Origin of the sequence: Saccharopolyspora soli (genome assembly GCF_022678645.1) — a bacterium.
Taxonomy (GTDB): domain Bacteria; phylum Actinomycetota; class Actinomycetes; order Mycobacteriales; family Pseudonocardiaceae; genus Saccharopolyspora; species Saccharopolyspora soli.
The window spans coordinates 1-57671 of the sequence record NZ_JALBWV010000005.1 but is presented as its reverse complement, the minus strand read 5'-3'; the positions used below and the strand labels follow the sequence as shown (position 1 = coordinate 57671).

48 protein-coding genes (1 of these 48 running past the window's edge) are annotated in these 57671 nt (G+C 68.2%); 20 read left to right on the top strand and 28 right to left on the bottom strand.

The genetic code is table 11. From position 1 onward, the window contains the following. The 3 genes in view from MOQ72_RS05275 to MOQ72_RS05265 are tightly spaced (at most 7 nt apart) and all read right to left on the bottom strand, a layout consistent with a single transcriptional unit that may run on beyond the window. Positions 1-1662, bottom strand: the 5' portion of a protein-coding gene (locus tag MOQ72_RS05275) for a xanthine dehydrogenase family protein molybdopterin-binding subunit (protein ID WP_242180930.1). Its footprint begins 489 nt before the window's first position; the window shows 1662 of its 2151 coding nt (coding positions 1-1662); the start codon lies at positions 1660-1662; the stop codon falls past the left edge of the window. Further along, the gene (locus MOQ72_RS05270; protein ID WP_242180929.1) at positions 1662-2636 is read right to left on the bottom strand and encodes an FAD binding domain-containing protein; all 975 of its coding nucleotides are present in this window, start codon (positions 2634-2636) and stop codon (positions 1662-1664) included. The genes MOQ72_RS05275 and MOQ72_RS05270 overlap by 1 nt, the downstream gene beginning before the upstream one ends. A 7-nt stretch (positions 2637-2643) precedes the next feature. Further along, a complete protein-coding gene (locus MOQ72_RS05265; protein ID WP_308197849.1) occupies positions 2644-3249 on the bottom strand; it encodes a (2Fe-2S)-binding protein in 606 nt (201 codons plus the stop codon). A gap of 398 nt (positions 3250-3647) precedes the next feature. On the opposite strand from MOQ72_RS05265, the gene MOQ72_RS05260 reads away from it, so the two are divergent. Continuing rightward, entirely contained in the window at positions 3648-4436 is a 789-nt protein-coding gene (locus MOQ72_RS05260; RefSeq protein WP_242180928.1) for a class I SAM-dependent methyltransferase, read from the top strand. Between the two features lie 56 nt (positions 4437-4492). Here the strand turns inward: MOQ72_RS05260 and MOQ72_RS05255 are convergent, their stop codons facing one another. Further along, complete coding sequence (locus MOQ72_RS05255; protein WP_242180927.1) at positions 4493-4834, bottom strand: hypothetical protein; 342 nt, start codon at positions 4832-4834, stop codon at positions 4493-4495. A gap of 402 nt (positions 4835-5236) precedes the next feature. Between MOQ72_RS05255 and MOQ72_RS05250 the strand changes: the two genes are divergently transcribed. Both MOQ72_RS05250 and MOQ72_RS05245 read left to right on the top strand, forming a co-directional pair. Further along, entirely contained in the window at positions 5237-5692 is a 456-nt protein-coding gene (locus tag MOQ72_RS05250; protein WP_242180926.1) for a MarR family winged helix-turn-helix transcriptional regulator, read from the top strand. Between the two features lie 95 nt (positions 5693-5787). Next, complete coding sequence (locus MOQ72_RS05245) at positions 5788-6555, top strand: SDR family NAD(P)-dependent oxidoreductase (RefSeq protein ID WP_242180925.1); 768 nt, start codon at positions 5788-5790, stop codon at positions 6553-6555. A 269-nt stretch (positions 6556-6824) separates the two neighbouring features. Here the strand turns inward: MOQ72_RS05245 and lexA are convergent, their stop codons facing one another. From lexA to MOQ72_RS05210, 7 genes are all read right to left on the bottom strand, one after another. Further along, on the bottom strand, positions 6825-7487 hold the full coding sequence (gene lexA / locus MOQ72_RS05240; protein WP_242180924.1) for a transcriptional repressor LexA: 663 nt from the start codon (positions 7485-7487) through the stop codon (positions 6825-6827). A 52-nt stretch (positions 7488-7539) separates the two neighbouring features. Then, on the bottom strand, positions 7540-8463 hold the full coding sequence (locus MOQ72_RS05235) for an SAM-dependent methyltransferase (protein ID WP_242180923.1): 924 nt from the start codon (positions 8461-8463) through the stop codon (positions 7540-7542). Positions 8464-8790: 327 nt separating this feature from the next. Then, positions 8791-10371, bottom strand: a complete 1581-nt coding sequence (locus MOQ72_RS05230; protein WP_242180922.1) for an MFS transporter — start codon at positions 10369-10371, stop codon at positions 8791-8793. Positions 10372-10435: 64 nt separating this feature from the next. After that, complete coding sequence (locus tag MOQ72_RS05225) at positions 10436-11569, bottom strand: 2Fe-2S iron-sulfur cluster-binding protein (protein ID WP_242180921.1); 1134 nt, start codon at positions 11567-11569, stop codon at positions 10436-10438. After that, positions 11566-12537 carry a PdxA family dehydrogenase gene (locus MOQ72_RS05220; protein ID WP_242180920.1) on the bottom strand — a complete coding sequence of 324 codons (972 nt, stop codon included), beginning with the start codon at positions 12535-12537 and terminating at the stop codon, positions 11566-11568. Before MOQ72_RS05220 ends, MOQ72_RS05225 begins: the two co-directional genes overlap by 4 nt. Further along, positions 12534-12998 (bottom strand): aromatic-ring-hydroxylating dioxygenase subunit beta, encoded by a 465-nt coding sequence (locus tag MOQ72_RS05215; RefSeq protein WP_242180919.1) that lies wholly within the window; start codon positions 12996-12998, stop codon positions 12534-12536. Before MOQ72_RS05215 ends, MOQ72_RS05220 begins: the two co-directional genes overlap by 4 nt. Then, entirely contained in the window at positions 12998-14344 is a 1347-nt protein-coding gene (locus MOQ72_RS05210) for an aromatic ring-hydroxylating dioxygenase subunit alpha (RefSeq protein ID WP_242180918.1), read from the bottom strand. The genes MOQ72_RS05215 and MOQ72_RS05210 overlap by 1 nt, the downstream gene beginning before the upstream one ends. A gap of 125 nt (positions 14345-14469) precedes the next feature. On the opposite strand from MOQ72_RS05210, the gene MOQ72_RS05205 reads away from it, so the two are divergent. After that, a complete protein-coding gene (locus tag MOQ72_RS05205; protein WP_242180917.1) occupies positions 14470-15222 on the top strand; it encodes an IclR family transcriptional regulator domain-containing protein in 753 nt (250 codons plus the stop codon). Positions 15223-15280: 58 nt separating this feature from the next. Here MOQ72_RS05205 and MOQ72_RS05200 read toward each other — a convergent pair whose 3' ends face one another. The 3 genes from MOQ72_RS05200 to MOQ72_RS05190 form a co-directional block, all read right to left on the bottom strand. Next, positions 15281-16507: a macrolide family glycosyltransferase gene (locus MOQ72_RS05200; protein WP_242180916.1), complete on the bottom strand. Its 1227-nt coding sequence runs from the start codon at positions 16505-16507 to the stop codon at positions 15281-15283. A gap of 163 nt (positions 16508-16670) precedes the next feature. Beyond that, positions 16671-17246, bottom strand: a complete 576-nt coding sequence (locus MOQ72_RS05195) for a GbsR/MarR family transcriptional regulator (RefSeq protein WP_242180915.1) — start codon at positions 17244-17246, stop codon at positions 16671-16673. Positions 17247-17362: 116 nt separating this feature from the next. Next, positions 17363-18283, bottom strand: a complete 921-nt coding sequence (locus tag MOQ72_RS05190) for an NADP-dependent oxidoreductase (RefSeq protein WP_242180914.1) — start codon at positions 18281-18283, stop codon at positions 17363-17365. Between the two features lie 319 nt (positions 18284-18602). Here MOQ72_RS05190 and MOQ72_RS05185 point away from each other — a divergent pair, with 319 nt between their 5' ends. Next, the gene (locus MOQ72_RS05185; protein ID WP_242180913.1) at positions 18603-19640 is read left to right on the top strand and encodes a hypothetical protein; all 1038 of its coding nucleotides are present in this window, start codon (positions 18603-18605) and stop codon (positions 19638-19640) included. 70 nt (positions 19641-19710) lie between these two features. Here the strand turns inward: MOQ72_RS05185 and MOQ72_RS05180 are convergent, their stop codons facing one another. Beyond that, complete coding sequence (locus MOQ72_RS05180; RefSeq protein ID WP_242180912.1) at positions 19711-21774, bottom strand: M28 family peptidase; 2064 nt, start codon at positions 21772-21774, stop codon at positions 19711-19713. 306 nt (positions 21775-22080) lie between these two features. Between MOQ72_RS05180 and MOQ72_RS05175 the strand changes: the two genes are divergently transcribed. Then, a complete protein-coding gene (locus MOQ72_RS05175; protein ID WP_242180911.1) occupies positions 22081-22404 on the top strand; it encodes a hypothetical protein in 324 nt (107 codons plus the stop codon). Positions 22405-22517: 113 nt separating this feature from the next. Here MOQ72_RS05175 and MOQ72_RS05170 read toward each other — a convergent pair whose 3' ends face one another. Together MOQ72_RS05170 and MOQ72_RS05165 are read right to left on the bottom strand one after the other, a co-directional pair. Next, on the bottom strand, positions 22518-23750 hold the full coding sequence (locus MOQ72_RS05170) for a hypothetical protein (protein ID WP_242180910.1): 1233 nt from the start codon (positions 23748-23750) through the stop codon (positions 22518-22520). A 391-nt stretch (positions 23751-24141) separates the two neighbouring features. Then, positions 24142-25167, bottom strand: a complete 1026-nt coding sequence (locus tag MOQ72_RS05165; RefSeq protein ID WP_242180909.1) for an AI-2E family transporter — start codon at positions 25165-25167, stop codon at positions 24142-24144. A 381-nt stretch (positions 25168-25548) separates the two neighbouring features. On the opposite strand from MOQ72_RS05165, the gene MOQ72_RS05160 reads away from it, so the two are divergent. From MOQ72_RS05160 to MOQ72_RS05150, 3 genes are all read left to right on the top strand, one after another. Next, positions 25549-25965, top strand: a complete 417-nt coding sequence (locus MOQ72_RS05160; protein ID WP_242181067.1) for a Fur family transcriptional regulator — start codon at positions 25549-25551, stop codon at positions 25963-25965. A gap of 16 nt (positions 25966-25981) precedes the next feature. Continuing rightward, a complete protein-coding gene (gene katG, locus MOQ72_RS05155) occupies positions 25982-28210 on the top strand; it encodes a catalase/peroxidase HPI (RefSeq protein WP_242180908.1) in 2229 nt (742 codons plus the stop codon). Between the two features lie 448 nt (positions 28211-28658). Beyond that, the gene (locus MOQ72_RS05150) at positions 28659-29444 is read left to right on the top strand and encodes an SDR family NAD(P)-dependent oxidoreductase (RefSeq protein ID WP_242180907.1); all 786 of its coding nucleotides are present in this window, start codon (positions 28659-28661) and stop codon (positions 29442-29444) included. Positions 29445-29497: 53 nt separating this feature from the next. Here MOQ72_RS05150 and MOQ72_RS05145 read toward each other — a convergent pair whose 3' ends face one another. The 7 genes from MOQ72_RS05145 to MOQ72_RS05115 form a co-directional block, all read right to left on the bottom strand. Further along, entirely contained in the window at positions 29498-30082 is a 585-nt protein-coding gene (locus MOQ72_RS05145) for a methylated-DNA--[protein]-cysteine S-methyltransferase (protein ID WP_242180906.1), read from the bottom strand. Next, positions 30079-31551 carry a DNA-3-methyladenine glycosylase 2 family protein gene (locus MOQ72_RS05140; protein ID WP_242181066.1) on the bottom strand — a complete coding sequence of 491 codons (1473 nt, stop codon included), beginning with the start codon at positions 31549-31551 and terminating at the stop codon, positions 30079-30081. The genes MOQ72_RS05145 and MOQ72_RS05140 overlap by 4 nt, the downstream gene beginning before the upstream one ends. A gap of 98 nt (positions 31552-31649) precedes the next feature. Beyond that, entirely contained in the window at positions 31650-32168 is a 519-nt protein-coding gene (locus MOQ72_RS05135; protein WP_242180905.1) for a hypothetical protein, read from the bottom strand. Beyond that, the gene (locus MOQ72_RS05130; RefSeq protein WP_242181065.1) at positions 32161-33348 is read right to left on the bottom strand and encodes a molybdopterin-dependent oxidoreductase; all 1188 of its coding nucleotides are present in this window, start codon (positions 33346-33348) and stop codon (positions 32161-32163) included. Before MOQ72_RS05130 ends, MOQ72_RS05135 begins: the two co-directional genes overlap by 8 nt. 592 nt (positions 33349-33940) lie before the next feature. Continuing rightward, positions 33941-34702 carry an SDR family oxidoreductase gene (locus tag MOQ72_RS05125; RefSeq protein ID WP_242180904.1) on the bottom strand — a complete coding sequence of 254 codons (762 nt, stop codon included), beginning with the start codon at positions 34700-34702 and terminating at the stop codon, positions 33941-33943. A gap of 58 nt (positions 34703-34760) precedes the next feature. Continuing rightward, positions 34761-36116, bottom strand: coding sequence for an acetamidase/formamidase family protein (locus tag MOQ72_RS05120; RefSeq protein ID WP_242180903.1), 1356 nt, complete (start codon positions 36114-36116; stop codon positions 34761-34763). 410 nt (positions 36117-36526) lie between these two features. Further along, positions 36527-37288, bottom strand: coding sequence for an IclR family transcriptional regulator (locus tag MOQ72_RS05115; RefSeq protein WP_242180902.1), 762 nt, complete (start codon positions 37286-37288; stop codon positions 36527-36529). Positions 37289-37379: 91 nt separating this feature from the next. Between MOQ72_RS05115 and MOQ72_RS05110 the strand changes: the two genes are divergently transcribed. The 3 genes from MOQ72_RS05110 (at position 37380) to MOQ72_RS05100 (ending at position 43052) form a co-directional block, all read left to right on the top strand. Next, positions 37380-38543, top strand: a complete 1164-nt coding sequence (locus MOQ72_RS05110) for a pyridoxal-phosphate-dependent aminotransferase family protein (RefSeq protein WP_242180901.1) — start codon at positions 37380-37382, stop codon at positions 38541-38543. Positions 38544-38602: 59 nt separating this feature from the next. After that, a complete protein-coding gene (locus MOQ72_RS05105; protein ID WP_242180900.1) occupies positions 38603-41596 on the top strand; it encodes an FAD-binding and (Fe-S)-binding domain-containing protein in 2994 nt (997 codons plus the stop codon). A 139-nt stretch (positions 41597-41735) separates the two neighbouring features. Further along, positions 41736-43052 carry an SLC13 family permease gene (locus tag MOQ72_RS05100; protein ID WP_242180899.1) on the top strand — a complete coding sequence of 439 codons (1317 nt, stop codon included), beginning with the start codon at positions 41736-41738 and terminating at the stop codon, positions 43050-43052. A 148-nt stretch (positions 43053-43200) separates the two neighbouring features. Here MOQ72_RS05100 and MOQ72_RS05095 read toward each other — a convergent pair whose 3' ends face one another. Next, positions 43201-44028 carry a PhzF family phenazine biosynthesis protein gene (locus tag MOQ72_RS05095; RefSeq protein ID WP_242180898.1) on the bottom strand — a complete coding sequence of 276 codons (828 nt, stop codon included), beginning with the start codon at positions 44026-44028 and terminating at the stop codon, positions 43201-43203. A gap of 75 nt (positions 44029-44103) precedes the next feature. Next, entirely contained in the window at positions 44104-45132 is a 1029-nt protein-coding gene (locus MOQ72_RS05090) for a LacI family DNA-binding transcriptional regulator (protein WP_242180897.1), read from the bottom strand. Positions 45133-45413: 281 nt separating this feature from the next. On the opposite strand from MOQ72_RS05090, the gene MOQ72_RS05085 reads away from it, so the two are divergent. From MOQ72_RS05085 to MOQ72_RS05060, 6 genes are all read left to right on the top strand, one after another. After that, entirely contained in the window at positions 45414-46541 is a 1128-nt protein-coding gene (locus MOQ72_RS05085; RefSeq protein WP_242180896.1) for a mandelate racemase/muconate lactonizing enzyme family protein, read from the top strand. Between the two features lie 118 nt (positions 46542-46659). Then, positions 46660-47937 (top strand): ABC transporter substrate-binding protein, encoded by a 1278-nt coding sequence (locus tag MOQ72_RS05080; protein ID WP_242180895.1) that lies wholly within the window; start codon positions 46660-46662, stop codon positions 47935-47937. 212 nt (positions 47938-48149) lie between these two features. Then, entirely contained in the window at positions 48150-49082 is a 933-nt protein-coding gene (locus MOQ72_RS05075) for a carbohydrate ABC transporter permease (RefSeq protein ID WP_242180894.1), read from the top strand. Beyond that, entirely contained in the window at positions 49079-49945 is an 867-nt protein-coding gene (locus MOQ72_RS05070) for a carbohydrate ABC transporter permease (RefSeq protein ID WP_242180893.1), read from the top strand. Before MOQ72_RS05075 ends, MOQ72_RS05070 begins: the two co-directional genes overlap by 4 nt. Positions 49946-49951: 6 nt before the next feature. After that, complete coding sequence (locus MOQ72_RS05065) at positions 49952-51316, top strand: class II fumarate hydratase (protein WP_242180892.1); 1365 nt, start codon at positions 49952-49954, stop codon at positions 51314-51316. Positions 51317-51438: 122 nt separating this feature from the next. After that, positions 51439-52272: an SAM-dependent methyltransferase gene (locus MOQ72_RS05060; RefSeq protein ID WP_242180891.1), complete on the top strand. Its 834-nt coding sequence runs from the start codon at positions 51439-51441 to the stop codon at positions 52270-52272. Between the two features lie 34 nt (positions 52273-52306). Here the strand turns inward: MOQ72_RS05060 and kynU are convergent, their stop codons facing one another. Together kynU and MOQ72_RS05050 are read right to left on the bottom strand one after the other, a co-directional pair. After that, the gene (gene kynU, locus MOQ72_RS05055) at positions 52307-53533 is read right to left on the bottom strand and encodes a kynureninase (RefSeq protein WP_242180890.1); all 1227 of its coding nucleotides are present in this window, start codon (positions 53531-53533) and stop codon (positions 52307-52309) included. A gap of 131 nt (positions 53534-53664) precedes the next feature. Next, positions 53665-54339: a type 1 periplasmic-binding domain-containing protein gene (locus MOQ72_RS05050; protein ID WP_242180889.1), complete on the bottom strand. Its 675-nt coding sequence runs from the start codon at positions 54337-54339 to the stop codon at positions 53665-53667. Positions 54340-54515: 176 nt separating this feature from the next. Between MOQ72_RS05050 and MOQ72_RS05045 the strand changes: the two genes are divergently transcribed. Next, a complete protein-coding gene (locus MOQ72_RS05045) occupies positions 54516-55727 on the top strand; it encodes a HupE/UreJ family protein (protein WP_242180888.1) in 1212 nt (403 codons plus the stop codon). A 207-nt stretch (positions 55728-55934) separates the two neighbouring features. Further along, entirely contained in the window at positions 55935-57527 is a 1593-nt protein-coding gene (locus MOQ72_RS05040) for a purple acid phosphatase family protein (protein ID WP_242180887.1), read from the top strand. The last annotated feature ends 144 nt before the right edge of the window (positions 57528-57671 follow it).

Here is a 57671-nt window from a genome sequence, read left to right as displayed (position 1 = left end):
CCAGCCGCGCCGCCCGAGGATCTGCTGGTACGTCTCACCACGTCCGGGGTCCGCCGTCACGTACAGCCGACCGTTGTCCACCGACACGTCATCGGGTTTGACCCCGTGCAGCGGTGAGGCCGGATCGACCACTGCCATGCGCACGATGCTGTCCCGCAGCGCATTGCACGCGGTGAACACGGCCGACCCCACGCTGACCATGGTCTGGGAACCGGCGTGCACGGGTGCCCTCGGCAGCGACGAGTCGCCGAGCGTGAACCGCACCCTGCTCGTCGGCAGCCCGAGCGCGTCGGCCGCCACCTGGGTCGCCGACGTGTACGTGCCCGGCCCGGAGTCGCTGGTCGCGGTGAACACCTCAGCGGTGCCGTCCGCGTGGATCCGCGCCAGCACGTCGGTGGCCGAGCCGAAGGCGTGGTACGCGCCAACGGCCATGCCCATGCCGATCAGCAGGTTGCCCTCCTTGCGGGCGCGGGGCACCGGACTGCGCTGCTGCCACCCGAAGTGCTGCGCTCCGGTCCGGTAGCAGTCGGCCAGTCGGCGGGAGGAGAACGGCAGGTCGTTCGACTCGTCGACGGTTGGCTCGTTGCGCAGCCGCAGTTCGATCGGGTCGATGCCCAGTTCGTGCGCGAGTTGGTCCACGCTGGACTCCAGGGCGAACGCCCCGGTGCTCAATCCGGGGCCGCGCATGAAGGTCGGCAGGTTCACGTCCAGCGGCACCAACCGGTACTGGGTGCGCGCGTTCGGCCCGCCGTACATGAACCCGGACAGCTCGGTGAGCCGCTCCGCGTACGGGGCGTACCGGGCGGTCTCGGTGCGCGCCTCGTGCACGATCGCGCTGATCCGACCGTCGGCATCCGCCCCGATCGCCACCCGCTGCCTGCTGGTCGGGCGATAGCCGGTGCCGGTGTACATCTGCTTGCGGGTGAGCACGATCTTCACCGGCCGCCCCACCTCACGGGCAGCGAAGGCGGCCAGGAGTTGGTGCTCCCAGGTCCGTCCCTGGCTGCCGAACGCACCCCCGACGAACGGCGAGATGATCCGCACGTCCTCGACGGCGACGCGCAGGGCGGCGGCCACTTCGCGCTGGGTGCCCTGCACCCATTGCGTCTTGTCCCACAGGGTGAGTTTGCCGCCATCCCACTGGGCGATGGTCGAGCCCAGCTCCATCGGGTTGTGGTTCTCCCGCAGGATCGTGAAGTTGTTGTCCACCACGGTGTGCGCCGAGTGCAGTGCCGCGTCCGCGTCGCCGCGGCTGTAGTCCGGATTTCCCGGTGCGGGCTGCGGCACGGCAGCGGGGGCGTCGATGTCGGTCAGCCCCGGCTGTGTCGCGTAGCTCATCTGCACCAGCGACGCGCCGTGCTCGGCCTGCTCCAGGCTGGTGGCCACGACGATCGCCACCGGCTGGCCGAAGAAATTCACCTGCCGCGAGTCGAAGGCCAGCCGGACGCCGGTGAAGTCGGTCAGCACCCGCAGCACACCGGGGGACGCCATCGCCTTGCTCGTGTCGATGCCGGTGATGGTGCCCCGGCTGACCGTGCTGCTCACGATCACCCCGTACACCAGACCTGGGATGACGTGCTCGGCGGCGTAGGTGGCGCCGCCGGTGACCTTCAACCGCCCCTCCACCCGGGACATCGGGGTGCCCACGGCCTTGCCGGTCATCACAGGGCTCCAATCGTGGCGAGCTGGCGAGCTACCGTTCGCTTGATCAGTTCCACCTTGAACCCGTTGCCGGACAACGGTTTCGCGCCATCGGCGGCCCGCGCCGCGGCGTCGTTCCACAACTGCTCGCCCGCTCGTTTCCCGACGAGCATCCGTTCCACCTCCGGCAGCCGCCACGGCACGGTGGCCACGCCGCCGACCGCCACCCTGGCCGCGTTGACCACGCCACCCCTGATGTCCAGGGCCACCGCCGCCGAGGACAACGCGAACTCGTAGGACTGCCGGTCGCGCACCTTCAGGTACCCCGACGTGCGCGTGTGCGGCGCTGCGGGCACCTCCACCGACACGATCAGCTCGCCGGGACGCAGATCGTGCTCCTGGTCGGGGGTTTGTCCCGGCTGGCGGAAGAACTGGGCGATCGGCACCACCCGATCCCCCTGCTCCGAGCGCAGCAGCACGGTGGCGTCCAAGGCCACCAGGGCGACCGCCAGGTCCGAGGGATGCGTGGCCACGCAGCTGTCGCTGGTACCCAGGATCGCCAGGGTCCGGTTCTCGCCGCCGATCGCCGCGCAGCCCGAACCGGGCTGCCGCCGGTTGCACGCCGCTGACACGTCCCGGAAGTACGGGCAGCGCGGTCGCTGCATGATGTTTCCGCCGATGGAGGCCATGTTGCGCAGCTGCGCCGACGCGCTGAGCTCCAGCGCCTGCGAGATGACCGGGTACTGCGCGACGACCTGCGGGTGGGCGGCCAGATCGCTCATGCGCACCAGCGCACCGACGCGCAATCCCGACGGGCCGACCTGGATGTCCCGGTAGGGCAGGGTGTTGATGTCGACCACTGTGCCGGGACGCTCGACGGTTTCCCGCATCAGGTCGACCAGCGTGGTGCCGCCCGCGATGTAGCGCCCGCCACCCGCGCCGGCCGTCAACGCCTCGCGCTCCGAACCCGCCTTGATGAAAGCGAAGGGGAACATGCGCCGCTCACCTTCCCCTTGCGGTCTGCTCGATGGCGGTGACGATGTTCGGATAGGCGCCGCACCGGCAGATGTTGCCGCTCATCCACTCCCGGATCTCCGCGCGCGAACCGGTGTGCCCCTCCTCGATGCACGCCACCCCGGACAGGATCTGCCCGGACGTGCAGTACCCGCACTGGAAACCGTCGTGGTCGAGGAACGCCTGCTGCAACGGGTGCAGGCGATCGCCGTCGGCGAGACCTTCGATGGTCGTGATCTCGGCACCGTCGTGCATCACGGCCAGCGTCAGGCAGGAGTTCACCCGGCGGCCGTCGAGCAGGATCGTGCACGCACCGCAGGCACCCTGGTTGCAGCCCTTCTTGGCGCCGGTGAGGTGGATTCGTTCCCGGAGCATGTCCAGCAGCGAGGTGCGGTTGTCGACCGGCACGGTCTGCCGCCGACCATTGACCGTCACCGTGACTTCGACCTGGTCGGTTCCCTGTTCGCGATCGGTTTCGGCCTCGGCTTGCTCGGCGAGCAGCGGCACGGCAGCCGCGATGCCGCCGAGCGCGGCGGAGGACCCGACGAACCGCCGCCGGGTCAGTTTCGCCGACCCGTCGGTGCTGTCGTCCATTGTGGAATCCTTTCTGCGTCGAATCACACGACGTGCGGGCTTCCGGCCGACCGGCGTGCGTGCGCCGACGGCGGGAACTAGAAGGTAAACCTCCTCTTGGCTCGAAATCGTTGCGACAGGCGCCTGCGGACCGGGTTCCGCCTACGACCACCAGGCTAGGGCCGTTGACCCCGCGTTGGGGGTGCTGCCGTCAGCTGGCACGACAGGTCCTCCTACCTTGGCGCGATCCCCGGTCCCGTGGCAATTGCCAGGACTCGGACGGAGCAGGTGGCAATTTCGCGAGAAATCGCCACCCGCTCCCCACGGGAGGTGACGATTTCGCGAGAAATTGGCGCATGCCGCTATCGTGCTCGCGGACGCAACCCGCCTCGCCACTTCGACACCGAATGCCTGGACGCATGCCAGAGGACCCGAGCAACGCACTCGCCGCGCATTACGCGCAGGACGCCGAGACCTACCGGAGGCTGTGGGCGCCGCGACTGCGCCGAGCCGCCTCCCACCTGCTGGCAGAGCTCCCGTGCAGCGACGCGCATCGCGTGCTGGACATCGGCGCGGGGGTGGGAACCCTGCTCGCGGACATCGCCGCTGCCGCGCCGAACGCGAGCGTCGTTGGTGTGGACCTCTCGGAGGGAATGCTTCGCCTCGCCGATCCGCGCTTCGGCCGAGCGATCATGGACGCAACGCGGCTCGGCCTGGCTTCGGCGGGCTTCGACGTCGCGACCATGTGCTTCATGCTCTTCCACGTGCCCGAACCCGGCCTCGCACTGCGCGAGGCCCACCGGGTGCTGCGCAAGGACGGGTCCATCGGGGTGATCACCTGGGGTGACGAACCCGGTTGCCCGGCCTTGGAGGTGTGGACCGAGGAGCTCGATCGCCACGGTGCCCCGCCGGACCCGCTGCCCCCTCGGCACGACCTCGTCGACACTCCCGCGAAGGTCGAAGCTCTCCTGCACGCCGCGGGTTTCGAGCACACCCGATCCTGGACCCAGGAACTGCGGGAGACCCCGAACGTCGAGCAGTTCCTCGAAATCCGCACCCGGCTAGGCCGCTCCAGAAGGCGCTTGGAATCGCTCGACGCCGCGACGCGGTCATCGTGTCTGCGCAGCGCACGACGCCGACTGCACCAGATGGCTCCGCAGGACTTCATCGAAAGGCCGACAGCCATCTTCGCAACAGGCCGCCGGTAGTCCGAATTTTTCGCCAAGTCCGGTTGTTCCGTGGCCGTTGGCGGCGAGTAGCCGGGTCAATTGACGATGACGTCTGCCATGTCGGTTTCCGCGCGCCACTTCCTGAGCAGTTCGTAGAACTCGATCGGCCCGCCGCCGTAGGATTCGCTGCGCTCGTTCGGCTTGCCTTCGTTGCTGTAGTAGCTCGGGGTGCACTCGCCGAGGAACCTCTTGTTGTACCGCTCTTTCGCGCGAATGGTGGCGATCCAGTCGGCCTCGGCTTCGGCGGTCGGCTCGATGTAGCGGGCCTGGCGTTCGCGTGCCGCGGCGACGACTTCGGCCGCTGGGGATGAGCTCGCGGAGCAGACGGGCGCTGTCGGTCCAACGGTCAGCGACCAAGTCCTGATCCGCGTGGCCACCGGTGACGAGCGCGAGGAAGTTGTCCCGGCGGCGACTTTGCCAGCCCGGCGCCCGCGTCTCGGCCCACTCCGAGTCCGTTGGGCGGTTGCCGCGCACGTCCACTGAGGACGGTGTTGGTGACCTGGTACTGCTTGTTGCCGTCCGGCCGGATCCGTCGGTCGCGCTCTGCCCGGTACCGCGCCCGCAGGGCATCCGGGTCGAATCCGAGCGCGGCCGGGTTGAAGTCCGCGGCGGAATCGCCATCCGTGGTGGACGTTCTCTATCCTCTCCGTCGTCCTCTGCCCGGTGAGTTCGTATGCGTCATACACATTGAATGTACTATGCATATGGAGTGCATGATGCACATGCGGGTGGTATACAGGTCGCCGCGCATCCAGGTGGGAGCCGGGAGGTGAGCGGGCATGGACAAGCCCACGCACTTGATCGAGTACGAGAACATGGTGTTGGGACGGCACCGCCACATGGCCGCGCCCCGCGACAGGCGTGACGGCGGCCAACTGGATCGCAGCGCCTACATCCTGCTCAGCCGCATCCGCATCGAGGGACCGATGTCCATCGGGCAGCTCAGCGACGCATTCGGCTTGGACGCCTCAACGCTCAACCGGCAGACTTCCGCCGTGCTGCGTGCCGGACTGGTCGAACGCGTCCCCGACCCGGACGGAGGCATCGCCCGGAAGTTCCGCCTCACCGAGAAGGGCGAGCGCTGTCTCGAAGAGGCGCGGCAGGAGAGCATCCGCGGCCTGGAGAAGGTGTTGGCGGACTGGACGGCCGAGGAGGTCGCCACCTTCGCCGCCTACCTCAAACGCTTCAACACCGACATCGAACGCCTCGAAGGTCGGCCCTGGCCCCGGCCCTGAGCGGGCTGCCGACTGCGCCTCGAAGATCGCCGGTCAGTAACCGACAACCGACTTCGCGCCGAAACCCACTGGAATGCGAGGAAAGAGGTTCCACCATGAGCAGCGTCACCGGACTTGTGGGCCGCAGCGTCATCGTCACCGGCGGAGGTTCGGGTATCGGCCGTGCCGCAGCGCTGAAGTTCGCCGCGGAAGGCGCGAAAGTCCTGATCGCCGACCTCAACGCCGAGGCCGCCAAGTCAGCAGTCGCCGAGATCGAGACGGCGGGCGGCATCGCACGGGCCGTCGTGGGCGACTTGAGCGACCAGGCGGTCGTCGACGCGGTCGTCTCGACCGCGTTGGAGGTCTTCGGCGGTGTCGACGTCCTGGTCAACAACGCCGGGATCATGGACCGGATGTCGGCTGCGGCCGACACCGACGATGCCGAATGGGACCGGGTCATCCGGATCAACCTGACCGCTCCGTTCCAGCTCACCCGCGCCGTTCTGCCGCACATGCTGGAAGCGGGCCGGGGAGCGATCGTCAACACCGCTTCCGAGGCGTCCCTGCGGGGCAGCGCGTCCGGCACCGCCTACACCGCCGCCAAACACGGCGTTGTGGGTCTGACCAAATCGGTTGCGGTGATGTACCGGGACCGGGGAATCCGTGCCAACGCCATCGCGCCGGGCGGTACCGTCACCAACATCGAGGTCGATGCCCAGCAAGCAGCCCACGGGCCGACGGTGCTGGCCTCCTACGCCCGCAACCTCGGCCGGGTGGCCAACCCCGAGGAGCAGGCCGCGGCGATCTTGTTCCTCGCCTCGGACGCGGCGAGCAACGTCAGCGGCGTGATCCTCCCGGTCGACAACGGCTGGTCCGCAGTCTGACTCCCGCGCGACGCCCCTGAACGCTGTTAGCTGGCTGCTTTGGAACTCGCGTGGATTGGGTGTGACGTGGGCGGTCGTCAGGCAAGCGGCGGTAGCCACTTCCTCCCACCCTCGCAACCGGCACCGCTGCGGGTTCTCAGAGGTTTTCTCGCGAGGACAGCCCCGACGCCGTGTATCGGACATGCATAAGTCGGGGATCCCGGAGTCGAGAAGACCTCTGAGCTTCCGCTACCCGCACCGCAAAGCAAGATGATCCGCGCACACCCCCTTCAGACGCTGCGCAGTACCGAGACGACGGTGCCCAGGACCACTGCCTGGTCGCCGTCGATGACTTCGTAGTCCGGATTGCGCGGTTCGAGGTAGACGTGGCCGTTGCGGCGGCGGTAGACCTTCACGGTTGCCTCGTCGTCGATCATCGCGGCGACGATCTGGCCCGAATGGGCCTCGGACTGCTGCCGCACCACCACGATGTCGCCGTCGCAGATCGCGGCGTCGATCATCGAGTCACCGCGCACGCGCAGCGCGAAGACGTTGCCGCGCCCGGCGAGTTCGCGCGGCAACGTCAGAACGTCGTCGACGTGCTCCTCAGCCGCGATGGGGGTCCCCGCGGCGATGTCGCCGACCACGGGCACCGGCACCGAGTCCTCGGCGGGCTCCCGCATCGGCGACTGCCGCAGGAACATGCGCACGTCGATCGGCCGGGACATCGTGCTGCTGCGCCGGAGGAATCCCTTCTCCTCCAGGCTCGCCAAGTGCTTCGACACCGACGACGATGATCGCAGCCCGACAGCATCGCCGATCTGCCGAGTGCTCGGCGAATACCCGTACCTGGCCACCCAATCCCGGATCGCGACCAGGATTCGTTGCTGGCGCAGTGGCAAGGTCGAGGCGTCCAGGTGCTCGAACACGTCCAGATCGTCGTAGGCCGTCATCCGCAGCATGTTAAGGGGTGGACACCTGCGGCGAAGCCACCGCCACGCGTGATCAACGGTTGCCGTTCGGTTGTGGCAGAAGCTGCGCGGTGACGTAGCGCAGATGCTGGCTCATGTCCTCGGGCACGCCGTCCGCGGTGCGCCCGTACGCCTGGGCGAGTTCGCTGCCGAGCGCGGCGTTGGTCTGCCAGCCGAGCTCGGCCAAGCGGTCGTCCGGGTCGGGGCGTTGGTCGTTGTCGTAGAACAGGTCGTTGATGTCCAGGCCCCATTGTTCGGCCAGCTGCTCGTATCGGCTGGAGAAGTGCTGCATCACCGACCGGACCGCGCGCATGTGCTCGACGGCGATGCGGCTGCCTGGCGCGGACAGCTCGTGCACCGCTTTGAGCAGGCCCTCCTCCGCGTGGTCGGGGAGGTATGGCAGGAGACCCTCGGCCAGCCATGCGGTGGGGCGAGACCGGTCGAACCCGCTGCGCTCCAGCGCCGCCGACCAGTCCTCGCGCAGATCGATGGCCACCGCGTGCCGCGCGCAGCGCGGACGCGCGCCCTCCTCGGCGAGGACGTCGTCCTTGTACGCCAGCACTTTCGGCTGGTCGATTTCGTAGACCGAGCAGCCCTCCGGCCAATCGAGCCGCCAAGCCCGCGCGTCCAACCCGGAGGCCAGGATCACGGCCTGGGTGACGCCGTTGTGCCACGAGTCGTGGAGGAAATTGTCGAAGAACCTGGACCGGACGCCCATGTGGCTGGCGGTGTACGTCCAGACCTCCTCGAAATCCGACTCGTCGTCGGGACCGCGGTGGGGAAGTTGTGCGGACACCGGGAAGTCGGTGCCCGCCGACGAGACGAGCGCGTCGGCGAACGGGTCTTGGATCAGCGCGTCCGCGCGCTTGGTTTCGATCGCTCTACACGCAGCCACCGCCAACGCCGTTAGCCCGACGCTGGTCACGATGTCCCACTGGTCGTTGTCGTGCCTGGGCATGCGTTCCTCCGAGAACGGACATGGTCACCCTTCGTCGCGAAAGCTAACGCGCATAGTTGTATTACCGAAACTAAATGTGTGTGGTTCAACACCGAGATATCGACGCCTGGCCCGAATTCGCCTGCCGTGTCTTGTTCGGCCGTGAAACCATTACCTGGTCGGATAATCTGAATTGGTCGCTGCGACCGCTGTTCCTCTTTCGATTGCTTTATCCGAATGATTCGGAATGTCGAGGGCCCCGACAATGCGGGGTGCGCGCGGCGGGCGTGGCTCACGGGTCGACGGATCTGGCCCGGCTGGCAAATCGATCATGCGGGCCTCGCGTCGTCAGCTCCGCGACCTCGGTAATGGTGCGGCGCAACAACGCAACGGTAACGCAGCGGCGCGAGGACCCGTGCCGACGAGATGCGGACGTGGTCGTGGGGGGGGAAAAACCCGCCCCCCCCGGTTTGGCCCCCACCCCCGGGGGGGGGGGGGCGGGCCGCCCCCCCCCCCCCCCCCCCCCCCCCCCCCCCCCCCCCCCCCCCCCCCCGGGGCGGTGGGGCTGGCGTTGGTGGGTTCCTTCGTGTCGTTGCGCTCGGCGCGACGGGTGCGGCGGCCCAGGTACAGGACGATGATCGCGGAGATCAGCATCGGGACTGCCTGCGCGTAGAACAGCGTGTTCGCCGACCAGCCCGCCGTCCAGGCTGCTCCTACCACCAGGGGGCCGAGGATCCCGCCGACGCGGCCGATGCCCAGGGCCCAGCCGACGCCCGTGGATCGGACCGCGGCGGGGTAGAACATCGCGGCCAGGGCGATGAGGCTCTTCTGCCCGCCGCTGACGCTGCATCCGACCAGGAAGGAGGACAGCAGCAGGACCCACAGCGGCGAGTTGAACGCGAGCGCCATCAGCACGAGGAAGGCGGTGCCCGCCAGGTACAGGATGCCCAGCGAGCCGTAGGCGCCGAGCCGGTCCATGGCCGGGCCGACGACCAAGGCGATCGCGATGCCGCCGACCGTGGTCAGCGTCGTGGCGGTGACGACCGTCGAGAGTGGATAGTCCAAATCGGTCATGATGGTCGGCAACCAGCTCTGCAGCGCGTAGAACTCGGCGAGGTTGATCGCGAACACCAACCACAGCAGCAGCGTGCCCAGCACCCATTCCCGCGAGAGCAATGCCCGCACCTTGACCCGGCCGTCCGCCGACTGCTCGGTGACCCTGAACTCGGGCCGTGCATCGCGGGGGAGGCTCCGGTCGATCCGGCAGCAGTAGCGGTAGGCGCGCCCCGGATTTCCGCCGCGTCCGATCAGGAAGGCGAGCGATTCGGGCAGGAACTTGGCCATGATCGGCACCAGGATCAACGGGGCGAGTGCACCGACGAGGAAGACCGAACGCCAACCGTGCACGGGGATGAGCCACCCGGAAACCACCCCGGCGACCACGAAGCCGAGCGAGAATCCGCAGTAGATCGCGAGGACGAAGCTGGCCCGGAAGCGTTTCGGGCTGTACTCGGCGGTCAACGCGATGGCGCTCGGCGCGGCTGCCCCGAGGCCCAACCCGGTGATGAACCGGAGCACCACGAGCTCGGTGACGCCGCTGGACCAGACGGAGAACAAGGTGCTCACCGCGAACACCGTCGAGCCAGCGATGATCAGTCGCTTGTGGCCGAACCGGTCGGACAGCGGGGACAGCACCAGGTAACCGACCATCAGACCGACCAGGGCGGCGGAGAAGATCGGCCCGAGCAGTTGCTTCGACACGCCCCACTCCTGGGCGATGTGCGGCGCAAGGTAGTTGATGACCTGCGTGTCGAAGCCGTCGAAGAACATCACCAGCCCGCTGAGGCTGATGGCGCCGTACTGGAACCGGCTGATTCGTCTGCCGTCGATGAATTCGGGCAGGCTCAGCGACTGCGTCGATGAAGACACTGGAACCTCGTTTCGGAGGATAGCGGGGGAATGGGCGAGGGGTCAGGCGATTCCTGGCGCCGACTCAGGCGGTCGTGAGCGAGCCCGCCGCTGGGACGAAAGCGTCGGCGTGGAAGTGCTCCTCTCGTAGGCCCGCTTCGCTCGTGAGCGTCGCGAGCGCCTGCGTGGTCATCGCTTCGCTGCCGCAGGCGTAGACGTGAACGTGTGCGAGGTCGGGGTAGTCGGCGAGCACGGCCTGCTGGACCCAGCCGGTGGCACCGCGCCAGCCGGGCGCTGGGCGGGACAGCACCGGGGTGAAGCGGAACCAGTCGTGCCGCGCGGCCCACTTCTCCGGCAGTTCGCGCAGGTAGAGGTCGTCGGCCGTGCGACAGCCCCAGTAGAGGTGCATCCGTCGGGTCTGCCGTCGTGCGATCTGGTCCTGCACCATCGATTTGATCGGCGCGAAGCCCGTGCCGGTGGCCAGCAGGATCACCGGTGCGTCGGTGTCGTCGAGGACGAACTCGCCGAACGGCGTCTCGACCGAGACCAGGTCGCCACGACGCAGCTCACCAACGATCTGCTCGGAGAACCGGCCGCCCGGCTCGGTTCGGACGTGCAGCTCCGCGGCATCGTTGTGCTGCGGCGAGTTCGCCAGGGAGTACGGCCGGGTGTCCCCGTCGGGCAGCGTGACGTTGAGGAACTGGCCAGCCTGGAACGGGGCGCGGCGGCCGATCGGGAACCGCAGGTCGAGCACGGTCACCCGCGGTGCGGGGCGGCGGATGCGGTGCACGACCGTCGTGAGCGCCTTCCGGCGCGGCGGCTCGCGGCGCTCGATGCGGCGCGGCTCGATCTCGACCGGTCCGAGCGGTTCCGCCCGGCACAGCAGCACGTTGTCGGCTGGCCCGCTGATCGTGCCGCGGCCCCGCACGGCGAGTTCGCCCGCGCGCAGCCCGCCGGTGCACGAGGTGCACACCCCCTTGCGGCACGAGTACGGGATCGACCAGCCCGCGGTCTCAGCCGCCTCAAGCACGGTTTGGCCCGGCTCGCACGGGAACTCGATCTCGGTGCCCGCGACGGTGACCAGTTCCGCCTCTCCGCGATTTGCAGTGGTGGTTGCGTTCTGCTCAATCTCGCGTTGCGGGGTTTCTTGTGGCTGGTTTGCGTCACGGTCCCCTGGGGTGCGGTTGAGTAGGGCTGGGGTTGACATAGGGCTACTCATGCCGCCCTCTCCTTCGAAGGTTGGAACAGTTGCAGCGCGCGGATCAGTGCCGTCGGGTCTGCTACGCCGCGGCCCGCTATGTCGAACGCTGCGCCGTGCCCGACGCTGCAGAACGGGACACCGGCGCCGATGGTCAATGCCGTGGCCGTCTTGCCAGCCAGCAACTTCACCGGAACATGGCCCTGGTCGTGGTACATGGCGACGAATCCGTCGTAGGCGCCAGTGGTGAGCAGCACGTCCGCTCCGACGGGCCCGTCGACCGACAGGCCGAGCTTCGCCAGTTCGGCCACCGCTGGCGCGGTGATCCGTTCGTCGTCAGCACCGAACAAGCCGCCCTCACCGGCATGCGGATTGATGCCGAACACGCCGATCCGGGGCGCGCTGACGCCCAGCGCCACCAGCGCGTCGTGCAGGGCTTGGCCCGCAGCGCTGACCAAGTCGGGCGACAACCGGCCGATCGCGTCGGCGAGACGCTCGTGCAAGGTGACGTGCACGATGCGCAGACCGCCACCGGCGAGCAAGAGGAACACGCGGTCCTCGGCCACGCCGGTCAGCCGGGCGATGAGCGGCGGATAGCCGCGGAAGCCGATGCCAGCAGCGTGCACTGCGGTCTCGGAGTGCGGGCACGCCACCACGCCGCGGAAGCCACCGTCGAGTGCGAGGTGGACGGCCCTCGTCACGTACTCGATCGTCGCCGCGCCAGCCTCGGCGCTGATCACGCCGGGCAGGTGCTCGCCGGGTGGAAGGTGATCCACGTCCACCAGATCGAGCACGCCGTCCGCCGCAGGGGCGTCCGGCGAATAGTCGCGCAACGTCGTGCCGTGCTCGGCTGCGAGCCGGTCAAGCACCGAACGGTCACCGACCAGCACGGGCGCGTCGCTGGCGCAGGACTTCGCCGCCTTGATCGCGATCTCGGGGCCGATCCCGTTGGGGTCGCCGATCGCGAGCAGGGTCCGGTCACCGCTCATAGCGGCAGCGCCAGCAGCGTGTCGATCTCGGAGCTGTCGCAGACGACGATCCGTTCGCGCAACAGTGCCTCGTCGCCGTCGATCCGGTAGCGATCCACGTAGCGGCCGCTGGCGAAGATGTCGGTCGGGCCGTTCCCGGTGATCCGCAGGACGAAGAAGGAGGTTTCGCTCGCCACGTCGTCGCCGGACTCGGCGATGATGGCTGGCTGCCCGAGCATGTGCCGATAGCTGTGCGGTTCGTAGATGTTGGCCTCGCGAAGTGCCGACACCCGGTCCTTCAACATTCCCCTGCTGTCGGCCCAGATCAGTCCAGCGGGCAGGTCGCGGCGGTAGTTGTCGGCAGTGGTGACGCGGTAGCGGCAGTCTTCGGTGAAGAAGTCCGGCCAGTCCTCCAGCTGCCCGTCGTCGATGCAGCGCACGTACTGCGCCTGGGCCCGCGCGATGATGACCGAGTTGTCCATCAGGCTCCCTCCTGCCCGGCTTGCGGGATGCGAACCCGCTCGGGATGGCGGTTCGCCCCCTCGGGGCGCTCGGGCGCGCTGTCGGTCAGTTCGAACCCCATGGCACTGCGGTACGCCTTCCAGAACCCGCGAACGGAGGCTTCGGTGACCCGGCTCTCGCTTGAGGTCGCGCTGTCGCCGCCCATCTGCAGGGTCGCGTGCTCGCTGCCCGCACCCGCGATTCCGCGCTGCACGAACCCACCGATCCCACCGTCCTCCATGGACACATATCCCGCGGGACCGACCAGGTTGGACTGCTTGAGGCGGATCAGCCGCTGCTCCTCGGTGTCCTCCTCGAAGCCCAGGTAAGTCCAGTTGAGCTTCGTGCGGTCGACCGACACCGGCAGGATCTGGCGCACCGCCACCGAGTTCTGGATCTGTTGCAGCACGAAACCGGGGAACACGGACAGGATCTGGAGCGTGATGTCGTCGCCGACCTCGCTGAAACCGGCGAGCATCGACGGGTCGGCCAGCCGGTATTCGCTCTCCGAGCGGATGTTCTGCTTGCTGTACTCGTCGTCGTCGACCGCCGAGCGGTCGATGGCCGAGTAGCTCACGTGGTGTCCGCCCGAGGGGTCCACGATGATCGCGCCGCGCTGGTTCAGCCGGTTGAGGCCGAACGTGGTGAAGAACAGGTGCAGGATGCTGGCGTGGTAGGAGTCCTTGACGTTCTCGACGTAGAGCTTCCAGTTGTTCGGCAGCAGTTGGGTGAACCGGCCGAGCACCACGGGGCGGCGCCCGCCGAGCACCCGGTCGATCCGGTCGAGGATCTCCTCACCCAGGTACTCCTCGATGTCCGGCACGTCGTTGGACAGGGTCCCGAACACCAGCCCGTGCACGATCGCGAGCCTTAGCTTGCGGGGCCCGTGCTTGGCCATGCAGAACTCGGGTGGCATGCCGCCCTTGCCGTTGACGCCCTCGGCGAACGCGACCGCGGTGAGGTCGCCCTGGAGGTTGTAGGTCCAGGCGTGGTAGACGCAGGTGAAGTCCTGCGCGTGACCGTGGTCGGCCATCGCGATCAGCGCACCCCGGTGCGCGCAGCGGTTCTCGAACGCGTAGACCTCGCCGTCCACGTCCCTGGTCACCAGGACCGGCTGCGCGCCGATGAACGTGGTGCAGAAGTCGCCCGGCTCGGCCAGTTCGGCCTCCAGGCAGAGGTAGCTCCAGTAGGGGCCGTGGAAGAGCCGGTCGTGCTCCTGGCGGTAGATCGCCTCGTCCTGGAAGGCCCAGTAGGGCACCTGCGCTAGCGATCGGGGCCAGCCGCGATCGCGTGTCGGCTCAGCGGTCGTACCGATGAGGCGATCCATGGACCCTCCCTCTCCTCGACAGCCCGAACGATCCTTGGTATCGTTCGGTATCCGAACACATGTCCACTACGCGAACAGTGAAGCCGCGTCCCCGCGGTCGTGTCAAGCCGTCGGGAGGAGAACGCATGCCAGCAGCGGAGGGAATGGCCGGGCTCGCCAAGGGGCTGGCCGTGCTTGAGGCGTTCAGCGGCACCACCCCGAAGATGACCATCAGCGATGCCGCTCGGCTCACCGAGCTCAACCGAGCGGTCGCCCGCCGATGCCTGTTGACCCTCGTCGAGCTGGGCTACCTCACCTTCGACGGCAAGTACTTCCGCCCCACGCCGAGACTGCTGCGCCTCGGCGACACCTACCGCGAGAGCGCGGCGCTTCCGCAGCTCGCCCAGCCGCACTTGGCGGCCGTGCGCGAACAGCTCGGGGAATCGGCATCCCTCGCTGTGCTCCACGACGACGAATCGCTGTTCGTCGCCCGCAGCGAGGTGACGCGAATCGTCAACACGGGCGTGCGGGTCGGTGCGACCCTGCCCGCCTACGCGTCAGCGACCGGCCACGTCCTGCTCGCCGGTCTCCGGTCGGAGGAGCTGGAGTCCTATTTGGACCGGTGTCGTCCGGAGGCCCGCACCTCGAAGACACCCGTGCGCCGAGAGGACATCCGGCAGCGGGTCGAACAGGTCCGAGCGGAAGGCCACGCCATCACCGACGAGGAACTGGAAGTGGGACTCCGCTCCATGGCTGTACCCGTGCAGGACTCCAGAGGGCAGGTGGTCGCGGCCATATCCATCAGCACCACAGCGGCTCGCGTCTCGGTCGACCGCCTCCGCGCGGAATTCCTGCCGGTACTCCGCGACCACGCGCAGCAGCTCGGCCGCACCCTCTGACGGCGACACCCACCAGCGCGCGACCCGATGACTGACGCGCGAGAACCGTCCAATCGCGTCAAAGTTTGCTGGTCAGCAGGCTTTGGATCGCCTCGGCGCCCGCCGCGGCGCCGCCTCCCTGGTAGAGGGTCTCGGAAATGGTCTTGGCGGCGGTCCGCTGGTCGGAGTCTGTGAGGGCGCGCTCGACGGCGGCACGCAGTTCGGCGGGCGGCACGGGTCGGTTCGAGAGGTTCTGCCGCAGCACGGCACCGGCGCCGCGGTCGGCCACCGCTTGGCCGATGACCAACTGCTCGAACTGCTGCGGGATGACGACTAGCGGCACCCCGTAGGCGAGCCCTTCCAGCACGCTGTTCATGCCCCCGTGCGTGACGAACACCGCCGTCCGCCGGAGCACGTCGAGCTGCGGCACGGACGCGCGTACGAGCGTGTTCGTCGGTGGCTGGCCGAGTCGAGCGGGATCGGTGTGCGAGCCGACCGAGAGCAGGAATCGCGCGGGCAGATCGGCGAAAACCTCGAAGCAGCTGCGGAAGAAGGCGTCGCTGCCCGCGTGGAGGGTGCCCAGGGACACGAGGACGAGCGGTTCGAGGGTGTCCAGATGGGCGGCCAGCTCGGCGTCGAGATCCCGGTTGCGGGTGTCCTGTTCGATCGTGGGTCCGATGTAGTGGCAGCGCTCGTCGATTCGCGGGTCAGGTGGCTGCAACCACCGCGGAATCGGGAAGAGCGTCACGTCGCCGCGCATCGGAAAGGTCGGTCGCGGTGGGAAGATCTGCTTGTCGAAGCGGCGCAACACCTGCCTCTTGGCCGCGATTGCTCCGGGCACGTCGGGCATCGCGGTGCGGATGAAGTGGACCCATTCCCGGGCGGTCAGGCTCTTCATGCTGGCGCCGCCGAGCATCATGGTGGTCATGAACGAGATCGTGGGCAGGCCGAGGCTCACGGCGGCCATCCGGCCCCAGATCGCGTTGGAGTCGAACGCGACAGCGGCGGGCTGCTGAGCGCGCAGTTCGGTCAGCAGGAACGGCAGCAACGTTTCGGTGGCGGTCAGGACTCGGGTGACCACTCGCACGGGACTGCCGGTCCGGGTGGCCTCGGCGATGTCCTCGGCTGCGATCGTCCCGGCCGGGTAGGGGCGGAACTCGGCGCCGGTGTGTTCCACCTGATCGCGGAATTCGTCGGAGGTGTAGTAGGTGACTTCGACGCGGCGGCGCACCAGTTCGCGGACCAGCGGCAGACTGGGGTTGAGGTGACCAGCGGCGGGCATGCCCGTCAGCACTATTCGACTCATGCGAACCCTTTCTCGGGTGAACCGGACATGTGCATCCAGGCGGCTCGAACACGCATGATCGTCACTTTCCGGCTTGGACATTCATGATGTCGGGGATCCCACAGCGAGGCGGCGACAGCAACTCCCGCAGGGGCCGCTACCCGCGCCGCTACGCAAAACGAGTTCAAAGGCAGCCTGTTCGCTTCTTCTTCCGGTACTGCTCCCAGCGTCGGATGAACTCTTCTGTCTCCTGTTCCTGGAACTGGAAGAGATCCCGGAATTCCGCAAGCCGTTCCTGCTGCGCGATGCGTTCCGTCGCGAGGATCGACAGGCCGAACTCCGCGGCCTCGATGGCGCCCCGCGCGCTGGCCATTTGGACGCGCAGCACCTGGGACCAGCCGCCGGAGGTGATCTGGTAGTGGTGTTCGCGATTCGGGGCCGGATAGCGCTCGACCATCCCGGCATCGTGCAGTAGCCGCACGACCGTGCTGATCGACGTCTTGCTCACTTCGAGCGTGCTGGCCATCTCGGTCATCGACTGATCGGGCGGATCGCAGATCATCAGCCAGCCGTAGACGCGTCCCATGGTCCGAGACGCGCCGAACTTCTCCATGCAAAGCCCCATCCGGTCGACGAACTCGCGTTCGCCCGGCGACAGCGCGTTCATCGACTCGCCCCCATCGTGCACATCGTAAAGTTTGTACTGAACGAACCGTCCGTCGTCGATGAACTTTGCGACATCTTTACGCCAGAGCGTCAAGAGCGAGCGCCGACCGACGTTGTGACTGCGCGTCGGCCCGGCCAACCCCGTTCGGCGAACACCGCGATGTGCGCGGCACCAGTCGGATCACCGGACCGCCCGCCTGGCCCCGGTGTTCAGCCCACCTCAAGAACGATCTTGCCGGTGAGGTGGCCGAATTCGCTTAGCCGATGCGCATCGGCGATCCGCTCCAGCGGGAACGTCTGCTCGATCGGCAGGCGCAGCGCACCGCGCTCCAGCAGCGGCAGCACCTCGGCGAAAACTTCGGACATGGCCACCTCATCAGCACCCCCGCCGGAGAAACGAACGCCGTGCGCGGCCGCGTCCGGGTCGGCGATGGTGATCACCCGATCCGGGCTGCCAGCCAGCTCGACGGACATCCCGAGCACGCCGCGGCCGGATGCGTCCAGCACGGCGTCGACGGATTCCACGGCCTCTCGCACTCGTTGCTCGACGCCCTCGCCGTAGCTGACCGGGCGCACGCCGAGCTCGCGCAGGAACGCGTGGCGGCCGGGGCTCGCGGTGCCCACCACGTTGGCGCCCCACGCGCGCGCGAGTTGTGCGGCGACCAGCCCGACCCCGCCAGCCACGGCGTGGACGAGCAGGGTCTGGCCCGCCCGCACGCCGAGCAGGCGCAGCGTGCGGTAAGCCGTCTCGGCGGCTACTGGCAGTGCGGCGGCCTGCGGAAACGCCAGCCATTCGGGTTTGGCGACGAGTTTCGCGCTGTCGGCAAGGGTATGCGTGGCGGCGGCACCAGTAGCGGCCTTGCCGAACACGGGTTGGCCGACCCGCCAGCCCTGCACCCCAGGACCGAGCGAGTCGATGGTTCCGGCGACGTCTATACCGGTGCCCTGCGGCTCCGCAGGAGCGTCACCGGACGCGAAGAGCCCGCTGCGGATCTTCCAGTCGATGGGGTTGACCCCGGCGGTGGCGACCGCGAGCCGGACCTGACCCTTGCCCGGCTCGGCGGTGGGAACGTCTTCCAGAACGAGCACCTCGGGCCCGCCGAAGCGGCTGAAGCGAACGGCTTTCGACATGGGATTCCTTCTCCGTTGTGGATGGTCTGGTGCAGACGAGCAACAGGGTCCTGCCGACCACGTCCCTGGAGTGGCTGGCCCGTCACGAGTACTGCGGTCCGTCAAACGGTGCGACCACGACTTAAATTCCGCGCCCGTCCCGCTGCACGTCGTCGCTCGGCCAGCGGACCTCGACGTAACTCAGGGTCAAGGCAGTGTGATCGGGAGCGTTCGTCCGCTGTGCCCGGAGGCGATTGGCTGTGCTGCTGCACGCAACCTCCGCAGCACCACGTGCGTCTGCTGGTAGACAGAGATCGGCTACCGAGGAGAGCGAGCGTTGGTGCGGCAGGCGAGTACGCGGTTCCGGTTGGTCAGCGGTGTTGGCGGCGCGTTCGTGCTGGTGGTGACGACCGCGGCCGGGATGTCATGGGCGCAGCCCGACGATCCGTCGGCGGCCACGGCACCCCAGTGCGCCGTCCACGAGTTGCCGTTGCCGAACGGGCACCAAGCTGGAACGGTGCTGGGGGCTTCGCCGGACGGTGCGTCGTTGGTCGGGTCCTCGAACGACGGCGGATCCGTTGGTGCGGCGGTGATTTGGCGCGGCGGGGTCGCGGAGCCGGTCGACGGCGCGCCCGGAGCCCTGGTCGACATGAACGGCAGCGGCGTCGCGGTCGGCGATTCCGTCGACGCCCAGCAGAACCACCACCCGTGGGTCTACGAAAGCGGCGAAGTCCGCGAGTTGACCGGCGAGGGAACTCCGTCGGCCATCGGTGAAGACGGGCGCGTCGTCGGAAGCAGGCTGAAGCCCACTCCGAACGGTCCGCCGGTCGCCGTGCCCGCGGTGTGGGCGCCGGGCGCGAACGACCCGGTCGATCTGCCCATGCCAGGCGAGCAAACCGGACGGGCGAGCGACATCGCTGCTGACGGCACGATCGTGGGGACAGTTCAGCAGGACGCCTACGTGTGGCGTCCGGACGGCACGCACGGTCCGCTGCGGCGCCCGGATGGCATTCCCGCGACGGAAGGTGTTTCGGCCGCCAAGATCAGCGGATCGTGGGTGGTCGGTTGGACGATGTCCGCGGGAGTGGTGCGGTGGAAGCTGGAAACCGGCACCGTCGAGGCGGTTCCGGGGCTGCAGGACGCCGAACCCGCCAACCAAGGCATCAACGACAGCGGCGTAGTGCTCGCCAAGACCGGGTACGACGCCGTCACGGTGACTGACGGCGTGTTGACGACGTTGCCCGCCCTCAACAGCGACCGGCCGATGAGTTACCCGTCGTCGATCAGCGCTGATGGCCGAGTGGTCGCCGGTACGGCCCAGACCAACGGAAACCCCAGTCCGGTAACCGAATTGCCGGTCTACTGGACGTGTTCCTGAGCAATCCCGTGCTCGTCGAAGAGCACGGCCCGCCTCCCAGGGGGAAGGCGGGCCGCTTCGGGTCGAATCGCTAGGCCAGCGGCTCTCGGGCCGCTTCAGCGGCCTTGAGCAGCGAATCGACCAGCAAGTCGCGGTACTTCTCGGCGGTCGCGGTGTCGCCGTTGGTGATCGCGTCATCGATCGCCGACAACGGCTGCACCGCGTAACCCGTGTACAGACCTGGTGCGTAGACCATGTGCTTGTACCAGTCCCGGCCGGGCAGACCTTCCTGCTGGGTCAACGCGCGTTCCTGGGCTATCAACGCATCGGTGACCGAATCGCCGCCGATACCTCGCGCTGAGCCCTCCAACTGCTCGGCCGCCGCTTTCCACTCCCGAGCAGCGGCGTAGGCGGGGGAGAGGTCCACGACCGGCTCGCCGGTCTGCTTCTCGTCGAGATCTTCCAGGTGGCCCACGACCGCGGACGCGTAATCGGAGTAGACCATCGGCGCGGCATCCGAACCCGCCATGCGCAACGCGAAAGTGCCCGCGTACGCCGCGGCTACTTCGTGGTAGCGGTAACCGGGGTCGAGGAAGTTGCGCATCATGTGCAGGTCGTCGTAGGCGCTGTGGTACTCACCGCTGGGTGTCGATGTGCCGAAATCGGCCGAGGCGATGCCGAGGTGGTCCAGGAACGCTGTGTAGTCCGATCCGCTGCCCAACCGCTCCGGCACCGGGTTCTGCTGGCCCGACGCCTGCTGCCAGTTGCGGTACAACGTGCCGTGTTCGGGGTCGCTGACGTCCTTGGCTATGTCGGCCAGCACGTCGTCGAGCGCGGGAACCGCGCTGGCGGAGAAGTTCTTTCCGCCGCCCGCACCGTCCATGTTGAGGTAAACAAGGGCGTTCTCCAGCAGATCGGCGCGGTGCTGCTCGACCCATTCGGTCGCGCCGAGCAACCCGTACTCCTCACCGTCCCAACCGGCCAGCACGATGGTCCGCTCCGGCTGCCACCCGCGATCGCGCAACTCGGCCATCGCCCGAGCCGCTTCCATCAGCGTGGTCCAGCCGGACACGTCGTCCTTGGTGCCGTAGGTCCACGAGTCGAAGTGCGCGCCGAGCACGACCTTCTGCTCCGGGTGCTTCGAACCGGGGATCTCCACGATCACGTCGTTGACCGGGATCTGCTGGTAGTCGATGTCCAGGTCGAGGTTGACCCGAGTCGGTCCGGGACCCACCCGGTAGGTCAGGTCCAAACCGCCCTGCCATTCCTCCGGCGCTGCCGGGCCCTGCAATGCCGCCAACAGGTGCTGGGCTTGGCCGTAGGAGATCGGTGTGGTCGGCACGCTCGTCATGTTGTCGGCTTCCGACGGATCAAGGCGCGACGTGCCCGGTATGGACGGTTCGCCTGGTGTGAGCGGGTCGCCTGGATACTGGAAGATGTACTGCACGCTGCCGCGCTGGATGCCGTCGGCGTTGCGCCACGGTCCGTCCGGGTAGACCGCGCCCTGGGTGAAGCCGTCGTCCGCGGGATCGGAGTACAGGATCACCCCGGTGGCGCCGTGTTCTTCGGCGACCTTCGACTTCACCCCGCGGAAGCTCTGCCCGTACCGGGCCAGCACGATCTTGCCCCGCACGTCGACACCCATTTCCGCCAGCCTGGCGTAGTCGTCCGGCAGGCCGTAGTTGACGTAGACCACGTCCGCGGTGACGTTTCCGGACGGCGAGTAGGCGTTGTAACCGACGACCACGTCCTCGAAGTTCTCGTGCCACGGGTAAGGCGGTTCCTTCACCGCCAGGTCCCGCTGTTCGGGGCCGGTCATGGTCACCGAGATATCTCGTGGCACCGAGGAGTAGACGCCGTAACTCTCCAGTCTTGGCTGCAAACCCCATTCGGCGAGCTTGTCCACCGAGTACTGCGCTCGACGCGTGGCGCCGTCGGTGCCGACCATGCCGGGGTAGGTCGACATCGCCTCGCTCAGCTGGGCCGCGCTGTCCGCATCGACTTCCTGCTGCAATGCGCGCTCCCAACCCCGCAGGTTGATCGCGCCCTGTGCGGTCGCGGTTGGGATCTGCACCGCGAGTCCGGCAACGAGTGTCGCCGCCAACGCGCCCGAACCGAACAACCACGTGCGGCGTCGGACTCTGCTTCGGGACATCCGTCCTCCTGATGCCGTGGCATGCAGTTAGCAAGACGAAAAGTACAAAGGGGGCTTCATTCGCACAACGGCTACCACCCGTTTGCCATCCGCTGGGCGGAACCAGGCCAACGCTGTCCCGATCGCCGCTGAGCCGCCGAGATCTCCTTCGTCGAAGCACCTGCCGTGCGCGATGGCGGTCGGATGCGTCATCCATTTTGGACAGTCTGCGTCGCTGGAAATTCACCGCATCCAGCGACGACTGCGAGTCGGAGGCGATCCCCAGCGGGGGTTTCCCCGTCCCCGATTTCCGGGGACACTGGGAGCATGCCACCGCACGAACTGAACGCGGAGCCGCAATGGCGACGAACGGGCAACCCGTACTTCCCCGCTGTCGCCACCGTCGACGGCCGATCATGGGTCCTGCGGCGCAACCGCGGTTTTCCGGATCATGCGATGTGGACACTTTTCATCAACGGTGCGGGGCGCTTCGACATGGACGATTTCCCGCCCGCCTGGGGAAAACCGACGGATCAGTCGGCTCCGCTGCTGGACGCCCGCGCGGCCGAGGAAGTCCTCGCGCCTGTTCGGGACTTCGTGGTCTACGGCAGCGAAGTCGGCGATCCCTGCGACGACTTCTGCTGCGGTTGACCTGACCGCCCCTGCTTTCCATCCACCAACCGTGCGAAAGGTCGGACTACGGGGCACGAGTCCCCGTAGTCCGACCTTCCCGCTACCGATTCCGTCCGGCAGCAGAACAGCGACTACCAATTCCAGGGCATGGAGTCTTCGACCGTGTCCAAGGCGTCTCCGACACCATCCACGACTGCCTCGCCCGCGTCCGCGACCGCGCCGCCGAGCCCGGTCAGCGCAGCTCCGGCGCCGCCAGTGGGAACGTAGCTGCCTCCGAAGAAGCCACCGAATCCGTCAGTGATCCAATCCCAGGCCGATTCGGCCTGATCGCCGATCCAGGCCCCGGCTGATTCGATTTCGCCGACGGTCCATTCGACGCCCTTGGCGAGGCCGTAGCCCGGGTAGTACAAGGTCTGAGTCGCCCACGTCAGACCCAGGGCAAGAGCGTCAACGCCAAGATAGTGTTCCGACAGAACAGACGTTGGAAGATACTTGGTGTAGTCGCGCCAACCTTCGTACACCGCAACATAATCATCGCCGCCCCAAGGGTATTGCGGCAGATCGCCGATCAACGTGTCCCCCTCCGGAGGCATGTCCGGCTGCTCCCCGTCGCGGGGGACCTGGCTGCCGTCAACGCCCTCGCCTGGAACGCCGAGATCCAGCCGGTCCGGCAGCCTGTCCGGTGCAGGAGGCGGATACATCACGGTCGGGGGCTTGACCGGCGGGTTGAACTTCAGCCCGCCGTCGAAGACCTTCGGCGGCGGCGGTTGTGCGGAGCCGTCCTCGCTAGGAGTGGCCGGGTTGGCGCCGTCGTCGCCTGAGCCCACGTCGGGCCGTTTGAAGCCCGGATCGATGTCAGGCCCGCTCAATCCCGAGGTAAGACCATCACCGCTGGAGCTGTCGCTGGGGGTGGTCTCACCGGGCTCGGCACCTTCGGTGCCTTCGCTGGGCTCGTTGCCTGGTGTGGCCGCGTTGGAGTCGCTACCAGGGGTGCTTTCGGTGGGCTCGTCACCTGGGGCGAGCGCACTCGATTCGTCCCCGGCGGCGGTCTCGTTGGAAATGCCACCTTCGGTGTCCTCGCTGGAGTCGTTGTCCGGTGTGGGCGAGCCGGGCTCGCCGCCTGGGGCGGTCTGGCTGGAGTCGTCACCTGGGGTGGTCTGGCTGGCGCCGCTGTCGGAGCTGGCCTCACCAGAACCGCCATCGGGAATTTCAGCACTGACGCGGTAGGCAGCGCTGTGCACTGTGGATTCCGGTAGTTGCGGACCGGTCGCGGCCAGGGCCGTGGTCGGAGCCAGCGCGCAGGTGGAAATTGCGACTGTCGCGGTGAGGAGCTTCGTCACGATGCGTAAGGTCATTTCGTCCATTCGACTTGATCGATGGCCGTGCTTCGCCTTGGTTGACGGCCTGTGTTCGCTTGCCTTCCAAGTGTGCTCTGGAAGTCGCCACCGAGCCGATGGAGAGTTCCCCCGAACTCACCGAGTGGAATCCCCCGCACCGACGTGGTGCCAGCCCCAGCTGCCAGGTGGGGCAGACCAGAAATCCCGCCATGCCACGGGGCACGACCGTCCACATAGCACTGATCGACCGGGTCGCGACGATTGCTGAGACGGTGAACGCGGGGAATGCTGAAGATCAGGACCGTCCAAGGCTGGACGATGTCGCCAACGAACGGCAACGTGTGGCCGCGTCGGGGGAGTGCTGTGCCGGTTCATGATCTAGTCGGCGGTGGCAGTTTCGTCGCTGTCCATCATGGACTTATGCGGGGACGTCGCCGGAAGATCTCGTCTGTCGAATCGGGCGGCGGGCTTGTTGCACGACGTCTGCCGCGATGGCGGCGATCGGTGCGGCGACCATCATGCCCACCGCTCCGGCGAGAGCACCCCCGAGGAGGGTGGCGAGCAGCACCACCAGCGGGTGCAGCCTGAGCGCGGCGCCGAAGGTGAACGGGCGCACCAGGTTTTCCAACACCGCGTTGGCCAGGATCAGCACCGCCAGCATCCACAGCGCGGTTTCCAGACCACCCGAGCCGAAGGCCATCAACACCGCGAACGCTCCGGACAGGAACGCGCCCAGGTACGGGATGTAGGCGGCGACGAAGCACAGCAGACCGATCGCGAGCACGAAGGGAACCCGCAGCACGAGCGCCCCGATCACGGTCACCCCCGCATTCATCACCGCGATCAGCGTCAGGCCGTTGAAGTACCGGCGCACGATGGTCGCCGCCCGTTCGGTCACCGCGCGACCGAAGCCGCTCGGACCGGGAATCCAACCGGCCACCAGCGCGTGGATCCGCGGGCCGTCGGCCAGGACGAACACCAGGATGTAGAGCGCCAACAGCACCCCCACCACCGAGCCGATGACGGCCGCCAAACCTGCGCTCAGCGTTGAGAAGAACCCGACCGCCAGCGTCGGACCCGCGTCCGAAGTCGCGCCGCTGAGCTGATCGACCACCTGTGCGCCGAAGGGCGTCCCGGCAAGCACCTCGCGCGCGCGGGCGACACCATCCGCGGCGACGCGGGCTATCGAATCCCACTGCGAAACGATCCCGGCAACGAACACGCCTATCACTGCGGCCGCAACGGCGAGCACGAGCACGCACACCAACGTGCCGCCGAGCGCCCTCGGCACCCGATGACGAGCCAGCCGGGCCACCAACGGCTCGGCGATCGTCGCCGCACCCGCCATCAACACCACCGGGATCAACAGCGGCCGCGCTGCCAGGAGCACGAACACGCCGATGGCGACAGCCACCGCTATCCCGGTCAGCATCCAGCACGCCATGCCAACGCGCTGCAACCGAGCCGAACCCCGGCTTGGGCCATGTGCGGCGACCGGGCGCCGACCGGCGGGAACAGAGCGGTCAGGCACCAGCACACGCCTCGTGCTCTTCGAGAACATCACGCACTCCAAGGTGGGAGTCCGAAGCCACCTGCCCCCAGTGGAAGCGCGCGGCCCCAAATGCGGGCAGGGGCCGTGGTCACACAACCGGCTGGTGAGCATGTTGGCCCCCGAATACCCCTGCCGGGCCGCCCAGGAACCCGCATCAACCCTGAGTCACCGTCCCGACACGCAACGGCGAGGCGTGGGCGCTGACTCTTGATTCATTCCAGAAAATGGACCAGACTGCGATGCGTGCCAAGGACGACTCCGGACTTCGAGCGCATGTTGCGCGACGCTGCCCTGCGCGTGACGCGTCCTCGGGTAGCGGTGCTGTCCGCGGTGCATGACCATCCGCACGCCGACACGGACTCGATCATCGGTGCCGTACGCGGAGTTCTCCCCAAGGTGTCCCACCAGGCTGTTTACGACGTGCTGCGCGCGCTGACCATCGCGGGTCTGGTGCGTCGCATCCAGCCGATGGGCTCGGTGGCCCGTTACGAGACGCGGGCCGGGGACAACCACCACCATGTCGTGTGCCAGTCGTGCGGTGCCATCGCCGATGTCGATTGCGCCGTGGGTGCCGCGCCCTGCCTGACCGCGTCCGATGACCACGGCTTCACGATCGGCGAGGCCGAGGTCATCTACTGGGGGCTGTGCCCCGCCTGTTCCCCCAACTCAGTTCCCGAGCAAAACCACTGATCCTGAAAGGATTCCCGTGACTGACAGCCCTGACGCCGTTGTTGGAGAGATCAAGGAGGAGAGCGGAGGCCAGTGCCCGGTCGCGCACGGACGTGCACCGCACCCGACCCAGGGCGGGGGGAACCGCCAGTGGTGGCCGAACCAGCTCAACCTGAAGATCCTCGCGAAGAACCCGCCGGTGACCAACCCGCTGGGCGCGGAGTTCAACTACGCCGAGGCGTTCCAGACCCTCGACCTCCCGACCGTGAAGCGGGACATCGAGGAAGTGCTGACGACCTCGCAGGACTGGTGGCCCGCCGACTTCGGTCACTACGGCCCGCTCATCATCCGGATGGCGTGGCACAGCGCGGGCACGTACCGCATCAGCGACGGCCGCGGTGGCGCTGGCGCCGGTCAGCAGCGCTTCGCGCCGCTGAACAGCTGGCCGGACAACGTCAACCTCGACAAGGCGCGTCGCCTGCTGTGGCCGGTCAAGAAGAAGTACGGCCAGAAGATCTCGTGGGCCGACCTGCTGATCCTGGCCGGTAACGTCGCGCTGGAGTCGATGGGCTTCAAGACCTTCGGCTACGCCGGTGGCCGCGAGGACGTCTGGGAGCCCGACGAGGACGTCTACTGGGGCCCGGAGACCACGTGGCTCGACGACGAGCGCTACACCGGTGACCGGGAGCTGGAGAAGCCCCTGGCAGCGGTCCAGATGGGCCTGATCTACGTCAACCCGGAGGGCCCGAACGGCAACCCGGACCCGATCGCCGCGGCCCGCGACATCCGCGAAACGTTCCGCCGCATGGCGATGAACGACGAGGAGACGGTCGCGCTGATCGCCGGTGGTCACACCTTCGGCAAGACCCACGGTGCGGCGCCGGACAGCAACCTCGGGGCCAACCCCGAGGCGGCCCCGCTTGAGGAGCAGGGCCTGGGCTGGAAGAACGCCCACGGCACCGGCACGGGTGCGGACGCCATCACCAGCGGCCTTGAGGTCACCTGGACCAGCACGCCGACGAAGTGGAGCACCAACTTCCTCTGGAACCTCTTCAGCTTCGAGTGGGAGCTGACCAAGAGCCCGGCTGGCGCGAACCAGTGGAAGCCGAAGGGCGGCGCGGGCGAAGGCACGGTGCCGCACGCCCACGACTCGTCGAAGCGGATCGCGCCGAGCATGCTGACCACCGACTTGGCACTGCGGTACGACCCGATCTACGAGCCGATCGCGCGGCGTTTCATGGAGAAGCCCGAGGAGTTCGCGGACGCGTTCGCGCGGGCCTGGTACAAGCTGACCCACCGCGACCTGGGACCGAAGTCGCTCTACCTCGGCCCGGAGGTGCCGGAGGAGACCCTGCTGTGGCAGGACCCGCTCCCGGCGGTCGACCACGAGCTCATCGGCGCCGAGGACATCGCCGCCCTCAAGGCGAAGATCCTCGACTCGGGGCTGAGCGTCTCGCAGCTGGTCTCCGCCGCGTGGGCGTCGGCCTCGACGTTCCGCGGCAGCGACAAGCGCGGTGGCGCCAACGGCGCTCGCATCCGCCTGGAACCGCAGAAGGGCTGGGAGGTCAACAACCCCGAGCAGTTGGCGACGGTGCTGAGCACGCTGGAGGGCATCCAGGAGTCGTTCAACGCCGCCCAGACCGGGGGCAAGAAGGTCTCGCTGGCCGACCTGATCGTGCTCGGTGGGTCCGCCGCCGTCGAGCAGGCCGCCAAGGCCGCTGGCCACGACGTCGAGGTGCCGTTCACGGCGGGCCGGGTCGACGCGCCGGAGGAGCTGACCGACGCGGAGTCCTTCGCCGCGCTCGAACCGGTCGCGGACGGGTTCCGCAACTACGTGGGCAAGGGCAACCGGTTGCCAGCCGAGTACCTGCTGCTCGACAAGGCGAACCTGCTCACGCTGAGCGCCCCGGAGACGACCGTCCTCGTCGGCGGTCTCCGCGTCCTCGGCGCGAACTACGACTCCTCGAAGCTCGGCGTCTTGACCGACGCTGCGGGGTCGCTGACCAACGACTTCTTCGTGAACCTGCTCGACCTGGGCACCACGTGGCAGCCGACGTCGGAGGACGCGCAGACCTTCGAGGGTCGTGACGCCTCGGGCGAGGTCAAGTGGACCGGCAGCCGCGTCGACCTCGTCTTCGGCTCGAACTCCGAGCTGCGCGCGCTCGCGGAGGTCTACGCGAGCGACGACGCGAAGGAGAAGTTCGTGCACGACTTCGTGGCGGCTTGGAACAAGGTGATGAACCTCGACCGGTTCGATCTCGCCTGATCCAATCCGGAGAGACCAGCGAGACCTCGTCCGAAAGGGCGGGGTCTCGCCGTCTTCGGTGTCCGAAGTCCGCCGCTCGGACTCCCGGTGCACGGCCTCGCGAACCTGCCGCGCTAGATCTTGGCGATGATCATCATCGCTTCTCGCCTCGCAGGCCCTCGACCGCTGCTACCCGCGAGCGCAGCTGGACGACCTTCCCGCAGCCGGGCGTCGCTGCCCGCTAATCGCGAATGCAATTCACACAAACTGCATACAGTAAGAACCTTCTGGTCGCCCTCCGCGCCAACGACCTCAACGAGGCCGCGGTGGCTGACCCGGAACTGGGTGAACGGCGCCGCTTGCCTCGACCACGGCTTCACCCGGTGACGCCCCTGGGCTCCGGCCTTGCCGACTCGATGTGGCGGGGAAGGTCGCGAGCCGCCGATGCACGAGTTGAGGGAGCACGACCATGACCGAGACCAGACCCAGCCGCGCCAACGGCCCTGACCTGACCGGGCAGATCGCCATCGTCACCGGCGGCTCCTCCGGTCTTGGTCGTGCCATCGCCTTGGCACTCGCCGACGCTGGTTCGACCGTCGTGGTCGCGGGCCGACGTCAACAGGCATGCGAGCAAGTCGCCGACGAAATCGCCGCCCGTGCCGGTAGACCAGCTGCGGGCCTGGCCTGCGACGTGCGCGACGACGATGCGGTGCGGCACCTCTTCGACGAGGCCACCCGCCGCTTCGGTCCCCCGCAGGTGCTGGTCACCAGCGCCGGGATCCAGGCTCGTGGCGAAATCGGCGAACTGGACGCCGCCGCGCTCCGGCGCTGCCTGGACGTGAACGTCGTCGGGACTTTCCTCGCCTGCCAAGCAGCCGTTCCGCTGATGCGCCAAGCGGGATACGGCCGCATCATCACCCTCGCCAGCGCGCTGGGCCTCGTCGGTGCGGCCGGTCGCGTTGGTTATGCCGCCAGCAAGGGCGCGGTCGTGCAACTCACCCGCAGCCTGGCGGTCGAACTCGCGGGCACCGGCATCTGCGTCAACGCCCTGGCTCCCGGGCCGTTCCGCACACCCCTCAACGACGGGGTCGACGACGACCCGCAGGTGCGCAACTTCCTCCAACACGAGATACCGGTTGGCCGGTGGGCTGAGACCAGCGAACTGACCGCGGCGGCGCTGCTGCTCGCCAGTCCAGCCGCGTCCTACATCACCGGCACCATCCTGCCCGTCGACGGTGGCTGGACCGCCCACTGACGAACGAGCGACGCCGCTTCCGACCAGCACAGCCGGTGTTCCCTCCTTGGCGATCAACGCGCTGGACCGTCTGTCCGTTGTGGACACGCTGCGGTGCAGGGGAAATGTTCTGCGGGCTGTTGGAAAAGTCGCTGGGGTCGGGCCTTTTCGTGCTCCAGCAGCCAGCGTTTGTGAGCCAGCCCGTAGTAGTAGTGGTTCAGGCCACCATCGGAAGCGACGACGCGATGGCACGGCACGAGCAGCGGGACGAGGTTGGCCGCGCAGGCGGCTCCGGCGGCCCTGGCAGCGCGGGGATTGCCCGCGATCGCGGCCAGTTGGGCGTAGCTGATCGTGGTGCCGACCGGGATCTGGCGCATCGCCTGCCAAGCCCGCATGCGGAATCCCTTACCGGTGTGGATCACCGGAATGTCCCGCAGCGCGTCGTGGTCGCCGACGAAGTACGCGTGGATCGCGTCGCGGTACGCGCTGAGGTCGCGGAACTCCCGTGGTGTCGCGTTGCGCCACGGCAGCGGCAGTTCGTCCAGCAGGGAACCGGGCATGGCCGTGAAGCCAGCAGCACGGACAGCGCCATCGTTGTCGATGAGCATGCTGAACGGTCCCAGTGGGGTCGACACCGTGGCCGCATCCATCGCATTCATCGCGGTGTCGACTCCTGGGAATTCCGACGGGACCGTGGCGGCAGGCTCGCCCAGAGGTGCATCGCGGCGTACGAGCGCCACGGTCGCCACCGCTCGGCACAGCGTTGCAGTGCGCGCGGACCGTCGTCGACACCGTGATGGCGGGCGGCTTCCACAAGGCCGAGATCGGTATGCAGGAACACGTCCGGATCGCGCAGCGCGCGCATCGCGATGTATCCGGCGGTCCAGGGTCCGACACCGGTCAGCGCGCACAAGGCCGCGACGCACTCCGCGCGGTCCGCTCCGCTGTCCAGCACCAGCTCGCCCAGGCACACCGCCTTGGCCAGCGCGCGGAGCGTAGCGGCGCGGCGCTTGGTCAGCCCGATCGACGCCAGATCGGCCTCGGCCAGCGCATCCGGGGTGGGAAACAGGTGCGTCAGCTGGGGGAACGGGTTCCCCAGATCGTTGCGCGGCGCACCGAAGCGGATGACCAACCGAGTGCCGAACGTCCGGGCCGCCGCCAGCGAAACCTGTTGGCCCAGCACCGCTCGCACGGCCAGCTCGAACCCGTCGGCGCAGCCGGGCACCCGCAGTCCCGGCCTGGCCCGAACCAGCGGGCCGACCACCGGGTCACAGCCGAGATCGTCGTCGATGGCGGCCGGATCGGCATCCAGGTCGAACAGCTCCCGGCAGCGCTGCACGGCGGCGGTGACATCGCGCGGATCGGCCAGCGTGAACCGCACCGCCAGGGCCGCCTGCCCATCCGCGACGGGGGCCAGCTCCGCGGCGACGAGTCCGCAACCATGCGGCAGGCGCATCGTGCGGACGTAACACCCATCTTCCACCGTCTCGACGCCACCCAATGCCCGCGCTGCGAACCAGTCGAGCAACGGCCGCGCTGGCAGCGGTGTTCGGTGGCGCAGCCGCAGTACGAGCTCGCCGGTGCCCATCTGCGCGTCCGGACTGCGCGTGCCCCGCAACTCGCTCGGAGCGCAGCCGAACGTGGCGCGCATGCCATCGTTGAACTGCCGCACGCTGCTGTACCCGGCAGCGAACGCCACGTCGGTCATCGGCAGCGCCGTCGACTCGATCAGCATCCTGGCCACGCGGGCACGGCGGCTGATCGCCAACATCTGCGCGCCGACCCCCACCTCCGCCACCAGTTGTCGGTGCAAATGCCGTTCGCTGACTGCGAGCCGCCGCGCCAGGCTCCTGACGCCGCCCTCGTCGACAGCACCGCCCGCGATCAAACTCAGGGCTCTCGCCACCAGGTCACCACGCACGTTCCACTCCGGCGAGGACGGTCCCGCTTCAGGTCGGCAGCGCCGACAGGCGCGAAATCCGGCCGCCTCCGCGGCGGCGGGCAACCGGAAGAAACGGGAGTTCTCGCGCCGAGGAGTCCGAGATGGACAACTCGGTCGGCAGTACACGCCCGTGCTGGTGACCGCCACCACGAAACGACCGTCAAAACGCCGATCTCGACTGGCCATCGCGCGATACAGGACCTCGAACTCCAACACCCCGCCATCCTGCACCGCCACACCCGTCGGCACTGGCGGTCATCGGACCATGCGGTGCCCGCGTGCGGCTAACCCGGTTCGTCCGCTTCGGGTTCGGCCCGCCGTCTTGCTTGCCGGTGCGCGTACGCGAGGCGTGTTCCGTAGAGGAGGGCGCTCGTGGCGAACAGGCCGAGGGTGATCAGCAGCCAACGGGTGAGGAACGGTGCTTGGGTCTGTCCGGTGGCTGCGAGGTAGGTCGGGGCCCCTTGCTGGATGATGCCTGGGAGGAACAGCAGCAAGAGCAGACCGGCCGCCAAGACCGGGACTCTGATGTAGTTCACCGGCGATATCCGGGGCCGGGTCCGCGAACCGCGCACTGCGCTCGTCAGCGCGCGGTCGGCGAGGGCGTACAGCGGGAACAGCACCAAGTCGTGCAGGACGATCGCGGCGGCGAACCAGACGAGGATTCGAACCAGCAGTGGTTCGGCCAGGAGTTGGAACACGACGTATCCGGTGAGCGCGAAGCATCCCAGCAGGAGCACCAGGTGCAGTGGGCTGGCGCCGTAGAACCGCCTCCATCGGGAGAGCAGGCTGGGCACCTCAGCCACCTCGGAACTCGATCGCTTGCACCCACTTGGTGTTGTGCACACCGGGTAGCGCCGGAACGATGATCCGCGCCGGATGACCGTGGTCCAGCGAGAGGTCGACTCCGTTGACCCGCAGTGCCAGCAGGGAGTCCGGATCGAGGACTTGGTTCGCCTGCAAGATCGCCTGGTTGAACGCTCCGATCCGTTCCACGGACCGCACGTGCGCCCAACGGGGCTGTGGCACGTCGGCGAGCGCCGCGAGGTCCCTGAGCCGCACCCCGCTCCAGGTCTGGATCGTCGACCACCCCTCGACGCATGCGATGGGCAAGGTGGCCGCGTGTTGCGGCAGCGAAAGCAAGGTCGCCCGGTCCAACGCCACGGGTCGTGGACCGCCGGTGAGCGTTACCCGCCAGCCCGGCCCGACTTCGCGAACATCGATCGCAGCTGCGGCGGCCGTGCGATTGACCTGGAAATCGTTCGGCCCCGGTCCGTAGGAACGGCCACGCGGCAACAGCAGAGCCGAGCCTCGGGTGATGCCGCCGATCGTTTGCCCGGCGGTCACCACGGCTACCAAGAGCGCCCCGCCACCCACCAGCAGCAGCGCGCCGCGTCGGCTGAGCGTGGCCTCGGCGGCCTCGGCGGCGACCAAGCCGTTCTCGTCCTGGGGCTCCGGGCGCGTCTGAGCGCGTGAGGTGCGCAGCTCTGCCCGGAAAGACCGCGATCGCAGCGCGCGGACCAGCCGCGGCAGTTTCACGGCGACATGGGTCAGGAATGCTGCCAGGAACACCCATGCGCCGAAGTAGTGGGCGGTGTAGAAGCTGAACCCGAACACGTAGTCGTACTGGATGTTCAGCACACCTGTGACGATTTCGAACAAGATCCCGCCGACCAGCAGCAACAACGACAGCCGCTCGACGACCTCGGCCGCGGATCGGGCAGGGGGCCACGCGAACAGCCTCGGCACCACCGACCACAGCTTGGCCAGCACCACTGGGATGAGGACGAGCCCGAGGCCGACGTGCAAACTCTGGGTCAGGCGGTACAACCAGGACGGTCGAGTGGGCCAGTCGAAGTAGGGCAGGTGCAGCCAGCCCGCGTTCGTGGGAATCGCCTGCCCGAACTGGGGGCCGTAGGCGATGTAGGACAACAGGCCCGTGACGATGACGATCGGCAGACCTACCAGGAGCACGGCACCGAACACCGAGGTCAACCACGGACCGCGCAGCGGACTTCGCCACAGTCGCGACCTGCCCAACCCCGGCGGGCGATGCCGGTCCAGCGCCCGCCACAGCCCAGCGGGAAACCCGTACGAGGGCCTGTCAGGACCAGTGTTGTCGGGCTCAGCGGGGGGCTCGGCTCCGGGAGGTTCCGCAGCTCGTGCAGGGCGCGTGCCGACGTCGTGCTCAGATTCGTGGGTTGCCGCGGGTGGAGTCTCGGCCTGAGTGGGCGGCGCAGCCTCCTCCGGCGCGGAAGGCTCGCTCGGTTCCGCGCCGTGCCCGGCGCCTGGTGGAGACTCGTCGGCAGGAGGTGTGGTCAACCGCCACCCCCGTGGTGTTGAAACGGTGTGTTGAGGAGAACCGTCTGCGAAAGGCGGACCCCGCACGTAGAAACGCGTGTACCAGGGTAGGGCGATAACGAGCTCAGCACGCGCTGAGCAGCCCAAACCCCAGGGCTCCTCGGAGATCGAAGAACGCATAGTCCTAGCCAGCTACCCGCGCGACGACGAGCCGCCATCCAACTATGGACCACTCCTGCTCGGATGTTTCGCGATCCGTGTGCTGAAGAGCGAGTGGTCAGAAGCTCGTCGTCATGCCGCCGTCGACGGCGATCGTCTGGCCGGTGACGAACGATGCGGCATCGCTGGCCAGGAACACCACAACACCGGCGATCTCCTCGGGTCGGCCCCAGCGGCCGAGCGCGGTGCGGGACCGCAACCATTCCGTCCACTGTGGATCTTCGGCGAGCTGGGCGTTGACCTCGGTGGCGAACGTGCCGGGTGCCACCGAGTTGACGGTGATGCTGTTGGGACCCAGATCGGCGGCCAGCGCTCTGGTGAGGCCGTCGAGCCCCGCTTTGGCAGTGGCGTACGCGACGTCTCCCGCTCGGCCGAGCTGGCCGATGACGGACGAGACGTTGATGATCCGGCCGGGCGCTCGACGGCTGGTCAGTCCGCGGGCAACGGTTTGGCTCAGCGCGTACGCGGACGTGAGGTGGACGTCGAGCATGCGGGCCAGGTCCGCAGGCGCCATGCTGTCGACGCCACGCCGGTCGCGGTGGCCGACATTGTTCACGAGCACGTCGATCAGCCCGAGGGCAGTCACTGCCTCCCGTGCCGCGTCAAGATCGGTGACGTCGAACGCGACGGCATCGACGTCGAAGCCTTCGTCGCGCAGCTGCGTCGCGACGCTGTCGAGCACGGCCGGGTTGCGTCCGTTGAGCACCACCCGCGCGCCCGCCCTGGCTATGCCGCGCGCCATCTCCAACCCCAGACCGCGCACGGACCCGGTGACCAGAGCGTTCCGGCCCGCGAGTGAGAAATCCCTGCGGTCGCCCATCCGCCACCTCCGCTGAAACAATCGTTTCAGTCACCGTAGCGCAGCCCGGCCCGTACGGTCAGCGGAAGTGGTCCTTGCTGATCGCGGCGTGCACTCCGACGGTCCGGTCGACGACTTGGGAGACCTCGAAATCCGCCGCGGCCGAGAGGTAGGCGTAGGCGACCGCGCGGTCCATGCCGAGGTCGTGCTGCAGGAAGTCGAGCGCGTTGACCACGGCGCGCCGCATGGCGACGTCCAGGTCGCTGCTCTGACCGTTCGGCGCACCGTCCGGGTCGGACAGGCCGATCGGCACCCACGCCTGCGCGGTTTCGGCGAACGGGTGGTGGAACGCCACCGACGGAACGTCCGGGGAATCGGGCTTGCACACCGTGAGCCGGAAGGTGGCGCGCAACGAACCTTCCATCGCGGTCAACGAGATCTCACCGCCACCCATCGCCATGTGCGGGTCGCCGGTGTAGAACAGCGCACCCGGCGCGAACACCGGGAGGTAGAAGGTGGAACCGGCGGTGAGGAGGTTGATGTCGATGTTGCCGCCGCCCAAGGTCGGCGGGATCGAGTTCAGCGCCGGGTCGGTCAGGTCTTCCGACGACGCGAAGGCCACCCCCATCATGCCCATGAACGGGCGCAGCGGGAACACGACCTCGCCGGAGTTCCCGCGCGGCATCACGCCGCTGAGCGTGTTCCGGGTGCGGCGGACCGGTGTGAAGATGGAGACGTTCCCGTACCGCATCGGATCCTTGGTGGCCCGGCCGTCCGTGGCCACCGGGGGCATCACCTCGTCGAGGGTGATTCCGGGCGCGGCACTGCCATCCGGCATTCGCGGCAGCGCTCCCTTGCCGTGGCGGCTGGACACCACGCCGTAGGGCACGCGGGGGAGCAGGGACAGGGTCTCGACCTTGAGCACGTCGCCCGGTTCGGCACCGTCGACGTACACCGGTCCGGTCACCACATGGGGGCCGTCCGCGTCGAAATCGCGCGTGGTGCGCGTGTAATCACGGGCGATCGCCACGGCGTCATCGAGCACATCGGTGCGCGACACCCCGTGCGCGCCGAAATACGCCACCGGATCGCGGCCCTGGTCCTCAAGAATTCCCTCGTGGGACACCGTGTCGATGGTGACCGTCTCGCCCGAACGCATCACGAGCGCGGGATTGCTGCGCACCGCAGGTACATACCCCCAGCGCACCTGATCGGGCACGGACGGCAGGTAGTGCTGCCCCTGGATCGAGCCGGTGTCCGGCTGCAGAACATCGCTCGGGAAAGCGGGCGACGGGGCCGCTGCGGCCATCCCGCCCGTGACCACCGGCGCCGCTGCGCTGGCGCTCACCGCCGCGGCTGCGCTCAGGAACTTCCGCCTGCCCAAACCTGCCACCAGAACCTCGTGCGCCTGCTCACCCGGAGCGGTCCCGGTCATGTGTCCTCCTGCTCGTGCTGTGGGCTGTCGACCGCGCGCGGGAACGGATCGGGGCAGTCCGATTCCCGCGCCAAGTCGTGGGCAACACCGATCACAACTGAAAATTCCTTGTTCCGCAACGAAGTTCCGGCTCAGATCGTGGCCCGCCGGGTGGTCGGGGCAGGGCCGATACTCGAACCGCGAACCGGCAGGGTCAAGCTCGTGCGGTCGGACGTAACGCGCAATTAACCAGCGGTCTGCGCCCCGAGAAACGCCGTCGTGAGTGAAAGTGGCTGTTCCAACAACCACAACCGCTCACGACCCACCGGCGCGGGTCGTGAGCGGCAATAGTCGTTCTGATGACAGGGGTCGTGCCGCAGATTAGTACACTGTGGACAAAGCATTGCGGTCGGCCAGTCAGAGCCGGTCGATCAGGGGTGCTCCGCCGTTTCGTATCCGAGCCGGGCGCCGAGTTTCCTCGCCGCCTCGCGCACCGCGAGGCCGAAGAACTCCTCGGATTCCTTGGTCAGGCGGCTCATCGGGATGTTCACGCTGAGGCTGGCGATCGGCTTCTCCGGGCCTTCCAGGACTGCGGCGGCGACCGAGCCGACGTCGGTTCGCCACTCCCCGTGGTTGACCGCGAACCCGCATTCCCGGATCCGGGTCAGCTCCGCGAGCATCTGGTTCGGATCGGTGATCGTGTTGTCGGTGTAGCGCGGTAGCTCGTCGGCGAGCAGGCGTTTGAGGACGTCCGGGCCGCTGTTGGCGAGGACCGCCTTGCCGTTGGCCGATGCGTGCAGGGGCAGCGCGTGGCCCAGCGCCATGCTGATGCGCAGCGGGTTGGACGTCTCCAGCCGCTCGATCAGCACGACCTTGTCGTCCTCGGGAACGGTGAGGTGGATGGTCTCCTCGGTGCGCTGGCGCAGGTCTTCCATGATCGGCGTGGCCGCGTCGCGCAGGCCCAGGTCGCCGCCGCTGGCGCGCCCGCCGACCGCGAGCGCTTTGGTGGTCATCACCCACCGCCTGACTTCGCCCGAAGCCGGACGTATCCAACCGGCCGTGTGGAGGGTGAGCAACGCGCGCTGGACCGAACTCTTGGGCATGTCCAGCGCGCGGGCCAGCTCGCCGACGCCGATCGGCTGCCGCGTGGCGACCTCTTCCAGCACCCGGAGCGTGTTCAGGACGTTGCGCACTACCTTGACTCCTCAACCCGTGGTGCTTACTCTCGCTGCGCTTTCGCGCGGCACAGCGTACCACCTCACGGCACAGATAGGGCTGGGTGTAATGACCGCTAACAGTGGACGGCACTTCCTGCAGATCCCCGGACCGACCAACGTTCCCGACCGGGTGTTGCGCGCCATTTCGGCACCTACGATCGACCACCGCGGACCGGACTTCGCAGAGCTCGCGCTGGACGTGCTGCAACGGGTCAAGCCGGTGTTCGGCACCAGCGGTCCAGTCGTCATCTACCCGTCTTCGGGCACCGGAGCCTGGGAAGCGGCGCTGGTCAACACCCTGTCGCCCGGCGATCGCGTGCTCGCCTTCGAAACCGGTCATTTCGCCACCCTGTGGCGCGACATGGCCGAAGGTCTCGGACTGGTCGTCGACTTCGTCCCCGGAGACTGGCGGCGGGGCGTCGATCCGGCGGTCGTCGCCGAACGGCTGGCCGCGGACGAGCAGCACAGCATCGCCGCGGTGATGGTCGTCCACAACGAGACCTCGACCGGCGTCGTCAGCCGCGTGCCGGAGATCCGGGCGGCCATCGACGAAGCCGACCACCCCGCGCTGTTGCTGGTCGACACGATCTCCTCGCTGGCCTCCATCGACTACCGGCACGACGAGTGGGGCGTGGACGTCACGGTCAGCTGCTCGCAGAAAGGGCTGATGCTGCCACCCGGCCTGGGTTTCAACGCGATCAGCGAGAAAGCGCTCGCCGCCGCCGCAGGGTCGCGGCTGCCGAAGTCGTACTGGGACTGGGCGCCCATCCTCGAAGCCAACGAGCTCGGCTCCTACCCGTACACCCCGCCCACCAACCTGCTCTACGGGCTGCGCGAAGCGTTGGCCCTGCTGGAGGGGGAGGGGCTGCCCAACGTGTTCGCCCGCCACACCCGGCACGCCGAGGCGACCAGGGCCGCCGTGCGGGGCTGGGGCCTGGAGGTGCTGTGCGCCGATGAACGCGAGTACTCCAGCTCGCTGACCGCCGTGCTGTTGGGCGACGAGCACGACGCGAACAAGGTCCGCCAGATCATCCTGGACCGCTTCGACATGTCGCTGGGCACCGGCCTGGGCAAACTCGCCGGTCGGGTGTTCCGCATCGGCCACCTCGGCGACTTCAACGACCTGACGCTGGCGGGCACGCTCGCCGGTGTCCAGATGGGCCTCGAACTGGCCGGGGTGCCCATCGACCCCACCGGAACCCAAGCCGCCCTCGAAGTGTTGCGAGCCTAGCGGGATCAGCGCCGTGCAGCGCCAATTCCGAAACACGAAAAGGGTGGAAAGGACCCGCGATGACCGTCCCCACTACTGACGCCGCTGCCACACCGCAGACCCTCAGCTCGCGCTTGGAACGCGCGCTCCGCACCGCGCTGGACGGCGAGGTCGCCTTCGACGACTACACCCGCCACCTCTTCTCGCGCGACGCCAGCATGTACTCGATCACGCCGCTCGGCGTCGCGTTCCCGCGCCACGCCGACGATGTCGCCGCAGCGGTGCGGGTCGCCGCCGAGTTCGGCGTGCCGATCGTGCCCCGCGGCGCGGGAACGAGCCTCGTCGGCCAGACGGTGGGGCCTGGTCTGGTGCTCGACATGTCCCGGCACATGAACCGGATCCTGGAGATCGACCCGGTGGCCCGCACCGCGCTGGTGGAGGTCGGTGTGGTGCAGGACCAGCTCAACCAGGCCGCCGCCGCCCACGGACTGATGTTCGGACCGGACACCTCCACCAGCAACCGGGCCACGATCGGCGGGATGATCGGCAACAACTCCGCCGGGAGTGGTTCGCTGACCTACGGCATGACGATCGACCACGTGCGGGCACTGGACGTGGTGCTCTCCGACGGATCGCGCGCCCGGCTCGAACCCGTCGACGAAGCCGAGCGGGCCCGCCGGGCGTCGGCGGAGACCCTGGAGGGCCGGATCTACCAGGCGCTTCCGGGACTGGTCAACGCCAACGCGGACGTCATCGCGGCGAAGATGCCGACGTTCTGGCGTCGCGCCTGCGGTTACCGGCTCGACCGGCTGGCGGGCTTCGGGCCGGAGCAGCCGTTCGACCTGGCCAAGTTCGTGGTGGGTGCGGAGGGCACGCTGGTCATCGCCACTCGCGCGCTGGTGGACCTGGTGCCCAAGCCCCAGCGGACGGTCTACGCCGTCGGCCACTTCACCGACGCGGCGAGCGCCATCTCGGCCACCACGGACGCGCTGGGCTGCCAACCGCACCAGGTCGAGCTGATGGACCGCACGATCCTGGAACTGTCCCGGCAGAAGATGGAGTTCGCCGAACTGGGGAACGTGCTCGTCGGCGATCCGGGCGCGCTGCTGTTCGTCTCCTTCACCGGCGACGACGAAGCGGAGCTGATCGCCAAGCTGGACCAACTCGATGCGCGCTGGAAGCAGAGCGGACACGGCTACCACACGCTCCACGCGGTCACGCCCGCCGAGCAGGCAGCGCTGCTCAAGGTCCGCAAGTCCAGCCTGGGCCTGCTGATGGCCGCCGGTGAGGGCACCCGCCGCCCGCTGGCCTTCGTGGAGGACACCGCCGTGGATCCGGTGCACCTGGCGGAATACACCAAGCGGTTCAAGGAGATCCTCGACGAACACCAGCTGGAGGCGGGGTTCTACGGCCACTGCTCGGTGGGATGCCTGCACATCCGCCCGTTCATCGACCTGACCAACCCCGACGAGGTCGCCAAGATGCGCACCGTCGCGGAAGCGGTCAAGAGCCTCGTCGCCGAGTACGGCGGGGTGAACTCCAGCGAACACGGCGACGGCCTCGCCCGCAGCGAATTCAACCGGGAGATCTTCGGCGACGAGTTGTACGAGGCCATGCGCGAGGTGAAGCGCCTCTTCGACCCCGACAACGTGATGAATCCGGGCAAGATCGTCGATGCCCAGCCGATGACCGAGAACCTGCGCGACCGCGACGCCCTCCCACCCGCCCCAGCGCTGCGGACGAAGCTGGACTTCGAGGTCGTCGGCGGCATGCGCGGGGCCGCGGACCGCTGCATGAACATCGGTGCCTGCCGGAAGTCCACCGCGGGCGTGATGTGCCCGTCCTACATCGCGACGAAGAACGAGGAGCACGCCACCCGCGGTCGGGCCAACGCGCTGGTGAAGGCGCTGTCCGAACCGGACCCGCACGCGGCGCTGGGCGACGAACGGCTGCACGAGATCCTCGACCTGTGCCTGATGTGCAAGGCGTGCAAGAGCGAGTGCCCGATGAGCGTGGACATGGCCTCGCTGAAGGCCGAAACGCTTGCGCACCACCACGAGATCCACGGAACCCCGCTGCGGTCGCGCGTGTTCTCCTCGATCCGGGCGCTCAACCGGCTCGGCTCGGCGACCGCCCCGCTGTCGAACCTGCCCGGTCGGATCGGCATCCTGCGTCGGCTGCTGGACAGTGCCCTCGGCATCGCGGCCGCCCGTCCGCTGCCGACCTTCCAGCGGGTAAGCCTGCTGCGGTGGTTCCGCCGCCACCGGACGGCCGTGCCGCGAGACACGGCGCCGCTGGGCACGGTCACCTGGCTCGCCGACTCGTTCACCACCTACACCGAGCCGCACATCGGTCAAGCGGGCATCGAACTGCTGGAGCGGTCGGGCTGGCGGATCGACCTCGCCGGTGGCGGCTGCTGCGGACGGTCGAGCATGTCCAAGGGACTGCTGGACGACGCGAAGAAGAAGGCGTCGGCGCTGGTCACGTCGCTTGAGCGGGACACCGAGCCGGACTCGCCGATCGTCGGCTGCGAACCGTCGTGCGTGTTCATGCTGCGGGACGAGCACGCGGCGCTGCTGCCCGACTCGGCGGCGTCGCGCGCGGTCGCCGGGCGCGTCAAGCAGGTCGAGGAACTCCTCGTCGAAGCGATCGACGCGGGTCGGTTGACACTGGCCGAGGACTCCTGGCTCGCGGGGCGGCGGATCGTCTTCCACGGCCACTGCCACCAGAAGGCCGAAGTGGGCACCGCGGCCACGGTCGCCCTGCTGCGCCGGATCCCGGGGGTGCAGGTCGTGGAGATCGACGCGGGCTGCTGCGGGATGGCGGGCTCGTTCGGTTTCGAGTCGGAGCACTACGAAACGTCCATGACCGTCGGCGGGGACCGGTTGTTCCCGGCGCTGGCGGCGGAACCGGCGGACACGGTCGTGGCCGCGACGGGTGTGTCGTGCCGACAGCAGATCTTCCACGGAGCGGGCCGCACCGCGTGGCACCCGGTGGAACTGGTGCGCGAGGCGCTGGCCGACTGCGACCAGCAGGATGAGGAGGCGACGTTGGTGGCAGAACCGAAACACTGAGCGGGCCTGGACGCCCGCGCTCGAAACGGTCCCTGGCGGCGGACGACGGCGGAGACCCGACGCCGCTGCGCGATCTATGTCGTCGCACCAGAAAGTCCATTAACCCCTGCGAGCCAACGTCAGCCTCGAAGGAGCGTCGATGTCCATCCAAATACTCTCGATCATCGGCCTGGTACTGATATTCGTCTTAGCGACCGTGCGGTCGGTGAACATGGGAGCGGTCGCCTTCCTGGGCGCCTTCCTGCTCGGCACGTTCGTCTTCCACACCTCCGATGACGATCTCTTCTCCGGTTTCCCCGGCGATCTCTTCGTCACCCTGGTCGGTGTGACCCTGCTGTTCGCCATCGCCAAGGCCAACGGCACGGTCGACTGGCTCATCCACGCCGGAGTGCGGGCCGTGCGGGGGCGAATCGCCCTCGTCCCGTGGGTGATGTTCCTGATCACCAGCCTGTTGACGATGGTGGGCGCCGTGGTGCCCGGCGCGGTGGCGATGATGGCGCCGGTCGGGATGAGCTTCGCGACGCGCTACCGGATCAACCCGCTGCTCATGGGGTTGCTCATCATCAACGGCGCGAGCGCGGGTGGCTTCTCGCCGATCAGCATCTTCGGCAGCATCACCAACGGTGTGGTGGAACGCAGCGGCCTGCCGGGCAATCCCGTGCTGCTGTGGATCAGTTCGCTGCTGTTCAACACGTTGCTGAGCGTCGCGGTGTTCTTCATGTTCGGCGGGAAGCAACTGCTCGGCAGGCGCGTGACCACAGATCCCGAGCAGCAGGAGGAGGCTGACGAGCCGGTCGGCGGGAGTGGCGCGACGATCGCGACCCGCACGAGCACGACGGTCGCCATCGAGGCCACCACCTTGAACGCGCAGCGCATCGTGACCCTCGTCGGGCTCGTCGCGCTGGCCGTCGGCGCGCTGGCGCTGGAGTTCGACGTGGGCCTGCTCGCGCTGAGCATCGCCACGGTCATCATCCTGATCTGGCCCGAGGTCACCAGGAAATGCGTGTCCGAGGTCGCTTGGCCCACCGTGCTGCTGGTCTGCGGCGTGGTGACGTACGTGAGCCTGATGGAGGGCGTCGGCACCATCGACTACCTCGGCCACAGCGTCGCCGGGATCGGGATCCCGCTGCTGGCCGCGTTCGTCATCTGCCTCATCGGCGGCGGGGTTTCCGCGTTCGCGTCGACCACCGGCATCCTCGGCGCGCTCATCCCGCTCGCGGTGCCGTTCCTGCACACCGGACAGGTCGGAGCGGTCGGCCTGATCATCGCGCTGGCGATCTCGGCTTCGGTGGTCGACTCCTCCCCGTTCTCGACCAGCGGTGCGCTCGTCATCGCCAGCACGCCGGAGGAGGCTCGGGAAACGACGTTCAAGCGGCTGATGACCTGGGGCATGAGCATGATCGTGATCGCCCCGGTGTTGTCCTGCGCGATCTTCGTGCTGCCAGGCTGGCTCTGAGGAGAACCGGGGTTCGGCGGCCGCACCCCCGAACCCCGGACCACGGGGAAAGTCCCTTGTGGACTACCCTGGCGGGAGGTGTGGTTCGCCGTGCGGTGCGCGAAATGCGGTGCGCCGCCTGGTCAATCTGTTGGGTCGAGCGTCCGCCTCAAAGTTCGACCTGTCCGGAGATGCAGGTGACCGTGCTACCACCGACCCAGATGGCACCATCCGGGTCGGTGGTGATCCGCACCCGCCCGTCGCGGCCGAGCGCGGTGCCTTGGCGCGCCACGTACGGCGCCTCGGCGCGGCCGGTGCGCAACAGCCACTCGGCCAGCGAGGCGTTGAGGCTGCCGGTCACCGGGTCCTCGGTGCAGCCGCCACCGCCCAGTGGCGCGAACGCCCGAACTTCGAAAGCCTCGGGAGAATCCGCTGAATGTGCTCCGGCGACACCGATGTAGAGCTCGTCGGTGTAGCTCGGCTGGAGCGCCAGCACCGCTTCGGCATCCGCCAGCAGTACCGCCACCCAGCCCGGACCGTTGTCGGCCCACTGCGCGTCGACGATCTCGCCGCGCTCGATTCCCAGCGCGGTGGCGATCCGCCCGACCAGTTCGTCCTCCACCGGCCCGGAGCGCAGCAGCGGCGGCGCCGCGAAGGCCAGTCCGGCCGCATCGCGGCGCACCGTGACGAGACCCGCGCCGCACTCCTGCACCACCGACTCGCGCTGCGGACCGTGCGCCGTCAGCCATGCGTGGCAGGTCCCCAGCGTCGGGTGCCCGGCGAACGGCAGTTCCGCGCTGGGGGTGAAGATGCGCACCCGGTAGTCGGCTTCCGGGCTCGTCGGCGGCAGCACGAACGTCGTCTCCGACAGGTTCGTCCACGCCGCGAAACGACGCATCCGCGCATCCGACAGACCGTCGGCGTCGAGCACGACCGCGACCGGATTGCCCTGGTATGGCGTGGTGCTGAAGACGTCTACCTGCTGGAATTCCCGCATGCCAGCAACCCTACGTACCCGGCCACCCGCCGACGACGGCCAATTCGCCATCGGTGGACCGCACCGCGACGGGCATCAGGACGGTGGGGCAGTGGACTCGCGGATGACGAGTTCTGTTGGCTCGCGCACGGTTTCGCGGATCTCCGCGTTCGCGGCTCGTTCGAGCAGCAGCTCGACCGCTCGGGCGCCGAGGCCGTCGAGTGCCATTCGGACGGTGGTCAGCGGTGGGTCGAGGAATGGGGCGACCGTGAGGTCGTGCACGGCGATGACCGAGATGTCCTGGGGTACGCGCACGCCCATCCGGCGGGCTGTGTGCAGCGCGCCGGTCGCGGACGCGACGTTCGCGACGAGCACGGCGGTGGGTCGCTGCTCGGCTTCGAGGATCTTCGCCATGGCTTCCGCGCCGCCGCGTGGCGTGTAGTTCCCGTGGACCACGGGTCCGCGGGCCAGACCGGCGGCCTTGATCGCGCTGCGGTGGCCGAGTTGGCGTCGGCGCGCCGAGTCGCTGTCCTCCGGCCCGCTGATGAACGCGAGTCGGCGGTGTCCGAGCTGCACGAGGTGTTCGACGGCCAGGGCCGCGGCTCGCTCGTCGTCGAGCACCACGTAGCGGCGTCGGCCGGGACCTGTTCGGTTCACGCACAGCCACGGAAGGCCCAGGCGCTCCAGTTCGTCCTCGCGGGTGCCGCGCACGCCCCCGGCGGCCAGCAGGAGCCCGTCCACGCGGCCGTGCCCGAGGCGTTCCACGTAGCGTTCGAAACTGTCGTCGGCGGCCTGGAGCGACGCGGTCATCAGGGAACAGCCGACCTTGGCGGCGGCGGCCTCCGCTCCTTCGATGATCTCGCCGTAGGCGGGGTTGATGTAGTCCGGCACGAGCAGCGCGATGGTCCGGGTGCGCGCGGTGCGCAGGCTCCGAGCCGCGGCGTTCGGCTGGTAGCCGAGTTCCTCGATGGCGTCGAGCACTCGCTGGCGGGTGCTTTCCCGAATGCTCAAGCGGGGATCCGCGTTCAGCAGCCGTGAGACGACCGCCCGATCGACGCCCGCTCGCGCGGCGACGTCGGCGATGGTGCTGCGCCGGGTCGGCTTCGGTGGCCGGCCCTCGACCATGCTGTTCCTTCCGGGCTTTCCTCGGGTGCGGTGGCGGGTGCACGCGTCGGCCTGGCCACGACGTGCGGACCCATCGTATCCGCCGGGCGGACCCGCAACGGTCGAGGTCACGAGCCGTGGTTGACACGAGCGACGTGCGAGATCTAGGTTACTCAATCGATTGACTAACCTGGCGAGCGGCGAGCACGAAGCAAAGCCGATCACCGGAGTGGACGGCCAACAACACTCGGGTTCGGCTCCTCCCGACCGGAAGGCTTGGGTATCCGCCGATTGGAGTTCCGATGAGCAGGATCAACTCGATCGAGACCTACGTCGGCGGCCGGGTGTGCGTCGTTCACGTGACGACCGACGACGGACTGGAGGGCTGGGGGCAGACAGCCCCGGCGCAGCCGGACATCTCGGCGCACGTCCTGCACAACCTCGTGGCGGGGAACTTCCTCGGCCAGGACCCGTGGGAACTCGGTGTGCTGGTCGACCGCTGCATCCGGGCCGAGTACAAGTACCTCGGCTCCTTCCTGTTCCGCGCCCTCAGCGGCGTCGACACCGCGATCTGGGATTTGCAGGGCAAGGCGACCGGGCAGCCGGTGTTCAAGCTCCTCGGCGGTCGTGCCCGCCGCCGCATCCCCGTCTACGCGTCGAGCATGAGCCGCGAGACGGACCCCGAGCCGGAGGTCGAACGCCTGCGTCGGCTGATCGACGAGTACGGCTTCCAGGGCGGGAAGATCAAGATCGGCGCCCGCAACGGGCGCGACGCGGAGGTCTTCCAGGGCCGCACCCGCGAGCTCGTCCCGCTGGCCCGCGAGGTTCTCGGCGACGGGGTGGAACTCGCCGCCGACGCGAACGGCGCGTACTCGCCGGGACAGGCCGTCCGGGTGGGTCGCTTCCTCGAAGACCACGGCTTCTACCACTTGGAGGAGCCGTGCCCCAGTTGGGAATTGGACAACATCGGCTACGTCGCGGACCACCTCGATCTGCCGATCGGCGCGGGTGAGCAGGAGTTCTCGATGGAGATCATCCGGCGCATGGTGGCGGAGCGGCTGGTCGACGTCATCCAGCCGGACGTCTGTTACATGGGCGGTATGACCCGCGCCCGCAAGGTCGCCGACATGGCGGACATCGCGGGAATCCCGTGCACCCCGCACAGTTCGAACCGCTCGATGGTCCAGATCTTCACCGCGCACCTCGTGACGGCCAGTCCGGCGTGCGTCCAGTTCCAGGAGTGGAGCATCGAGGACCAGGAGCAGGACGCCCAGATCTACGCGCCGATCCCGGTCGTGCGCGGTGGAGCGATCGAGCTCGACGACAGTCCGGGGTGGGGGGTGTCGATCCTCGATTCCTTCCTGGAAGGCGCGACCCGGCAGGTGTCGAGCATCGACCGGGCCGGCGTTCGTATCGCGGGCGCCCCATGACCAGCGGTGCGCCATCCGAAGGCGTCCCGGTGTTGAAAACACCATTGGCAACAACGATCGATCGGTGAAATCGGCCCGTGGCGTGGCCAGCTGCACGACGATGTGGAGTGGGAACGGCATGACACGACTCAGCCGGAGAAGCCTGATCGCCGGTATCGGCGGGGCTGCGGCGACCGTGGCCCTGGGGAGCTGCGCGAGGTCTGCGCCCTCGGACGGCTCGACGGTCACGGTGATGAACTGGGAGGCGCTGGACGGGTCCGCTTACCCGGACGTGTTCACCGCTTTCGAGAAGGCGTCGGAAAAGCGCATCCGATATCAGTTCGCCGCCTCCGGGAACGATTACTGGGTGAAGACCCGGACCGTTCTCGGCGCGAGCAATCCGCCCGACCTGATCCGGATCGACGACGACTTCGTAGCGTCCTACGCCCGGACCGGGCGCCTGCACGACCTGCGCGATTTCATCGCGGCCAGCGGCTTGCGGGCGAGCGACTACCTCCCGGCCGTGTTCGACAACACCCGCCAGCCGGACGGATCGGTGGCTGGCTGGAGCCTCGGGATCCAGCCCCGCGTCATCTTCTACAACAAGACGATGTTCCAGCAGGTCGGAGTACCGCTACCGCCCACGACCTGGACCGCCGAGGGCTGGCGGTGGGACGACTTCCTGGCGGCCGCGCGTGCCCTGTCCATTCCCGGAAAGCGTTGGGGCGCCTGCATCCTGGACGATTCCGGCTTCGAGATGATCTACCCGGTGAACAACGGCGGCACGGGTCGCTGGTCGGCCGACGGCCGTCGGTTCACCCTCGCCGACCCGGCGGATGCCGCCGGATACCAGTGGGTCGCCGACCTGACGTGCGCGCACCGCGCGCAGCCGCGGTGGTCGGAACTGCAGAACGACGGCCGCGGCGCCGAACTGTTCGCGGCCGGTCAGGTCGGCATGATCCAGCGGGTGTCGAGTTTCGTGAACTACTTCCGCGAGAACGTGCACGACTTCGAGTGGGACATCGCCCCAATTCCCGCCCAGGTCGCCCAGCGGACCTATGGCAACCAGATCGTCTTCGCGATTCCGGAGGCCGCCGCGAACAAGCAGGGCGCCTGGGAACTGCTCGAATTCCTCACGACGATGCCGGGCGCCGGATTCTTCGCCGACGACGGCGCGTTCGTGCCCGGCCTGCGCGTGGCGGCCGAGCGGGCGACGGCCAGCGGAACCGAGCTGCCGCGGAACCTGGGGCTGGTGCTCCAGGCCGCCGACAACGCCGTGCTGCCGAGCCGGGTGGTCGCGGCGCAACAGGCCCTGGAGGTCTACCGGCCCGCCCTCGACGACGTCCGGAACTGCCAGGCGACCGCGCCGGACGTGCTGAACAGCATCCGGCCCGAGATCGAGGAGATCAGCCGGTAGGAGCCTGTTTCCATGCTCGTTTTGCTTTGCGGTGCGGGTGGCGGAACCTCAGACGCCGTCTCGACTCCGGGATCCCCGACTCATGTATGTCCGATACACCACGTCGGGGCTGTCCTCGCGAGACGACGTCTGAGAACCCGCGGCGGTGCAAGTGGCGTAGGTGGGCTAAGCGGCTTCGCCGCTTCAAAAACAAGAACAAAGACAGGTAAACGATGACGACTTCACTTCCTCCTCCTGCCTTGGCGGCGAAACGCGTGCCCCGCCGCCGTCCCGACCGCGTCCGGGAGGCGGTCACGGGATTCGCGTTCATCGCCCCGCTGCTGATCGGCATCGCCGTCTTCCAGGCGTATCCGATGATCACGACGACGGTGGCCTCCTTCACCGAGTGGGACGGTCTGACGCCACCGACCTTCGTCGGGTTCGAGAACTTCGCCCGACTCCTGTTCGACGACCCCATGTTCCACCAGATCGTGGTGAACACGTTCGTCTACATGGCAGGCGCGATTCCGCTGACCATCGTGGTGGCCCTGGTGCTCGCCGCGCTCGTCAGCCCGCAGCGGCGCAGCATGGTGGTCTTCCGGCTGGCCTTCTTCGTCCCGTACGTGGCCAACGTCGTGGCGATCAGCATGGTGTGGTTCCGCCTGTTCTCCGGCGAGGACGGCGCGGTCAACGACATGCTCGGTTGGCTGGGCATCACCGGACCGGACTGGCTGGTGACCTCGCCGTGGGCGATGGTGACCGTGATCATCGCGAGCACGTGGCAGAGCGTCGGCTACCCGATGATCGTGCTGATGGCCGGGATCCAGGCCATCCCCGCCGAGCTGCACGAGGCGGCGAGCCTGGACGGGGCGTCGCGGTGGCGCCGGTTCACCCGGATCACGATCCCGCTGCTGACCCCGTCGTTGTTCTTCGTCAGCATCAGCCAGTTCGTGGCCAGTTTCCAGGTTTTCGGCATCGTGTACGCACTGACCAAGGGCGGACCGGGCAACGACACCGACGTGTTCCTGCTGCACCTGTTCAACACCGCGTTCGGGGCCGGGCAGTTGGGTTACGCATCGGCGATGGCGTGGTTGCTCTTCCTGGTGATCGCGGCGCTCACCGCGCTCCAGTGGCGGCTTCAGCGGAAGTGGGTGTTCTACGGGTGAGCGCGATCTCCAAGACCGACCAGGGCACGCTGGCCCAGATGTTGCAGCGCAGGCGGGTGTTGCTGGGCGTCTACTACCTGTTTCTCGCGACGCTGGCGCTCGGCTTCCTCTTCCCGCTGATCTGGATGATCGCGACGTCGCTCAAGACCGGCTCGGAGGCGCTCTCCTCGCCGACGTCCGTCATCCCCACCGATCCCACGCTGGAGAACTACTGGGAGGCGCTGCAGATCCTGCCCACGTATTTCTGGAACAGCGTCAAACTGGCCTTCCTCAACGTCGCCGGGCTGCTGGTCGTCGCGTCGCTCGCGGGCTTCGCGTTCGCGCGCCTCCGGTTCCCCGGTCGCGATGTGCTCTTCGTCGTCGTGCTCGCCTCGGCGTTGGTCCCCCACATCGTCTACCTGATCCCGCAGTACGTGGTCTTCCGCGAGTACGGCTGGGTCGACACCCACTTCCCGCTCTGGGTCCCGCGGGCGATGACGCCGGTGTTCGGCACCTTCCTGATGCGGCAGTTCTTCCTCGGCATCCCGAAGGAGCTGGAGGAGTCCGCGCGCATCGACGGTGCGAACACGTTCACGATCTTCACCCGGATCATGCTGCCGTTGGCCAAACCGGCGCTCGCGGCCGTGGCGCTGTTCACGTTCGTCGACTCGTGGAACGACCTGCTCGGCCCGCTCATCTTCCTCAACTCGCAGGAGTTGCAGACAGTTCCGGTCGCATTGGCCCTCTTCCAAGGGGAGTTCTTCAGCAACGTGCCGGGCCTGATGGCTGCCGCGACGATCATCATCGTGCCCGTCTTCGTCGTGTTCCTGCTCGCCCAGAAGTACTTCGTGCAAGGCGTGATCATGTCCGGTCTGAAAGGTTGACGGCAGGTGAGTGCGATCTCGTCCGGTGACAACGTGCTGTGGGGGGAGGCGACGGAGCACGCTCTGCGGGCCTTCCCGGTGAGCGGACAGCAGATGCCGACGCCCTTCCTCGCCGCTCTCGTGCGGCTCAAGCGGGCGGCGGCTCGGGCGAACGGCGAGCTTGGACTGATCACGCGGGCTCAGGCGGACGCGATCGTCGCCGCGGCCGACCGGCTGCTCGTCGGCGACATGTGGGACCAGTTCCCGGTCGATCTCTACCAGACCGGCTCCGCCACCTCCAGCAACATGAACGCCAACGAGGTGATCGCCGCGCTGGCGACCGAGCAGGGCGACTCGGTCGAGGTCGCCCCGCACGAGCACGTCAACCGCTGCCAGTCGTCCAACGACGTCGTGCCGTCGGCGATGCGCGTCGCCAGCGCGGTGGCCGTGCGCGGCGAGCTGCTGCCCGCGGTAGACGAGCTGCACGCCGAGCTGGAAGCGAAAGCGCTCGCGTTCTGGGACGTGCTGAAGGTCGCGCGCACCCACTTGCAGGACGCCACGCCGATGCGCCTGGGGCAGGAATTCCACGGCTACGCGGGCCAGTTGGCCGGAGCCCGTCAACGGCTCCAGCGTGCACTGGACGAACTGGCCGTGCTCCCGCTCGGTGGTACGGCCGTCGGCACCGGGCTGAACGCGCACCCCGAATTCGCCCGCCGGACCTGCGCCCACCTCGCAGCCGAGCTCGGAATCGAATTCGTCGAGACGGACAACCACTTCTGCGCGCAGAGCACGCTCGACGACGTGCTCTCGGCGCACGCCGCCGTCACGACAACCGCGCTCGCACTGCACAAGATCGGCTGCGACATCCGGCTGCTGGCGACCGGCCCGCGCGCCGGGCTCGGCGAGCTGCGAGTCCCGGACGTGAAGGTGTCGAGCAGCATCATGCCGGGCAAGGTGCCGCCATCGGTGATCGAGTCGCTGACGATGGTCGTGGCGAGGGTGGTCGGGAACGACGCCGCGCTCCGCTTCTCCCAGACGGGCAGCATCCTTGAACTGAACGTCATGATGCCGGTGGTGATCGCGGCCGTGCTGGAGTCGGTCCAGCTCCTGGCGTCGGCCGTGTCGAACCTGACGCGCCAGTGCATCCGGGACATCGAGGCCACCGAGGTCGGGCCGCGCAACGTGGCCAGGAGCGTCATGCTCACGACCGCCCTCTCCCCGCACATCGGCTACGCCGCAGCCGCCGCCATCACCCGCGACGCGCTGAGCAGCGACGACGACATCGAGACAGTCGCTGCCCGGCACGGCATCTCCCGTGAGCAGTTCGCCGAATGGTGCGATCCGCTCGCCATGACCGGCGACCCGCGACCGCCCGAGCAGCGCCCGACCTGATAGTGGGATTCCCGCAGATCCGGGATGGCGCGGGCGAGTGCCTCGGTCGTTTCCCGGTCCACGGCACGGCAGTTGACGCTATCGTGTCGCCGCATGCCAACCGCGGTGAAGGGACGCTTGCCATGACCGAACCTCCCGGCCCGATCGACACGACCCGCCCCAGCGCCGCCCGGATGTACGACTACGGCATCGGTGGCTCGCACAACTTCGAAGTGGACCGGCAGGCGATCGACGCCATCCACGCTGCCATGCCGCCCGGCCAAGGCCGACACATCGGCGTCGAGAACCGCGCGTTCCTGCACCGCGCGGTGCGGTTCTGCCTGCAACAGGGGGTGGACCAGTTCCTCGATCTGGGCTCGGGCATCCCCACCGTCGGCAATGTGCACGAGATCGCCCACTCGATCAACCCGGCGGCGCGCGTGGTCTACACCGACATCGAATCCGTGGCAGTGGCGACAACGCGACGGATGCTGCACGACGTGGCCAACGCCGACATCATCCAGGCCGACATCCACGATGCCGAGTCGATCCTGGAAGCCCCGGAAACCGAACGGCTGCTGGATTTCTCGCGGCCGGTGGCACTGCTGGCGGTAGCGGTGTTCCACTACGTCGCCCGCGAACACGACCTGCCAGCGCTGCTGCAGCGCTACCGCGCGCACCTGGTCCCAGGCAGTGTTGTGGCGATCAGCCACACCACGACCGACCACCAGTCCCAGGCATACCTGGAAGCGCACCGGCGGTGGAACGAATCCGGCTCCGAGGCAATGGTCATGCGCACCCACACCGAGGTGGCGGAACTCTTCGAGGGCCTGGACCTGGTAGAACCGGGTATCACTTGGACGAGCACGTGGCGGCCGGACCAAGCAACTGGCTCCGAATGGCCGTCGGAAGCATCAGCCTGCTGGGCGGGCGTCGCGATGGTACCACCGGACATTGTGGACGGATCTCGCGGCTGAATCGCCGGTAGTCCAACGGAATTCGGAACCGCCGTCAACGCTGGGCTGTGCTGTGTGCGCGGATGACGTCCATGGCGCGCCAGGTCTCGGCGAACCCCGTGGTCAGCGGCGACAGGCCGATCCGGATGCCGTCCGGTGGCCGGAAGTCGATGATGACTCCCGCCTCGATCAGCCGTCGGGACAGCTCGGCGGCGTCCGAGCGGGCGATGGTCACATGCGCCCCGCGCTGCTCGGCGTTTCGCGGTGAGGCGATGCGCATGCCAAGCGGTACCAGCCAATCCTCGGCCAGTGCGGTGACCATCTCGGTCAGCGCGACGGCTTTCGCCCGGATGCGGTCGATCCCGGCTTCGGCGACGAGTGCCACGCCCTCTTCGACGCCGACCACGCCAGTGATCGGCGGTGTCCCGGACAGGGCCCGCCGCACTCCAGGAGCCGGGGTGTACGCGTGCTCCATGTCGAAAGGCGACGCGCCGCCCATCCAACCCCACACCGGCTGGCGGAAGGTTTCCTGGTGTTCCTCGCGCACGTACAGGAAAGCAGGCGCGCCGGGCCCGGCGTTGAGGAACTTGTAGGTGCAGCCGACCGCGAAATCCGCGCCCGCGGCGTCCAGGTGGACGGGAATGGAACCAACGCTGTGGCACAGGTCCCACACCACCAGCGCGCCGTGCTCGTGGGCGAGAGCGGTGAGGGCGGGCATGTCGGCGAGGTACGCCGAGCGGTAGGCGATGTGGGAGAGGGTGACCACGGCGGTTCGGTCGCTGAGCTCGGCCGCCAGTTGTTCGGCGGTCACGCCGCCGTCCGGGTCGCTGTCGATCCACCGCACGTCCAGGCCGAGTTCGTCGGCGATGCCCTGCACGACGTAGTTGTCGGTGGGGAAGTTGTTCCGGTCGGTGACGAACTCGGTGCGGCCAGGCCGCAGCGCCACGGCGGCACGCAGCAGCTTGTAGAGGCAGACGCTGGTGGAATCGGCGACGATCACCTGGCCTGCCGCGGCGCCGAGGGCGGCTTCGCCGAGGCGGTCGCCGATGCGTTCCGGCAGCTCCATCCACCTAGCGGACCAGGATCGGATCAGCCCGGTGCCCCACTCGTCGCGCACCAGCGAAGCCAACCGAGCCAGCGTCGCCTTCGGCGGCCGACCCAGCGAGTTGCCGTCCAAGTAGGCGACGATTCCGGCGTCGGCGGGGGAGACGAAGCGCTCCCGGAAGCCCGCGAGCGGATCCTGCTCGTCGAGCGCGCGAGCGTCCTCAAGGGTCGTGGCCATGCGAATCGTCTTCCTCTCCGACCAGGAGCACGGCGGGATCGCGACAGGTCGATCTCTGTCTAGCAGGTCGACTCCGCAGCAGCTCCTGGCTCGTCGTCCGGCGCGGGTGCCGATCGCCAGGACTACGAAGCTCAGTTGAGCCAGATGACGATTCCGGTCAGGCCGTTGAGCACGCTGGCGACGCCTGCTCGGACGGCGGCCGCGGTGCGCTCGGGCGTGAACGAGGCGGGGTCGTACGTCGAGGACATGCCGAGGCCCTCACCGCGGAATGACGCGCCCGCCCAGTCGGCTGCGGTGACGTTCGCCGTGGGTTCGGCCAGTTCGGCGCCGACGACGAGGAACTGCTGGTCGAGGTGGTTGGGCGTCACCTGGGCCAGCGGATCGATGAGGTCGTTGCCAGCGCTGATGATGAGGTCGGGCGCCAGGTCCATGGCCTGGGTGATGCTCGGGATGAACTGGTCGGGCCTGGCGGCCTGCACGGTCTTGAGGCTGACGCGCTCCTGCTCGGCCCACTCCGTCACGGCGGTCACGAGGGTCTTGGTCTGGGGGTCGTCTCCTGCGGTGAGCAGCACCACGCGGTAGCCCGGCGACGGATGGACCCCGTCCCAGGAGCCGGGACGCGGCGTGATCGTCGCCTCCGGGGTGGGCGGTGCGGTGGGGTCGACGAACCCGTGGCCGAGGGTGCCGACCGGGCTGGGTTTGGCGTGCGGTCGGGACCAGTCGTCAGGGGAGCTGCATCCGCTGATCAGTACGGCGATCGCGGCTAGTGCGGCCAGCGTCCCGGCAGCCCGAAGTCGCGAGCGCAACGAGATCGTCCTCCGAAGGGTGGCGAGAAGGTCGCTTCCTTCCTACCTCGAAGACCAGCGGTTTGCGATGCGTGGCGTGCCTCCGTCGGGATCCGGTCGCCGCTTGTTCGCCCGTGGCCTGCCGGTTGTTCACCTGCCCCGAGCAGTCTGCGGTCGTACAACAGAAAGAGGAGTTCATGCCGTGCTTCCCCCGACGTCGGGCCTATGCCGTCGTCGCCACCGCTGTGGCGGCAGCGGTAATCGTGTTGAACGCCCTGCCCGCTCTCGCGCACGGCTTCACCTCGACCGTTTACGCGGATGTCACCGCACCGGACACCGGACACGTCCGCGTCGAGCTCGGGCTGGAGTACGACCTGCTCGTCGTCTCGGCTGCCGACTACGAGCGGGATGATCCGCTCTTCCAGCAGGGCAACGGGGCATTCGAAGCTGGGGACTCGGCTGCGCAGGCCGCTGCTCTCGACGCCCACGCCGATTCGGTCGTCAAGTACGTGACTGAGCGCTTCAGCGTCACGGGCTCCGAGGGTGCCTGCACCCCGATGCGGGACGGCGACTTCGCGATCGAGCAACGCGAGGGCGTCGCGTACGCGCGGCTGGTCCTCGACTACCGGTGCCCGGAGTCCGCCACTGCGCACGAGGTGCGCAGTGGGCTGTTCCCCGATTCCGAAGGCTACGTGCGCGACACCAAGACGATCGTCACCTACGACCTCGACTTGAAATCCGGCAGCGCCGCACTCGACGCGCAGCATCCCTCGTTCTCCACGCAGCAGTCCCTGCCCGAACGGTTCTGGGAGTTCTTCCGGCTCGGAGCGGAGCACCTGCTCACCGGGCTCGACCACATCCTGTTCCTGCTGGCGCTCGTCGCGGGGTCCCGCCGCCCGCGCGAAATCGTGCTGGCGGCAACGACGTTCACGCTCGCCCACTCGGTGACCTTCATCCTCGCCGCCCTCGGACTCGTGCGAGTGCCTGCTTCGTTCGTCGAGCCGGTCATCGCCCTCTCGATCGCGGTCGTCGCGGGCTGGCCGCTCTGGCGGCTGTGGCGGCGCGGGTCGCACGCCACCGATCTCGCGACGGCCGGTCGTTTCAACCTGGACCGGGTCGGCTGGACTCGGCTCGCGGTGACCTTCTGCTTCGGTCTCGTGCACGGGCTCGGTTTCGCCGGGGCACTGGGGATCAACGCGGCGTGGTCGTGGACGCTGCTGTGGTCGCTGCTCGTCTTCAACGTGGGTATCGAGGTCGTGCAGCTGGCGATCATCGCGGTCGTCTTCCCGCTGCTCGCACTGCTGCGCCACCGCGCACCGGTCGCGGCGCGGTGGACCACCGGGGTGATCGCGGCGGGTGTTTGCGCAATGGGCCTGGTGTGGTTCGCGCAACGCGTTCTCGGATTCTGAGCGGACATACGGGATATCGGATATTCCGGATCAAGGCGTCGTTTGTCCGCAATGCGGTGCAAAACGGCTTCGAAAGCGGGGCTGTCACCTCCGCTCTTCCGGCTTGCGCAACCTGCCCGCCCGTCCAAGTTCACCTGGGCCACATCGACACGGGAAACGCTGGCAAGGCTTTTCACCTCTCTCCGATTCGGAACGAACGGAAACTCGATGAAGTTCATCAATTCGACGCAGGTGTCCGCGCCTGTTCGACGACGCGTCGCTCAGGGCGCCATCGCGGTGGTCATGGGCGTCACCGCGGCGTTCGGCAGCGGCCTGGTGACTGCGGCGAACGCTGCCGATGCCGCGATGCCGACCGGTATCGTGCTCGGCGTCGGCGCCAACGAGTCCCAGCGCGTCGTGAGCTGGTACTCCTCGGCTGACACCGCGCAGGTCGTGCAGATCGCGCCGACGGACAAGATCGTCGACGGCGAGTTCCCCGCGAAAGCGACCACTTTCCCGGCGACCGTCGCCGCGAACAGCGTCAACGGCGGCTTCAACGGTCACGCGACGATCGACGGCCTGAAGCAGGACACCGCGTACTCCTACCGCGTCGGCGCTGACGGCGCGTGGTCCCCGACGTACTCCTTCAAAACCCAGAAGTTCAAGGGCGACTTCGACTTCCTGTTCTTCGGCGACCCGCAGATCGGCTCGTCCGGCGACGTGGCGAAGGACGGTGCTGGCTGGGCTGACACCCTGAACGTCGCGACGTCGGCGAACCCGAACGCCGAGCTGCTGGTCTCGGGCGGCGACCAGGTCGAATCCGCCAACACCGAGCCGATGTGGGACGCCTTCCTGGCGCCCGACAAACTGCGCCAGTACCCGTGGGCCGCGACCATCGGCAACCACGACGTCGGCGGCAAGGCGTACGAGCAGCACTTCTGGACCCCGAACACCGACCGTTCGGCGCCGTTCTACAACGGCAGCTCCGACACCCGCTCCGGTGGCGACTACTGGTACATCTACAAGGACGTCCTGTTCATCGACCTGAACAGCAACGCCTACGCCAACGGCTCTGACGCCGCGCACATCGGCTACGTCTCCGACGTCGTCAACGCGCACGGCAAGGACGCCAAGTACACGGTGCTGGTCTACCACCACTCGATCTACTCGCCAGCCTCGCACGCGAACGACGGCGACAACCAGCTGCGCCGCCAGGACTTCCCGACCGCGTTCTCGCAGCTCGGCGTCGACCTGGTCCTGCAGGGGCACGACCACAGCTACTCCCGCAGCTACGTGATCAACAACGGTCAGAAGGCGAACCCGGACGAGCAGCCCGGTGCCGCCCAGGTGGCACAGGGCCCAGGCGGCGTCATCTACGTGACGGCGAACTCCGCGTCGGGTTCGAAGTACTACGACCTCACCGCTCCGGACACGACCAAGGACCCGAACTACGGCCCCGACCCGCTGAACCCCAAGAACCACTGGGCCAACTCGGTCGAGAACCAGGAGCACGTCCGCACCTACGTGAAGGTCCAGGTGCGTGACGACAAGCTCGTCGTCGAGAACCTCCGCAGCGGGACCTGCGCTGCTCCCAACGCCGCGGTGGAGCTGGGCCAGGAGTCGTGGTGCGGCCCGAACAACGGTGCCGACCCAGCCCCGCCGGTTGGTTCCACGGTCGACAGCGTCGTGATGCTGCCGCACTCCGACAAGGACAAGAACGTCCCTGCCGACGCGCCTCAGCCGGTTTCGGCTGAGTCCAACTGGGTTCGGCAGGAGGCCGGGGATGGTGCCGCACCGGTCGCCGTCACTTCGCTGAGCTGATCCCGGTCGCGCCAAGTGGTGGGGGGGGGGGGGGGGGGGGGCCCCCCCCCCCCAACCCCCCCCCCCCGGGCCCCCAGATGGCGGGTTAACAGAGGTGCACCCCGTAAAACCCCGTCCGCCCCCACCCCGGACCCCCCACCCCGG

What these genes read in the sequence shown, in the direction of transcription:
- MOQ72_RS05270 (WP_242180929.1), bottom strand. Translation starts at nt 2,636, where the DNA reads ATGTTCCCCTTCGCTTTCATCAAGGCGGGTTCGGAGCGCGAGGCGTTG.
- MOQ72_RS05265 (WP_308197849.1), bottom strand. Translation starts at nt 3,249, where the DNA reads ATGGACGACAGCACCGACGGGTCGGCGAAACTGACCCGGCGGCGGTTC.
- MOQ72_RS05260 (WP_242180928.1), top strand. Translation starts at nt 3,648, where the DNA reads ATGCCAGAGGACCCGAGCAACGCACTCGCCGCGCATTACGCGCAGGAC.
- MOQ72_RS05250 (WP_242180926.1), top strand. Translation starts at nt 5,237, where the DNA reads ATGGACAAGCCCACGCACTTGATCGAGTACGAGAACATGGTGTTGGGA.
- MOQ72_RS05245 (WP_242180925.1), top strand. Translation starts at nt 5,788, where the DNA reads ATGAGCAGCGTCACCGGACTTGTGGGCCGCAGCGTCATCGTCACCGGC.
- lexA (WP_242180924.1), bottom strand. Translation starts at nt 7,487, where the DNA reads ATGACGGCCTACGACGATCTGGACGTGTTCGAGCACCTGGACGCCTCG.
- MOQ72_RS05235 (WP_242180923.1), bottom strand. Translation starts at nt 8,463, where the DNA reads ATGCCCAGGCACGACAACGACCAGTGGGACATCGTGACCAGCGTCGGG.
- MOQ72_RS05225 (WP_242180921.1), bottom strand. Translation starts at nt 11,569, where the DNA reads ATGAGTAGCCCTATGTCAACCCCAGCCCTACTCAACCGCACCCCAGGG.
- MOQ72_RS05220 (WP_242180920.1), bottom strand. Translation starts at nt 12,537, where the DNA reads ATGAGCGGTGACCGGACCCTGCTCGCGATCGGCGACCCCAACGGGATC.
- MOQ72_RS05215 (WP_242180919.1), bottom strand. Translation starts at nt 12,998, where the DNA reads ATGGACAACTCGGTCATCATCGCGCGGGCCCAGGCGCAGTACGTGCGC.
- MOQ72_RS05210 (WP_242180918.1), bottom strand. Translation starts at nt 14,344, where the DNA reads ATGGATCGCCTCATCGGTACGACCGCTGAGCCGACACGCGATCGCGGC.
- MOQ72_RS05205 (WP_242180917.1), top strand. Translation starts at nt 14,470, where the DNA reads ATGCCAGCAGCGGAGGGAATGGCCGGGCTCGCCAAGGGGCTGGCCGTG.
- MOQ72_RS05200 (WP_242180916.1), bottom strand. Translation starts at nt 16,507, where the DNA reads ATGAGTCGAATAGTGCTGACGGGCATGCCCGCCGCTGGTCACCTCAAC.
- MOQ72_RS05190 (WP_242180914.1), bottom strand. Translation starts at nt 18,283, where the DNA reads ATGTCGAAAGCCGTTCGCTTCAGCCGCTTCGGCGGGCCCGAGGTGCTC.
- MOQ72_RS05180 (WP_242180912.1), bottom strand. Translation starts at nt 21,774, where the DNA reads ATGTCCCGAAGCAGAGTCCGACGCCGCACGTGGTTGTTCGGTTCGGGC.
- MOQ72_RS05175 (WP_242180911.1), top strand. Translation starts at nt 22,081, where the DNA reads ATGCCACCGCACGAACTGAACGCGGAGCCGCAATGGCGACGAACGGGC.
- MOQ72_RS05170 (WP_242180910.1), bottom strand. Translation starts at nt 23,750, where the DNA reads ATGGACGAAATGACCTTACGCATCGTGACGAAGCTCCTCACCGCGACA.
- MOQ72_RS05165 (WP_242180909.1), bottom strand. Translation starts at nt 25,167, where the DNA reads ATGGCGTGCTGGATGCTGACCGGGATAGCGGTGGCTGTCGCCATCGGC.
- MOQ72_RS05160 (WP_242181067.1), top strand. Translation starts at nt 25,549, where the DNA reads ATGTTGCGCGACGCTGCCCTGCGCGTGACGCGTCCTCGGGTAGCGGTG.
- MOQ72_RS05150 (WP_242180907.1), top strand. Translation starts at nt 28,659, where the DNA reads ATGACCGAGACCAGACCCAGCCGCGCCAACGGCCCTGACCTGACCGGG.
- MOQ72_RS05145 (WP_242180906.1), bottom strand. Translation starts at nt 30,082, where the DNA reads ATGAATGCGATGGATGCGGCCACGGTGTCGACCCCACTGGGACCGTTC.
- MOQ72_RS05140 (WP_242181066.1), bottom strand. Translation starts at nt 31,551, where the DNA reads ATGGCCAGTCGAGATCGGCGTTTTGACGGTCGTTTCGTGGTGGCGGTC.
- MOQ72_RS05125 (WP_242180904.1), bottom strand. Translation starts at nt 34,702, where the DNA reads ATGGGCGACCGCAGGGATTTCTCACTCGCGGGCCGGAACGCTCTGGTC.
- MOQ72_RS05120 (WP_242180903.1), bottom strand. Translation starts at nt 36,116, where the DNA reads ATGACCGGGACCGCTCCGGGTGAGCAGGCGCACGAGGTTCTGGTGGCA.
- MOQ72_RS05110 (WP_242180901.1), top strand. Translation starts at nt 37,380, where the DNA reads ATGACCGCTAACAGTGGACGGCACTTCCTGCAGATCCCCGGACCGACC.
- MOQ72_RS05105 (WP_242180900.1), top strand. Translation starts at nt 38,603, where the DNA reads ATGACCGTCCCCACTACTGACGCCGCTGCCACACCGCAGACCCTCAGC.
- MOQ72_RS05100 (WP_242180899.1), top strand. Translation starts at nt 41,736, where the DNA reads ATGTCCATCCAAATACTCTCGATCATCGGCCTGGTACTGATATTCGTC.
- MOQ72_RS05095 (WP_242180898.1), bottom strand. Translation starts at nt 44,028, where the DNA reads ATGCGGGAATTCCAGCAGGTAGACGTCTTCAGCACCACGCCATACCAG.
- MOQ72_RS05090 (WP_242180897.1), bottom strand. Translation starts at nt 45,132, where the DNA reads ATGGTCGAGGGCCGGCCACCGAAGCCGACCCGGCGCAGCACCATCGCC.
- MOQ72_RS05085 (WP_242180896.1), top strand. Translation starts at nt 45,414, where the DNA reads ATGAGCAGGATCAACTCGATCGAGACCTACGTCGGCGGCCGGGTGTGC.
- MOQ72_RS05080 (WP_242180895.1), top strand. Translation starts at nt 46,660, where the DNA reads ATGACACGACTCAGCCGGAGAAGCCTGATCGCCGGTATCGGCGGGGCT.
- MOQ72_RS05075 (WP_242180894.1), top strand. Translation starts at nt 48,150, where the DNA reads ATGACGACTTCACTTCCTCCTCCTGCCTTGGCGGCGAAACGCGTGCCC.
- MOQ72_RS05060 (WP_242180891.1), top strand. Translation starts at nt 51,439, where the DNA reads ATGACCGAACCTCCCGGCCCGATCGACACGACCCGCCCCAGCGCCGCC.
- kynU (WP_242180890.1), bottom strand. Translation starts at nt 53,533, where the DNA reads ATGGCCACGACCCTTGAGGACGCTCGCGCGCTCGACGAGCAGGATCCG.
- MOQ72_RS05045 (WP_242180888.1), top strand. Translation starts at nt 54,516, where the DNA reads ATGCCGTGCTTCCCCCGACGTCGGGCCTATGCCGTCGTCGCCACCGCT.
- MOQ72_RS05040 (WP_242180887.1), top strand. Translation starts at nt 55,935, where the DNA reads ATGAAGTTCATCAATTCGACGCAGGTGTCCGCGCCTGTTCGACGACGC.